The following is a 54,511-nucleotide window of genomic DNA, read 5'->3' on the forward strand; positions in this document are numbered from 1 at the left end:
TCAAGTCCCTCCTCCGCTACCATCATCTCCCTCACCTGCTAACCCAGTATGGCCTGGGACCGCTTTGCCGGAACGCCGCGCGGGGAGAGGCCGTTGCTGCTCGATAGCAACAGCCGGGAGAAAGCCATGCTGAAATTCACCCCTCTGGCGGTCGCCGCCCTCGCTTTGATCGCCTGCGCGCCTTCCGATCAGGCGGATTCCGGGGACTCGACCTTCGCGCCCAGCAACACGACCAGCGGCACCGTGCCTGACGGCATCCCCGGCGAAAGCGCCGGCAGCGCCAGAACAGACGGAGAGACGAGCACCCGCGGCGCCGTCACCGCAGCCGACAGCCCGACCTCCGCCCCCGGCTCCTCAGCCACCGGATCGGCGGCGCAGGGCGGATCGGGACGCTAACATGATCTAACCGACGATCATCTGCGCCACCCACCATCCCGGGACTGCCGCAAGCGCCAGAAAGGTGCCAAGCGGCACCCGCGTTCCACCGTCAATCGATCTCCCGGTCGCCAGAGCGCCCAGCACGGCCAACAACCCCAACGTCGTCGCCAGCAGCAGGATGAAGGGCAGCGCCTGCCAGCCGAACCATGCGCCCAGCGCGCCCAGCAGCTTGGCATCGCCCAGCCCCAGCCCTTCACGCCCGCGCAAGCCGCGATAGCCGAGCGCCACCGCCAGCAGGCCGACATAGCCCGCGACCGCCCCGACCACCCGATCGATCATCACGGCGTCGGTCGACCACAAGCCGATCGTCAGCCCCATGAAGGCGAGCGGCAGCGTCAGCGCATCGGGCAGCCAGAAATGCCGCTTGTCCAGCACCGCCAGCGTCAGCAGCAGCCAGCCGAGCAAGGCCCAGCCCACGCCGCCGAGATGGGGCGCGAAACCGACCGCCAGCGCACCGATGATCGCGCACGCCACCTCTACCCGACCATGCAGCGGATCGATCGCGCCGCCGCATGTCCGGCAGCGCCCCCGCTGCACCAACGCGCTCAGCAGCGGCACCAGATCAAGCACGCCCAATACCCGCCCGCACCCGTCGCAGGCCGACCGCCCTCGCGCCATGCCGCGTCCTTCGGGCCAGCGCAGGATCAGCGTGGCGAGGAAGCTTCCGGCAACTGCTCCGAGGACGCCGCCGAAAATCGCGGCCAGCGGTTCGATCACAGCGTCCCTTCGACCTTCAGCACGCGCACGCCGCCCGCGTCGGCAAAGCCGGCCTTCGCCAGCGCGGCGCCCAACGCCGCGTCTGCCGTCTCGACCCGCATCTCGGCCACATAGCGGCCGGAACGCCAGATGCGCAGATTGACCTTCTCCATCCCCGACTGGCTGACCAGCGGGAGCAACAGCGCGTCGCCATCGCATGCCGCCACGCCGGACAGACCCTGCGTCAGGTTCAGCCCCGGAAACTGCCCGGCCATCTGCGCCCTTATCCGTCCCTCGGCATGGCCGCAGCGCTGGCCGGAGAAATAGGCGCTCACATCCTCCATCACCAGACTGCCGACCGGCAGGGGCGCGAAGGTCCGTCCCAGCGGCACCGCGCCGCTCACATCATCCACGCCGATTCGCCCGAAGCCGACCGTCAGCGCGCCGCTCAGGTCATCGGCCGCGCCGCTACGCCGCCAGATGTCGAAGCGCGCCCGCCCGACCAGCAACGACATCGGCGACAGGCCGGCGCGCACTGATCCCAGCGATGTGGTGCCCAGCATCAGCTGGTCGATGGAGCCGCTCCAAACCGTCCCGCGCACTTCCCGCGCCGCGACGCCCAGCCGCTCCAGCCCCGCCATGCCCAGCGCAATCCGCATCGGCATGAAGATCAGGAACCCAAGCGCGAAGACCGTAATCAACGCGACCCGTACCCGGCGCGACAGATGCAGCCCGCTCACTGCCGCGCGCCCCGCACCAGCACCGCATGAACCGACACGCTGCCTGCCGTGGGCGAGGGTCGCGCGCTCATCGTCTCCACCCGGACGCCCTGCGCCTCCAGCGCCGCCAGCCAGGAAAAGAGCGCCACCGGCCGCACCGACGCCACCGCGATCTCCATCCGGTCGCTGCCCTGCGCCTGCGCCCGCTCCAGCGTCAGTCCCGCCTCACCAGCGCTCTGCCCGACGAACTGCTCGACCGACGCCGACGGGCCGACAGCTGCCGAGCGAGGGAGCGACTTCAGCAGCTTCACCTTCATGCGGATCGCCGCGTTGCGATCCGTCGCCTCACGCAAGGCGTCACGCGCCGACCGCTGCGCAGCCTCCAGCGGCCGGAATATGCCAAGCCACAGCACCACCACCGCGAGCAGCGCGAACATCACGCCCAGCATCCATTGCTCGCGCGGCGACCGCTCGCCCCACATCGTCCTCAGCCTGTCCATCATGACCGCACCGTGATGTCCGCCAGCGTCCGCCCGCCCGGGTCCTGTGAGGGCGTCGCCGTGATCGTGAAGCCCGCCGCCTGCAGCGCGAGCAGAACCATGTTGATGTCGTCCGCCTTCGCTGCCGCCAGGGTCGCGCGGATCATCCCGTCGGGATCGCGCGACAGGGTGGTCAGCGATACGCCCGGCGCATCCTGCATCGCGCTCAGCAACCCGGCGACCGGCGCGGTGAAGGCGTAGCTTCCCGCGCCCCGCGCCGCGAGTTGCCGATCCATCTCCGCCTCGGCCTGGCCAAGGTCGGACGCGCCTGGCACCACCTGCTGCGCACGCGCCAGGCTGTCGGCGTCCAGGCTGTTCGCCGTCGCATGTTGGCGCACCATGCCGACGAGCGCGATAAGCAGGCTGACGAGCAGGATCAGCGCGCTCCATAATATGATCCGCTCCAGCGTCCGCTTGTCGAGCGAGCGCCGCACTCGTTTGGCGAAGTCGCCCTGCCGCATGTCGAGTGGCGGACGCTCCAGCGCGGCGATCGCGCGTGCATTGACTTCCTCCGCCGCGACATCGCGAACCACGGCATCGCCGATCAGCTCCGGCAGGGCAAGATCGCCGGCCAGCGCCATGTCCGCGCCGCGCAGCACCGTCTCGGCGCCGACAACCCCCCGGCCAAACCCGTCGGATATTTCGGGCAGCAGCAGCGCCGCCGGCACGATGATGTCGGGATCGAGCCCATGATGCTGCGCCCACAGCAGCCAATGCTGCATGTCCGCGCGCGCCCCGACCGCGATCAGGTGCGGACGCGCAGGGTCATCATTCTCATCGCTCGCGGCGAACAGCTGGTCGCCCGGCACGATCGCACCGGCCAGCGCCAACAGCCGCGCCGCCGCCCGGCCCTGCCGCGCCGGCAATTCAGGATAGGACACCCAGTGCAGCGTCACCAGCGGCGCGGGCGGCACCAGCATCACCACGGCATCCTCGGGCAACGCCGCCAGCCCGCAGGCGGCGAGCCAATTGGCGCCCGCCCCGCTCTGCACCACCGCGCCATCCACCACGCGCATCCACAGCGGCTCGGCCTCGGCCGCTTCGGGCAGGGCGACGATCAGCGCCTCGCTACGGCTCACGCCCCGCTCCCCCAGTTGCGCCGCACCAGCACCGCCGGGCTTTGCCGCGCGTCGATCAGCGCCCGCTCCACAATCTGGGTTCCCCCGACATCCACCGACACTTCCACCCCGAAAAATCCCGTCGTCAATTTGACCTGCTGCCCGACTTCCTCCAGCGGACTGATCCCGCTGCTGGCGAGCGGAGCCCAGAATTGCACCGTGCTGCCGTAGCCCTCCGCCGGCCGCTGCGCCAGCAATTGCCGCGCCTGCGCGACGCTGATCTGCCCTTGCAACAGCATCGCGAACAAGGGCGCCTGATCGGGCAACAGCGTGTTGATGTTGATCGGCGAAAGATCTGCGGTCGGCAAAGCGCACGCCCACGGCCGCACCAGATCATAGATGGCCGGGCTGACGCCATGCACCGCCCGCAATTCGCTGGCATCGACCATGAAGCGGTTGGCCGTGCGATAGGGCCGCGCCGCCTGCGCATAGGTTTCGTCCTCCGCGCCGCCGGGCTGCGGCACGCTGTCCGTGTCGATCCAGTCCGCCAGCGACACCGCCGCGACCTGCGCCAGCCGGGCATCGACCCCCAGCGCCTGCAACAGCGCCTGGAACTGCGACACGCCCACGGGCCGCACCTTCAAATTGGCCTCATCATCGCCCGCGACCACGCTGTTCAGGTTGAAGCAGTTGCCGCCATCGGTCACCCGCGCGCTCGCCACGCCGCCCGGCACCGCGATCGGCTGGGGCGTGCCCATCCAGTTGCCCGCCAGCGTCGTCTTGCCGGGGTTCGCCGCCACCAGATCGTCGATCTTCAACCGCGCGACCTCAGCACCCGCATCGGCGAAGGCGCGCGCCTGATCGACCGCGCCGCCATTACCCGCCATCCGCGTCGCCAGCGCCAGCCGCTCCAGCGCGGTGGAGGCGACGACCGCCATCACCGCCACCAGCAGCAGCACCGTCAATAGCGCAGCGCCCTGCTCTCCGGCCTTGCGTGGATCAGCCACCCGCCGCCTCCCCTGACAGCTGCTCCGCAGGCCCCGGCCCGACAAGGAAGCGCAGCGTCACGGCCGGCTCGCCCGTGCGCGTGAGCGTCAACTCAACGGCGCGCGGCATCAGGTCCGGCTGCGTCGGCGCCCACTCTTCGCGCCACTCGCCCCTGCCGTCGCGAAAGCGCAAGGCGACATCCTCGACATTCTCCAGCAGCGCCGCCGGTTCATCGCCCGCCGCACCATCGACCTGCGCATAGGTGCGCCGCTCCAGCCTGCCCTGCCGCACCCAATATTCGACCTTCTGCAAGGACGGCCGCTGCAGATCGCCCAGATTATCCCAGCCGCCCCGCACGAACTGGAGCACGGGCACCGCTTCGCCCTCGCTATGCGACCAGAAAGCCGGCGCCAGCGTACCCGCCTCCGTCCGGCTGATGCGCGGCACCGCTTGCCCCAGGTCCGCCGCCAGCGCGCCGCTCGCCCGCTGCACCGCCGCCATGTCGTCCAGCCGTTCTTTGACCTGCGCCTGCGCCGACACGCTGTTCCCCAGCAGCAGCACGCCCGCCCCTGCCAGCATCGCAAAGATCATCAGCGCGACCAGCAGTTCGATCAGCGTGAAGCCGCTCTGCCCGGGCCCGCGCTTGCGCCCCTCCCCACCCCCGTTCCTTTTGAACGGCTGTCGAATAAGGACGCGCATCACTGCACCGCCCGCACAAAGCTCAGCACGACCGGCGATGATCCCGCCTGCCCGTCGACGGTCAGGTTGACCTGCAACAACCGCTTGTCGTCAGTCGCCTTGACCTCCCGGCTCCAGTGCCAGTGCCGCCCGCCATTCTCCACCTCGCCCTGCGCGGTCCCTGACGCGGGCGGTGAGGGATCGGTCTGCACCTCCACCATCATGTTGCGCGCGACAATCTGCGCCATCGCCTTGCTGTCGAGATCGGCGGCCGTATGCAGCGTCACCCCCTGCAACCGCACCAGCGCCAGCGCGGCGAGGCTGAACACCGCCAGCGCGACCAGCATTTCCAGCAGCGTAAAGCCCGCCTCGCGCCTAGCCACCGACGAGAACCTTTCCTGTCATATCGACGATGATAGAAACCCGCTCACCCTCGCGCGCCAGCGTCACCGTCATCGGATCGGTCGGCAGACCCGTGCCGTCGAAGCCGATCTGCTGCCGGCCGTCCTTACCCACCAGCGCCCGCGTGCCGCCCTTCCAGTTCGTGGTCACGAAGGGCTTGTCCTCCAACGGCGCCCACTTGCCGCCCTCACGGCGCTGAAAGCCATAGCCCGACGCCGACACCCAGAGCCCCATCGGCCGCGCGGTGACGACCGCTTCGTCGCGCGCGGCGGCAACGCGCGCGGCGAAGCGGTCGGCATCCTCGACCACCCGCCCTCGCGGATCGGGGATCGCCAGCACTACGGCAGCGGAAATGAAGCCGATGATCGTCAGCACGACCATCAGCTCTATGAGCGTAAACCCCTCCTCGGGAAGCACCGCCCTCCCCCCTTTCGGGCTGAACGGAAGGAGCTGCCGATCAAAGCTCGCTGGAATAAATATCCGCATTCTCGCTCTCGCCGCCCGGCTGGCCGTCCGCGCCCAGCGAACCGATGTCGAACGCGCCCTTCTTCCCCGGCACGGTATAGCTATAGGCGCGCCCCCACGGATCGTTGGGCAGCTTCTTGATATAGCCCCCGCGCCGATAGCGCTGCGGCTGCGCCAGCGTTGCCGGCGGGTTGATCAATGCCTGCAAACCGTCGGCCGCCGACGGATAGGTCAGGTTGTCGAGCCGATATTGTTCCAGCGCCTGCTCGATCGTGGCGATGTCCGCCTTCGCCTTCTCGACGCGCGCCGTGTCAGTCGCGGGAATGACGTTGATCGCCACGATCGTCGCCAACAGCCCGATGATGACGATGACGACCATCAGCTCGACGAGGGTGAACCCACTTTCTCCATCGTCATCCCCGCGCAGGCGGGGATCCATCTCCCGCCAGAAGCGCCAGGCGAAACGTTCAGGAGATGAATTCCCGCCTTCGCGAGAATGACGGCAGAGAAAATCGAACATACTCAACTCCTTCACGCCCCCGTCAGGCTCTGCAATTGCAGGATGGGCAGCAGGATGGACAAGATGATGACGGCGACGATGCCGCCCATGGCGATGATGATCACCGGCTCCAGCATGGCCAGCGCGGTGGAGGTGAAACTGTCGAACTCCCGCTCCAGATAATCCGCCGCCCGCTCCAGCATGGTGTCGAGCCGCCCCGCGCTCTCCCCACTCGCGGCCAGATAGACCAGCAGCGGCGGAAACACGCCCGCCCGCCGCAGCGCCGCCGACAGGCTGCCACCGCCGCGAATGGCCTCGACAATCTCTTCCGAAGCCTGCCGCAGCACCCGATTGTGCACGGTCTGGGTGGTGAGCGCCAAGCCCTCCATCAGCGGCAGCCGGCTCGCCACCATGGTCGAGAGCGTCCGCGCCATCCGGGCTGCATGCAGGTCGCGGATCAGCCGCCCCAGCAGCGGCAGCCGCAGCAGCATGCCATCGAAGCGATAGCGAAAGCTGTCCACCTTCATCGCGCGCCAGAAGCCGAATGCGCCAAGCCCGATCAGCACCAGCAACAGCCACCAATAGCCAGCCAGAAAAGCCGAAAGCCCCATCACCATCCGCGTCAGCAGCGGCAGTTGCTGCCCTACTGTGTCGAACTGCTCGACGACCTTCGGCACGACGAAGATCATCAGCGCCGCCACCACGCAAACGGCAAAGGCCGCCAGCACGCTGGGATAGGCGATAGCGGTCAGCACCTTCGACCGAATGACCGCCTGCCGCTCCATCAGTTCGGAAAGCCGCTCCATGATAGTCGGCAGGCTGCCCGAACTCTCGCCCGCCGACACCATCGCCCGATAGAGCGCCGGAAAGCTTTTCGGCTCCGCACCCAGCGCGTCGGCCAGCCGCCGCCCCTCCAGCACGCCGGAGTGCACCTTGCCCACGATCGCCCGCACATGATCCTGCTCGCTCTGCCGCCCGATCGTGCGCAGCGATTCCTCCAGCGGGCTCACCTGGATCAGCGTGGACAACTGCCGGGTGAACAGCGTCAATTCCTTGGCCGACAGGCGCGGCGACCGCAACGACAGCCCCGCCCGCTTGCGCGCCGTCTCGACCGCGCCCGGCTCGATCCGCACGATGAACAGCTTGCGCGCGTCCAGTCGGGCGCGCGCATCCTCCACCGTCTCGGCCTTGACCGATCCCTTGCGCTCGCGGCCGGCCGGATCGATGGCGATATAGTCATACTCAGCCATCGGCGATGCTTTCCACCTCCGCCGCCTCGCGCCGGGACACACGGATCGCTTCCTCCGCCGTCGTCTGCCCGTCGCGCACCAGCGCCCGCGCCGCCGACCCCAGATTGGGCGCGTTCAGGAAGGCATGCCGCGCGATCAGAGACTCATCGCCGCCATCGTTGATCAGGCGCCGGATCGTATCGTCCACCCGGATCGCCTCGAACACGCCGATGCGCCCCCTGTAGCCCGTCCCGTTGCACTCTTCGCACCCACGCGCCCGATAGATGATCGTGCCCGGATCGAAGCCCAGCAGCGCGCTCGCCGACTTGTCCGCCTGCACTGGCTCGCGGCAATGCTGGCACAACCGCCGCACCAGCCGCTGCGCGATCACCGCGCGCAGCGTGGAGGCGAGCAGGAACGGCTCCACCCGCATGTCCCGCATCCGGGTGATCGCGCCCACGGCGTCATTGGTGTGCACGGTCGAGAGCACCAGATGCCCTGTCAGCGACGCTTGCACAGCGATCTCCGCCGTCTCCCGGTCGCGAATTTCGCCGACCATCACCACATCGGGGTCCTGCCGCAAGATCGCCCGCAGCCCGGCGGCAAAGGTGAGGCCGACCTTCGCATTCACCTGCGTCTGCCCGACACCCTCGACCGCATATTCCACTGGGTCCTCGACCGTCAGGATATTGCGCGTCCCGTCATTCAACTGGCGCACGCCCGCATAGAGCGTCGTCGTCTTGCCCGAACCGGTCGGCCCGGTGACGAGAATGATACCGTTGGGCTCCTGCAGGCCCTCGCGGAAGATCCGGTCCGCCGCCCCCGCCATGCCCAGCAGGTCGAGGTTCATTCCCGCATTCTCCTTGTCGAGAATACGCAGCACCACCCGCTCGCCCGCCCGGCTCGGCAGCGTCGATACGCGCACGTCGAGCAGCTTGCCGCCCAGCGTCAGCCCGATGCGCCCATCCTGCGGCACGCGCCGCTCGGCAATGTCGAGCCGCGCCATCACCTTGATGCGGCTGACCACCACCGGCGCCACATGCGGCGGCATGCGCAGCGTCTCGCGCAGCACTCCATCGACGCGCATGCGCACGATCAGGCCCGTTTCATAAGGCTCGATATGAATGTCCGACACGCCCTGCCGCGCGGCCTCGGCAATGATGCCGTTGATCAGGCGGATGGCGGGCGCATCGTCCGCGCTGTCGAGCAGATCGTCGGCGGTCGGAATATCGGCGGCCAGGATGTCGAGTTCATCCGCCCCGACCTCCAGCGATCCCGCCATGGCGGCAGCGCTCCCCTCCATCGCATAATGGTCGGACAGATGCCGGTCGAACTGCGCCGGATCGACAAAGCGCACGTCGAAGCTGCGCGCCAGATGCCGCCGCACCTCCAGCAGCACGCGCGGATCGCTCCCCTCGCGCACGGCGATGGTGAGGCGCTCGCCGTCCAGCGGCAGCATGACGACGCCATGCTTGCGCGCGAAGACATAGGGAATGTCGACGGCGCGGGGAGGCACTTGCACGCTTATGCCAAGCGGATCGGATACGGCTTCACTCACACCAACCTCCGTTCGGGCTGCGCGAAGTCGAAGCCTCGTGCCGAGCCCAGCGAAGCTCACTCCGGGCGGGGCAGGCATATATCACGGCCGCTCTCCACCGACCGGCCGCACCACGCTGCTCGACCGCCGCGCCGTCGGCTCGATTATCTCCGCCGCCGGCTGCACCACCGCGTCCCCCGGTTGCGGCGCTGCCTCCGGAGGCGCCGCGCCCATATAGTCGCGCACCAGTTCATCGATACTCGGCTCGGCATCGGGATTGCGCTGCAACTGCATGCCCCGGACATAGCCGTAGCGCTGCTGCGTCAGCCGCTGCGCATCCTCCTTCGACCGCAGGATCGTCGGCCGGATGAAGACCATGAGGTTGGTCTTGGTCCGGCTCTTGCTGCGCGACTTGAACAGCTCGCCGAGGCCCGGAATGTCGGACAGCAACGGAATGCGCTCGATCGTCCGCCGTTCATTATCGTCCAGCAGGCCGCCCAGCGCCAATATCTCGCCATCGTCCACCGTGACCGTCGTCTCGATCTCGCGCTTGTTGATGATGAGGTCGCTGTTGTCGTTGCTGACCGGCCCGGCGACGCTCGACACTTCCTGCTTCAGGAACAGCTTGATCGCGCCGCCGGTATTGATCTGCGGCTTCACTTCCAGCTTGATGCCGACATCCTGCCGCTGCACCGTGCGGAACTGGTTGTCGAAATTCTGGCTGAGCGCTTCGCCTGTGGTGATCGGCACCTGCTGGCCGACCAGGATCGAGGCCTTTTGATTATCCAGCGTCATGATCGACGGCGTCGACAGGATATTGCTGTTGGTGTCGGATTTCACCGCGTTGATGATCGCGCCGAAGATGCCGTTCCTGCCGATCTGCGTGCCAAGGCCGCCGATGATCCCGGTCGCGCTTTGCAGGCTGTTGATCGCCGCTTGCTGCAGGGTGCTCGCCAGCTCGCCATTTTCCCGCGTTTCCGTCGTCGTGCGCGTGCCGTCAGGCGCCACCACCGTGGTCGTCGTCGTCCCCAGTTCACTGGCGGCGACCGCCCCGCCGAGCGTCAACAGGTTCGGCTGCGCATTGGAATAGTTGGTCGCGGCAAAGCCGGTGCTGGTGCTGCCGATCAGGAATTGCACGCCCAGCTTCTTGGCGGCGGCGTCGCTGATCTCGACGATGATCGCCTCCACCAGCACCTGCTCGCGCCGGGAGTCGAGCTGCCGCACCGTCTCGCCCAGCATGCGCTGCACATCGCTGTTCGCCGCAACGATGATCGCGTTCGCGCCTTCATAGCGCGTCACGATCGCCGGCCCGCGATTGGAGATCCCACTACCCGACCCGCCCGAACTGGCGACCGCTACGGATGCGGCCGGTGAGACAGCCGATGCCCCGCCACCCGCCGCAGGCGTCGAAGCGGTCACCGGCGAACTGGTGGCCTGCCCCACCAGCTGCTGCAACACCGGCAACAGCTTCTCCGCGTCGGCATGTTCCAGCCAATAGACCCGAATCTCCGTCCCGCTTGCCGCCTGCCGGTCGAGGTCGCGCGCCATCTGCGCCAGCCGCGCCACCGTCCCGGCATCCCCCCGGATCGCGACCGAATTGCTGCTGTCGACCGGCACGATGGTCGCCGCCCTGGCCGCGCCCTCCCCGCCCGATGTCACCAGCGCCTGAAGCGAGGTCGCGATCTCGCGCGCGCCCGCATTCTTCAGCAGCACCGTCGTGGTGGAGGCGGTGTCCCGGTCGATCCGCGCCAGCACCTGCCGGATGCGGCCGATATTGTCGGCATAGTCTGCCACGACCACGCTGTTGCCGGCCCGGTTGGCCGTCACGGAGCCATCCCGGCTCACCAGCGGACGCAGCGTTTCCAGCGCGCTCGCCGCGTCGATGGAGCGCAGGCGGAACACCTCCGTCACGAACTGGTTGCGATTGGCCGCACGCCCCACGAGGCTCGGCTGCCCCGCCGCGCCATCAGCGGGCTGTATGCGATAAGCGCCGCCCGGCGCGGGCACCGCCACCAACCCGTTGGCGCGCAGGGTCGACAGGAAAATCTCGAAATATTCCGATCGCGACAAAGGCCGGTCGGTCACGACCGACACCTTCCCCTGCACCCGATTGTCGATGATGAAGGTCCGCCCCGTCACCCGCGCCGCGTCCTGAATGAATGCGCGGATATCCGCATCGCGCACATTCAGCGTCTGCTGTGCCATGACGGGCGAGCCAAAGGGCGTCGCCAGCGCGAGCGCCATGGCGGCGGAAAGAAGCAATTGTCTGGTCATTGGCCTTGCAGTGTCAGGTTGATGGTCGCCGGGCTCGCGCCGCGCTCCACCGTCAGGGAGATGCGCGCGCCGGGGATGAGCTTCCCTTGCAGCGCCTGAAGATCGGATGCGGAGCCGATCGGCTGCCCATCCACCGCCGTCACGATGTCACCCGGCTGGAAACCGGCGACTTGGAAGCCGGGACCGCGGCCGCTCAGGATCAGGCCGGTGACGCGGCCATTCTGCATCCGTGGCGTGAAGCCGATGTCGCGCTTCAGGCTGTCGGCGGTGGGATTATCCTGCCCCACCAGCGCCGGCGCGCCAGGAGCAGCACCGCCCGGCGCGACAGCAGGCGCGGGCTGTGACTGGTCGAGGAAAACCTGCTCCTCCGCGCCGCCCCGGTCGATGGTGATATGATCGAAAGCAACGGCCTTCAACACGACGCCGGGCATGATCTCATCGCCGACGGCATAGCTATTCTGCACGCCGTCCGGCCCCGCGACGATCGCGGAGCCCTGTCCCGATCCCTCGTTCAGCCGAATGCCGTACACCGTCAGCGCCAGTGAGGTCACGACCCCGCCGCCAGCCGGCTGCGGCCCGCCGCGATAAAAGGGATCGAAGCTCGAAAACAGCGCCTGCCGCGCCGCCGGAGCGGGAAACTGTGCCTGCCTTCCTTCCCACGGGCCGAAGCTGCCGACCGGCGTCAGCACCGCCCAGACCAGCCGCGCGCATTGCAGGGCGAGCAGGCCGAGCAGCAGCTTCTCAGCCATCGACAGCCAGTCGATCGGCGCCAGCCGCCCGCCCATGGTCCTTAAATTGTCACGAAAAGGCACACGCATGAGCGCCGCTGATCCCCCTTGATGCCTGCGCCTGCTAGGAAATTGGTTTTACTGGCAGATGACATCTTTGTGACGCTTTGATGACAAGCGCAACGAAGGAAACGACGGTGCTTGCATTTCACGCGACCAGCGATAGCAACCCCGCCAGCATCCACCACGGCATGAAGGTGCGCAGCGGCGTCAAGCACATCATCACCAAATGGTATCGCGAACGCCCCTGGGGCTAGACGCTATGTCCAGAAGCGCTTGGCATCCACCAGCGCCTCATGCGCGTCGGCGGCCGCCGCGATCACCTTGCGCTTCGCCTTCGCGTCGGGCGTCAATTCGCCCTGATCGTCCAGCCCATAGTGGCGGAGCGTCTCCGCCCCCGTCGCGAAATCGCTGAGCGTTCCCAGTTCCGCCTGCATCTTCTCCAACGCGGCGACGAACTTCCCCTGTCTCCGCCGCTGCTTCTTGTCCTCGTAAAGCCCGACGAAAAATTCGGCGGCATAGCGCAGCTTCTTGGCGTTCTTGCGCACCTCATGCCGTTCGTCGTCGGACAGGTCCTCCATATCCTCGCCGCCTTTCGCGATGCGGCGGTAGAGCTTCTGCATCCGCTTGCCCGCAAAGCGCGCGGCCGGCATTTCCCGTTTCACCGCATCGCCCTGCCCTGCGCCGAGCGAGAGCCATTCCACCAGATCCATCATCAGCATCCGCACCCGCGCCGATCGCAGCCAATGTCCGATGCGCGTGTGCACCTCAGCCCGCACCACCTCCAGCCGCTCGCGCAGATCGTCATTCTCGGCTCGCTCCGCCAGCACGTCCAGATTGCGCGCCTCGCCCAATTCACCCGCCAGCCATTTGAGCTCGCCCTGAAAGCGCGCCAAATCCTCCAGCGCCAGCATCGGCTTGAACAGAAACAGCGCGGAACGCAGCCGCCGGATCGCCACCCGCGCCTGGTGCAGCGCCTTGGGATCATAATGATCCATCAGCAGCGCTTCGTTCAGCCGATAATGCCGCACGCAGGCGAGCACGACCTGCACGAACGCCCTTTGCGCCGTCATCGATCCATTGAGCGCCACCGCTTCGGCCTTCACCGCCGTCGGCAGCGCTTCCAGCAGCCGATAGCCGCGCTCCGACTTGCTCAGCACCGCCGGCCGCACCGGCACCTCCGCATCGATCCGCCGCGCCAGCGCGAACAATGCGCCCGGCTCGCCTGACTTGAGTTCCAGTTCGACCTCGCAGACCGGCTCCTCGCGGTCGCCCGCATGCACCCGCCCCTGGTCCAGCACCAGTTCGATCTCGGCGCCATTTTCCGCGACCAGCCAGGTGCGGCGCTCGACATCGACATGGAACATCGGTTCGATCGCCTGCACCGCATCGCCCAGCATCGCCGCGACCGGCGTGCGCGTGTCGAGCACCGGCACATTGCCCGGCACCGGCATCTCCCACTCAGCCCGCGCAAACAGTCCGGTCGCGCCATCGCGGTCCGCCTTCACCGTCTGCACCCGCCGCTTGCCCGATTTACGGATGCGCAGGCTCACGCCCTTGCCCGAAAGCTGCTTGTCGGGCGTATCGAAATAGACCGCCTCCAGTTTCGCTACTTCGCTTTGCTCGGGCAGCAGGGAAAGCCGGGAGAATGGCTCCGCCAACTCGCACGCCAGCTCCAGCTTGAGTTCGACTTCCTGTTTCAAGGCTGCCTCCGCCGCAATACCCCGGCCGACCGGAGCACGCCTTAGCATGAACGGCAGACGTGGGCGACCCGTTCCCGGACCGCGCGCGTCTTGGCTGCCCTGATCCGTGTTCAGACCATCATAACGCCACCGTCAGCGACGCCGCGATGGTCGTGCCGATCTTGTACCGGTTGTAGAAGACCTTGTTGCCGTCCAGTTCCTGGACCTCCTGAAACTTGCGGCCGGTGATGTTACGCGCCTCGAACTTGAACTCGCTGTTGATCCCGCCCGGCAGCTTCACCGCCTGCCGCGCCACGAAGTCCAGCGTCAGACCCGGCTTCTCCTTGATGTCGGGCTGGAGATTGGGTCCACGGCTGGTGACGCGCGGGCTGGCATAGGTCAGCAGCAGCGTCTGCTGCGACAGCTTGTCCGTATCTTCCAGGCCGATCTGCAGATTGACCAGATGGTCCGACTGCCCCGTGAGCGGCACGCCATCCTGGAAATAGTCCGAAGCGGCGGGCAGCGGGCCGGCGGTGTAGCTATAGGGAATGGTGGTGTCGCCGGCGCCGACCTTCAGCTTCGACTGGGTATAGGTATAGTTGGCGATCAGCGCGATCCGGCGGCTGATAAAGAAATCGCCCGAAACGCTGTTGAGCGGCAGATATTTCTGCGCCTCGAACTCAACACCGTAGAGCTGCGCTTCCGGAGCGTTGGCGAAGCTTGTCGTGACGTCATATTTGTCGTTGATCGTCGTGTAGGTTTCGATCGGGTTGTCGATCTTCTTGTAGAATGCCGCCGCGGTCAGCCGCTCGTCCCGTCCCATATACCATTCCGCGCGCACATCCGCGTTCCAGAGCTCGCTGTCCTGAAGGAAGGGGTTGCCGCGATAGAAGCGGTTGGATTCGGTATCGATATAGGGCTGCGCGATCAGCTCGCGGAACTGCGGCCGCGCGATGGTCTTGGACCCGCTCACCCGGAACTGCAGCCCCTTGCTCGCCTCGAAGGTGATCGTGGCGGCGGGCAGCCAATATTCCTTGTTGATGCTGTTCACCGGCGTGATGCCCGTGTTGTAAACGTCAACGCCAGTCACCGACTGCCGTCCCTTTTCATACCGAACGCCCGCATCGACGGTCAGGCCGGGAAACAGCTCCGCCCTCGCCTGCGCATAGCCGGCATGAACGCGCAGCGCCGCATCATAGACCGGATAATTGCCGGAGAAGTCGAGCAGACCCATATCGTACAGCTGGATCGACGCATCCGATAGCAGATAGTCGGGCCGCAGTTGCTGGACCGAGATCGGCAGGTTGGTCGCATCGAAATGCAACTCGTAGCGCGAAGATGTGCGCTTGGTGTTGCTATAGGCATAGCCCGCCGTCAGCGTCAGCGCGGGCGAGAATTTATAGCTCAGGTCCCAGCCGCCCGACCAGAGATTCTCATTAAGATCGCTGAAGGTGATCGAAGCGTCACCCCGCTGGCGATTGAGCGCGTTGATGAAGCGGTTGCCGACCGGATCGACGCTCAGGTCGCGGTTCGTCCGCACATATTCGAACTCGCGCTCATAGGGCGCCTCGCGTTGCGAATTGGCGTAGCCGCCGCGCACGTCCAGGCTGAGCGCATCCATCAGCTTGAACTCGCCGACGATCTGCGTGTCGATCAGCTGCCGCTCATACCAGGCGGTATTCTGCGTCATATAGTCGGCGCCCGCGATCTCGCCGTCATTCTGACCGAGCGAAAGCGCGCCACGCTTCAGCGTGTCGCGGATATAGACGTTGGTCCAGCGGATCTTCTGGTCGCCCCATTCCAGCCCCACGCCGACCAGCGCGTTGAACGTCACCTCATTGTCGGTCGAGATCTGCAGGCTGTTCTTGCCCGGTGCCTGCTCCAGATTGATCGAAGCCTGCTGCAAGGAGGCGCGGGTGCGCCATTTGTTGCTGTAGGAAGCCGTCAGCAGCAGCCCCAGGCGGCCGTCATCGCCCACGTCCGCCGCGGTCCCGGCATTGATCGAACCCGAAAAGTTGAACGGCAGGCTGTTGGTCCGCTGCAGCACCGACGTCTTGGCGTTGAGGAACTGCATCGAAATTGCCTGCAAGTCGCTGCGCGGCATGTTGGAGAAGGGCGTCCCGCTCTTGAACGCTTCAGCGAGCAGCGGCGGCACGTCACGCGATCCATCGTCGAAGCCGGTCCAGTCGGACTTGCTCCCATAATAGGTGTAGCCGTGCTGGCCCGACGTTTCGGTATTGGCCGAGCTGCCGATGCCCAGTTCCAGATAGCTTTCGACCGGAATCGCCTTGGTCGTCAGGTTGATGACGCCGCCGCCGAACTCGCCGGGGAAGTTGGCGGAATAGCTTTTCTGCACCAGCGTCGAGGCGATCACGCTGGTCGGGAAGATGTCGAGCGGCACCACGCGCTTCAGCGGCTCGGGGCTCGGCAGCGGCGAACCGTTCAGCAGTGCCAGCGAATAGCGGTCGCCAAGGCCGCGCACATAGACATAGCCGCCCGACACGACCGACAGGCCGGTCACGCGCTGGAGCGATCCCGCGATATCGCCCTCGCCCGTGCGCTTGATGTCGGCGGCGGACAGCACGTTCACCACCTGCGGCGCGGCCTGGCTCACATTGCTGGTGCGGCGGCCGGTGACGATGATGTCGGAGCCGGGGATCGAGACATCGACCCGCCCCGCCTGCGCGTCGGATTCTTCCGAAGCGCTCGGCACGCCCGAGCTGGGCGCGCTGTCGGTGGTGGTTTGCGCCATCGCCGCCGGAGCGGACAGCGCGGTGGAAATCAGGAGCAGGCGCGCCAGGCTGAGCGGCTTCGACATGGCTGGAAAGTCCCCCTTGGGAAATGCAGTGCAAAGAAGGCGGGGAAGCGCTGACCACGCTCCCCCGCCCCTGTTGAGGTCAGGTCCGGATCAGGCGGTCGGGATGGCGGTGCAGTTCTTGCTGCTGCTTCCGAAGCTCGCCGTCACCGAATTGCAGGTCCAGCCGGCATACCAGCTGTCGTTGCTGTCCTTCACCGCGCCGATATAGTTGGTGGTCGTGAAGTTGCTGTCGATCGTCTTGGGATCGATCGCGGTACGCGCCGTCTCCGCCGGACCGTTGATGAACAGGCTGGTCAGCGACGGCGTGTAGGCGAAGCTGCTGTTCGGATCGGTCGAGAAGATCGACTGGACGGTTGCATTGTCCACGCCGCCCGTGCCCTTGAAGGGGGTGGCGCTGCACTGCATGACCACCGACAGGTAGCGCGGCTTGCCCGCATCCTGCAGCGTGGTGTCGGCGTCGCGCACCGTCGCCGCACTGTTGATGCGCAGGCAGCTCTGGTCGGGGCTGACGATGATGCCGTTCACCATCGCCAGGTCCGCGCCGCCGCGCAGCATCATGGTCGCGCCGTCATCGCCGGTGTTCGACCGCTGGATATGCGTGAAGTTCGCGACCTTGAGGTACTGGCGCGGCAGCGCGTCCTCGCTGAAGCTGGTGCCGGTGGTCGACCCGTTCGAGTCCGTTTCGGTGAAGGTGTCGCCGATATTATTGTTGGCGCGCTGGACCGAAATGATGAACTGCGCCGTGCCGCGGAAGCCGACGTCGCTATCGAGATTGTCGTCCTCGTTACCGGTCAGCACCAGATGCTTGAGGTGCGCCGAACCGCCGAAAATCTCGATCCCGTCGTCCGAGCTGTTGTGGATCTGGATATGGTCGAGCACGGTGCCGGTGCCGACGCCGGAGGGGGTCAGGCCCTGCAATTCCTTGCCGTTCGCCAGCACGAAACCGGAATAGCGGATCTGGACATAGCTCATCCGGCCCGAGCTGTCCGCATCGTCCGCGCCGCCATAGATTGCGCCGGTGGTGCCTTCGGTGTCGCGCTGGCAGGCGGTGGTGCCCGGCGCGGCGTTCGGCGCCTGATCGCAGTCGGTGATCTTCGCGCGGCCGAGCAGCACGACCCCGCCCCACTGGCCGGACGACTGGTCTGTGGCCGAACCGGTGACATTCTCGCGGCTGGTGAAGACGATCGGCTGGGCGGCGGTGCCCACGGCGTTGATCTTGTTGCCGCGATTGACCGCCAGGAAGGCGCTGCCGGTGCCGGCGAAGACCACCACGCCCGGATCGATCGTCAGCGTGACATTGGTGCCGGTGCTCGCCGCACCCTGATCGGTGCCGACATCGACGCGGCCGGGCAGCGAGTAGATGACGCCCGCCGTCTTGGCGATCGCCGTCGAGCTGTTGAAGCGGGCCGGGAAGCCGCAATTGCGCCAGGTGTTGCTGCCGTCGCTGATGGTGCCCAGATCGGTCAGCTGGTCTGCGCCGGAAATGGTCGGACAGCTGGCGGCGGCAGTGACATTGCCCGGCGTCGGCGTGGGCGTGGGCGAAGGAGTCGGGCTCGGCGTGGGCGTCGGCAGGACGATCGTGCCTTCACCGGGCGAAGCGATGTCGTCGGCGCCGCAAGCGCTCAGGCCCGCGCAGGCGACGCCCGCCATCAGGATGGTTTGAAAACGGTTGATCTTGGCCATGTCGTCTCCGCTCCGGCCTAGTGCCGGCTTGTGATAGGATGCGGAGCGTCAAGGGGAACTCAATCGGACCACGCCCCCTGTCGCCCTCGAAGGCGGCAGCTAGGCGCGGCAGATGACAGGATGATTTTGCTTCCGTGACTGCTGAATGACTTAGAAATGACAGTTCAAAGACTCGTGTTTCGCTTTTGTGACTGGATGAAGTTCTCGCAACATCCGTTCGCCGTGACCTTGTCGAAGGGGACCCGCCTGAGCAACGCGAAAGCTCGGAAGCCATGATCATGTCTCAGCCAATCGTCACCCCGGGCTTGACCCGTGGTCCCGCTGCCTTGGCAACGTCGCGGAAAAAAGCGGCACCCCGGGTCAAGCCCGGGGGCGACGCAAAGGAGGCCTTAACCCGACTGCCATTTGGCGTAGCACTTCGACTTCTCACCCCGAACCGACATGGATGATACGCATATCGCCCCCAACAAAAGCAGGGGCGCCGCCCGTGGCCGGACGACGCCCCCTCTCCCTTCACCCGGGCTTCGCGCTTGTTCAGCGCATGGCGTACTGCGCCTGCAGCCGGCCGAGCGCCCGCTTCGCGATCTCGCGGGAGGACGCTTCATCGCCGTCGGCGGTGACCAGCTGCGAGTCCGGCGCAAACCGTGCAGCCTTGTAGGCTTCGCGAGCCGCCTCCATGCGGCCCATGCCGGCGTAAGCATTGCCAAGATTGATGAGACGGGCCGGATCATTCGCGCCATCCGGGCGCGGCGCCGCCAGCCTATGCGCGGCCTTGGCGTAATCGCCCGCCACCAGCGCGCCCGCGGCAAGGCGTCCGTCCGGCACGCCCACGACCACAACCTCATCGGACGCCGCGAGGGCCATGGCCGGCACGCCAGCAGCCAGCACAAGACCGACCATCGCAGCCACCTTCATCATCCATCTTCTCCTGACAAAACCTTCTACAATAACGGCAAGTATTTCACTTTGATGACGGCAGAACAAGATCGCCCGAACGCATCAAAAATGATTTTTAATAAAGTAAAAACAGCCGCTTATCGTTTTTTCTCAATACTGTCATAAAAGTGTAATCGAAATAACGGCTTAGCCGCGAATCGATTCGCGCGGTCAAGGCAAGCAGCGCCAAACGCAAAAACGTTCAACTCGATGAAGATGAGAGCGATTTTTAAGAGAAGGTCCGGAGGATTCTGTTGCCCGGCTCCTCCGGAAGCCGCTGAATTCCCTTCTGTTGCCCGGTGGGTTCAACCGCGTTCTTTTTGAGTAATGTCCGGCCGTGAGGCCATCAATTACGCAGCAAGAGCAAGAGCCTCGTTATCGTTGGCACTTGTGAGTTTTGCACAGTTTAACGGCTTACACGGGCCGGGTGAAAATATCGCTTTTCAACACACGTCGATCCTAGTTCGGCCCCGTCATATTCCCCGGTGATCCGAGGAAGGTGGTGGAGCCGCCGGGTACTGCCCCCGGGTCCGCTGCGCCTATTGCACGACACGATTTATCACCATAGCCGGGCGAACCCGGCACCGGCCTATATGGAGCGGGCCGCACGGTTTATCAAGGACCGTAGGGAGCAGGAAGGAAATCGCATGTGCATCATGGCAATGGCGTGGAACGCGCATCCCCGCTGGCGGCTCGTCCTCATCGGCAATCGCGACGAGCACCATGCCCGTCCCGCCGCGCCGCTCGCCCGGTGGGAGGAGCCTTCCCATCTGATCGCTGGCCGTGACCTGCAATCGGGCGGCACCTGGCTCGGCGTTTCCGATCAGGGGCGCGCCGCCATCGTGACCAACCTGCGCGGCCATGGCGATCCGCAGCCTCACAAGGCCTCGCGCGGCGCGCTGGTGACGGACCTTCTCGCCGGCAGCGGCCCCTATGCGGACCCGCAATCCGCAGCGCTTGAGGATTTCAACCCCTTCAACTTCATCCTCGTCACCACGGAGCAGGCGCAGTTCCTGACGAACCGCCCTCATCCCGTCCGCACCGATCTGACCCACGGCCTCTACGGCCTCTCCAATGGCGAACTCGACGCGCCCTGGCCCAAGACGCTGGCGCTGAAGGCCGCCCTGCTCGACTGGCTCGTGGCCGGAGGCGAAGACCCGGCCGCGCTGTTTCCGGCCCTGCGCAGCGAAGCTCTGCCGCAAGCCGGTATCGCTCCGGGAACGCCGTCCGACGTTCCCGCCGAAGCCGCCGTCTCCCCGATCTTCATCCGCAACCCGATATACGGCACCCGCTGCAGCACGATCATCGCCGTCGATGCGCAGGGCCAGGGCGCCATCACCGAACGCCGCTTCGACGCGGATGGCGCGGAGAGCGGAGAAACCAGCTTCACCTTCACATGGCCCTCAGCCTGAACCTCCCCTGCGCAAAGCCTGGGGAGGGCGACCCATATCACCGCACCCTTCCCCCCGCTCCGTTCCCGCGCTAAAGCGTGCCCATGATCCTCGTCATCGACAATTACGACAGCTTCACCTGGAACCTTGTCCATTATCTGATGGAACTGGGCGCTGAGGTAGAGGTGGTGCGCAACGACGCCATTTCAGCGGGGCAGGCCCTCTCCACCGGCGCGCAGGGCTTCCTGCTCTCGCCCGGCCCCTGTACCCCCAATGAAGCGGGCGTCAGTCTCGATCTTGTCGCCGCCTGCGCCGATGCACGCGCGCCGCTCCTGGGCGTGTGCCTCGGACACCAGTCGATCGGCCAGTATTTCGGCGGCCAGGTCGTGCGCGGCGGCCTGATGCACGGCAAGACATCCCCCGTTACCCATGACGGCACCGGCTTGTTCGAGGGGCTTCCCTCCCCCTTCATCGCGACCCGCTACCACTCGCTGATCGTGGAGGATATTCCCGACACCTTACTCGTCAACGCCACCAGCGAGGACGGCTCCGTCATGGGCTTCCGCCACCGCGACCTGCCGATCCACTCGGTCCAGTTCCATCCCGAGAGCATCGCGACCGAGCACGGCCACGACATGCTGGCGAACTTCATGCGCCTCGCCGGCATCCCGGTGCGCGAGCGCGAAACAGCCTGAAAGCTCGATTCTCGCAAGCCGATCTCGACTCCGGCTCGCTCCCGTGATTAAGGCTGGCGGCGATGACCCGCCTGCCTGATCCCGCCGCGCCGCTCTCGCCAGACGCCGCCACGCACGCCTTCGACCTGCTGTTCGACGCCGATCTGCCGGAAGCGGAGATCGCGGCCTTCCTCGTCACAATGTGCCGGCGCGGCGAAACGGCGACCGAAATCGCCGCCGCCGCCCGCGCCATGCGCGCCCGCATGATCCCGGTGAAGGCACCTGAAGGTGCGATCGACGTCTGCGGCACCGGGGGCGACGGGCACCATACGCTCAACGTCTCGACCGCCGTGTCGCTGGTCGTCGCCGCAGCCGGCGTGCCGGTCGCCAAGCATGGCAACCGCGCCGCCTCTTCGAAGGCCGGCGCCGCCGACACGCTCGAAGCCCTCGGTCTGAACCTCGACAGCGCCGCCGCCACAGCCGAAGCGACGCTCGCCGACCTCGGCATCTGCTTCCTCTTCGCGCAAAACTATCACCCGGCGCTGAAACGCCTCGGCCCGATCCGCAAGTCGATCGGCGAGCGTACCATCTTCAACCTGATGGGCCCCCTCGCCAATCCCGCGCAGGTGCGCCGCCAACTGGTCGGCATCGCGCGCCCCGCCTATGTGCCGATCTACGCGGAAGCAATTGCCGAACTCGGCGTCGACCGCGCCATGATCGTGTCGGGCGACGAGGGGCTGGACGAACTCTCCCTCGCCGGCGGCAACGACCTCGCCGAGGTAAAGGGCCATGATCTTGTCGCCATGCGCCGCCTCGCCGCCGCCGACCTCGGCCTTGCCACCCATCCGGTCGAAGCCATCCGCGGCGGCGACCCCGCGCACAACGCCGCCGCGCTCCGTGCGCTGCTGCAGGGCGAAACCGGCCCCTATCGCGACGCCGTGCTGCTGAACGCCGCTGCCGCGCTCGTCGTCGCCGACGCCGTCTCTGACCTGCGCGAGGGCGTGGAGGAAGCCGCCGAAACCATCGACCGGGGGCTTGCCAACGCCCTGCTCAATTGCTGGATTGCCTACTCATGACCAACAAGCTGATCGAAATCTGCGACACCAAGCGGGAGGAAGTGGCCCACCGCAAGGCCGCGATCACCGTCTCCACCCTGCATGCCCGCGCCGCCGAGCAGACGCCGCCGCGCGGCTTTCGCGCCGCGCTGGACGGCGCCGCCCGCTCGGGCTTCGGCCTCATCGCGGAGATCAAGAAGGCGAGCCCGTCCAAGGGCCTCATCCGTGCCGATTTCGACCCGCCCGCCCATGCGCAGGCCTATGCCGCCGCCGGCGCCGCCTGCCTGTCGGTCCTGACCGACGAACCCTATTTCCAGGGCCACGATGATTATCTCATGGCCGCCCGCTCCGCCTGCGCCCTGCCGGTGCTGCGCAAGGATTTCATCGTCGACCCCTGGCAGATCCTCGAAAGCCGCTCGCTCGGCGCCGACGCCATCCTCATCATCGTCGCCGCGTTGGAGGACAGCCAGATGGCCGAGATAGAGGATGCCGCCCTCGGCCTCGGCATGGACGCCCTCATCGAAGTGCACGACGCCCATGAACTGGAGCGCGCGATGAAGCTCCGCTCGCGCCTCATCGGCGTCAACAATCGCGACCTGCGCGACTTCAGCGTCGACTTCGCCCGCACCTACGAACTGGTGGGTCAGGCACCCGCAGGCTGCACCTTCGTCGCCGAAAGCGGCCTCGGCAGCCATGCCGATCTGGTCGCCATGGCGGACCATGGCGTCCGCTGCTTCCTCGTCGGGGAAAGCCTGATGCGCCAGCCCGATGTCGAGCGCGCGACCCACAGCCTCCTCACCGGCGAAGCATGAGCAAGCTCACCCATCTCGATGAGGACGGCTCGGCGCATATGGTCGATGTCTCGGCCAAGGCGGTAACGTCCCGACAGGCGGTCGCCGGCGGCCGCATATCGATGAGCGAGGAAGCCGCCGCCGCCATCGCGCAGGGTCTCGTCAAGAAGGGCGACGTCCTCGCCGTCGCTCGAGTGGCGGGCATCATGGCCGCCAAGCGCACCGCCGACCTCATCCCGCTCTGCCACCCGATCGCGCTGAGTTCCGTCAGCATCGACTTCGACCTCGATGCCACCGGCGTCACCGTCAGCGCGACCGCCAGGACAGCCGGCCAAACCGGCGTCGAGATGGAGGCGCTGACCGCCGCCTCCGTCGCGCTGCTCACCGTCTATGACATGGCGAAGGCGCTCGACAAGGGCATGGTCATCGCCGGCGTCCGCCTGCTCTCCAAGACCGGCGGCAAGTCCGGCGACTGGAAAGCGGCATGAGCCTGCTGCCGGTTGCGCAAGCGCAGGAGCGCCTGCTGGCACTGGCGGCACCCCTTGGCGCGGAAGACGCCGCGATCGCCACCTGCGCAGGCCGCTGGCTCGCGCGCGACATTCACTCCCTGCGCGATCAGCCCTGGGCCAATCTTTCCGCGATGGACGGCTACGCCCTGCGCGCCTCCGAATGGCCCGGTCCCTGGCGCGTCGTCGCGCAAAGTAGCGCTGGCGGGGCGATGCCACAGCCGCTCGGGGCGGGTGAAGCCTGCCGCATCTTCACCGGCGCACCCCTTCCAGAAGGCGCCGATACGGTGCTGATCCAGGAGGAAGCGGTTGTGCAGGACGACGAACTGCGCGCGTCGGCCGATCCCTATTCCCCCGGCCGCCACGTCCGTCCGCTCGGCTCGGACTTCCACGCAACAAGCCTCCTACTGTCAGGTGGCAGCCGCCTCGGCCCCGCGCAGATCGCGCTGGCCGTGCTCGGCGGCCATGGCGCGCTGCCGGTTGGCCGGCGGCCCCGCATAGCACTGCTCTCCACCGGCAATGAACTGGTGCCGCCCGGCGCGCCGACGCTGCCCGGCCAGCTGCCCTCCTCCAACGCCGCGATGCTGGCCGCCATGTTCAGCCCACTCCCCTGCGACCTCATCGACCTCGGCATCGTGCCGGACGATCTGGACGCCATGACCGAGGCCTTCCGCCGCGCGGCGGACGCGGACGTCATCGTCTCGACCGGCGGCGCGTCGGTCGGCGATCATGACCTCGTCAGGCCAGGTTTCGCGGCGGCAGGCGGCAGCCTCGATTTCTGGAAAATCCGCATGCGGCCGGGCAAGCCCCTGATGGCGGGAACGCTTGGGCACTCGATCTTTCTCGGCCTCCCCGGCAATCCCGTATCGGCCTTCGTGACCGCGACCCTCTTCCTCCTGCCTTTGGTGCGCCACATGGCCGGCGCACGTTCGCCCCTGCCGCCAACTACCACCGCCGTCCTGGCGGCGCCCGTTCCCCCCACCGGCGACCGCGACGATTATCTGCGCGCCTATCGCAGCCCGGCCGGCATCGTCTCCGTCACCTCGCAGGACAGCGCCGCCACCGCCGCCCTAGCCTGCGCCGACTGCCTCATCCTGCGCCCGGCCCATTCGCCAGCGGCGCAGGCGGGTGAAACGGTCACGGTCATCCCATTGACGGTGTAGAGCGTGCCCATCTTGTGCAGAAACATCCGCGTCCAGGCTCTCTTTTCGTCACCCCGGGCATGCCACGGAGTGACGATCACTCAAACATGACCGTGCTTTGGAGTCCCCACCCCCCGCTTGCCCCACGCCCCAGCCCCCGCTATCGGCCCGCTCATGACAGCGCATAAATCCGGCGACCCCACCACGCTCAACCGCCTCTACGGCCGCCAGTCGGGCCACAAGCTGCGCGCTGGCCAGCAGGAACTGGTCGACACGCTGCTCCCCGCCATCTCCGTCCCGGAAGAGGGCGAGATCACCGCCGCTAACCTGTTCGGCTATGACCGCCCGCTGCATTTCGAGATCGGCTTCGGCGGCGGCGAGCATCTTGCCTATCGCGCCGACCTGCTGCCCGACCACGGCTTTATCGGTGCGGAGCCGTTCCTGAACGGCGTCGTCACCGCCCTCGGCCATGTGCGCGATTCTGCGCTCGGCAACGTCCGCCTCCACATGGGCGACGCGCTTCAGGTCTTGAGCCGGATCCCCGACGGGGCGCTCAGCTTCGTCTATCTGCTCCACCCCGATCCCTGGCCCAAGGCGCGCCACGCCAAGCGCCGCATGATGAACCCCGGCCCGGTCGCGATGATCGCGCGCAAGCTCAAGCCCGGCGGCGAGTTCCGCTTCGGCACCGATCACCCTGTCTATCTGCGCTGGGCGCTGATGGTCATGAACGGCCATCCCGATTTCGACTGGCTGGCAAGCGAGGCCAAGGATTTCCAGACCCGCCCCGGCGGCTGGCCCGAAACCCGCTACGAAGCCAAGGCCCGCCGCCTCGGCCACGAAGTCTGGTATTTCAGGTACCGGCGGCGGTAGCGCGCCTCATTTCCCGCATCCGTTCGGTTGAGCTCGACGTGCGCTGACCCCCGTTTAGTCGAGCGGGACCATCTTTGAGTGACCGTCACCCCGGACTCGATCCGAGGTCCCGCTTCTTAGCTGACGTTGCGGGGAAAGCGGAACCTCGGGTCGGAGGTTCATAACACCCAAGCTTCGGCGTCAGATGATCACGCTCTAAGCCGCTCCAAATCCAGGAGCGCCAGCGCTCAACTCGCAACTTGCGCCCGCGCCGCCGCGATGCACGCTTCCAGATGCTTGTGCCGGAACGGCTTGGACACGCGCGGAATATCCGGCGCGATCAGGTCGATCCCCTCATAGCCTGACATGATGAGCAGCGCGATGTGGGGATGGTCCACCCGCACCCGCAGGGCAAGTTCCACCCCTGTCATGCCCGGCATGATGTGGTCGGTGATCAGCAGGTCGAACCGCTCCCCCCCCTCGATCATCCCCAATGCCAGTTCAGCGCGTTCGGTATCGACCACTTGATAGCCCATCTCGGCCAGCATCTCGCGCGTGCTGTTGCGGACCAGTTCATTGTCCTCGACCAGCAGCACCTTGCCCGGATGCCGCTCTGCGAACGGCGCGGCAGCCGGTGTGCCGCCCTTGGCAGCCGCCACGCGCTCGACCGGCAGCCACAGGCGGACACTCGTCCCCTTGCCGACGCTGCTGTCGATTTCCACCGTGCCGCCCAATTGCCCCGCCAGGCCGTGCACCATCGACAGGCCAAGCCCGGTGCCGTGCCCGGACGGCTTGGTCGTGAAGAAGGGCTCCATCGCAGACGCCAGCACGCTCGGGCTCATGCCTACGCCATCATCCTTGATGGTCAGGCACATATAGCGCCCGGGCGCCAACCCGGCGGGCAGCCTGCTCCGGCGCACCTCGCCCGCGATGCTGAGCTTTCCGCCGCCCGGCATCGCATCACGGCTGTTGACCGCCAGATTGAGGATCGCCACCTCCAGCAGATGCGCGTCGGCATGGACCGCCGGCAAGGTTGCGGGCAGATCGATCGCCACCTCGATGCGCGGCCCCAGCGTGCTGCTGAGCAAGCCCCGCATCCCGTCCAGCAAGGCCGGCAATTCGACCGCCGCCGCAGACAGCGGCTGACGGCGCGCGAAGGTCAACAGCCGCTGCACCAGCGTCTGTGCACTCTCCGCCGCCTGCATCGCGATGCTCGCGTGCCGCTCGATCGCATCGGGCCGCTTGCCCGACAGGATCAGGTCCAACCCGCCGACGATAGGCATCAGCAGATTGTTGAAGTCATGCGCCACATGGCCCGTCAGTTGCCCCAGCATGTCCAGCTTCTGCGCCTGCCGCAGGCTTTCCTGCGCCCGCTCCAGCTCGGCGGTACGCTCCCGCATGCGCTGGTCCAGCTCCCCGTTCAGCGCTTCGAGCGCCTCGAACAGCCGGCCATTTTCGATCGCAGTCGATGCCGCGCGCGCCAGCGCCTCCAGCAGCGCGATCTCGTTATCGGTGGGCTGGCCGAATTCCGACCAATAGGCGCCGATCGCGGCAAAGGGTTCGATCCGGCCGATCGGCACCATCAGCATCGACCGGACGAAGGTCGTGCGATAGGCTTCCACCGGCACGCGCGGATCGTCGAAAATGTCCGCGATCACCGCCGTCTGCCCATGCTCCATCGCCCATCCGGACACGCAGCTGGCGGCGGGGAAGCGCTGCCCCGCCCAGAGCGGCTCCATCGAGTCCTCCGCGATATAGTGGCATCGGTCATCGTCGCGCAGGACGATGGCGATCCCGTCCGCACCCACGGCGCGTCGGGCAAAGGCGCGCAGCACATTGGTCACGGCATCCAGGGATCGGGCCCCAGCCAGCGCCTCCATCGCCTCGGCGGCGATGCTCCAGCGCGCGGCCAGCGCCTTCTGCTCCGACCCGCGTTCGCTCGCCAACTCTCTATCCATCGACAGCCTTCCGCTTTCGAACTGCCCCACCCCTATCATCGGACAAAGTCCTTCACAAATCCTATATCCTCAACGGCTTACCCGTTCGCAGCGCTGCGCCGCCCGCCGCAGAAATCCGGTAACCTGATTTAACCACGCGCTCGCAGGCCTGAACCAGAGCCGATACCGCTCGTTGGAGTGGGCGAAGGAGAACGCCCCCATGTCCACCAATCAGTCCCCCAACCAGTCCGACAATCATGAAGAGATGATCCACGAGGACGCGCTACCCGGTCACGAAAGCAAGCTCGACCCCAAGCCCGAATGGGAACCGCGCTACCCCGGCTCAGGCCGCCTCGCCGGCAAGGTCGCGCTCATCACTGGCGCGGACAGCGGCATCGGCCGCGCCGTCGCCGCCCTCTACGCCCGCGAAGGCGCCGACGTCGCCATCCTCTATCTCTGCGAACATGACGATGCGAAGAAGACCGCGCAGATCGTCGAGGCGGAGGGGCAAAAGGCGCTCACCATCGCCGGTGACATCGGCGACAAGGCTTTCTGCGACAGCGCCGTCGCGCAAGTGATCGAGACGTTCGGCCGGCTCGACATCCTCGTCAACAATGCCGGCGAACAGCACCCCGACCAGGACATCACCGACATCACCGAGGAGCAGCTTCGCCGCACCTTCCAGACCAATATTTTCGGCATGTTCTTCCTGACGCAGGCCGCGCGCCCGCACCTCAAGCAGGGCGCCGCCATCGTCAACTGCACCAGCGTCACCATGTATCAGGGCTCGTCCGAACTGCTCGACTATTCGAGCACCAAGGGCGCGATCACCGCCTTCACCCGCAGCCTGTCGGAAAATCTGGTGAAGGACGGCATCCGCGTCAACGCGGTTGCGCCCGGCCCGATCTGGACCCCGCTCAACCCCTTTGGCGGCGCGAGCGAGGAGAAGCTCGAACATTTCGGCGAGTCAACGCCGATGGGCCGCCCCGGCCAACCCAACGAGGTCGCCCCCGCCTTCCTGTTCCTCGCCTGCGAGGATTCGAGCTACATGTCCGGCCAGGTGCTGCATCCCAATGGCGGGACCATAGTGAACGGGTAACACCTTGCTTCACCCTCCTTCTCCCTTGGTGGGAGAAGGATACAAAGCCTTGCTGACCCGGCCTTGAGCCGGGGGAAGCTAGGCGGAGTTGGACGAGGGTGGCGGGCGCTCAGTTCCGATCAAGGGATCGCCCCCTCACGCCCCAAAAGAAAAAGGCGCAGCGCTCGCCAGAGCCGCCGCGCCTCCTCGTTCATGGCCACCTCCCCCGAAGCAGCCCTGACCCGATCAATTCGCCTTCGACAGGTCCACCTTCTCCACCCACTCGGGATAGAAGGTCGGCTCCCGGTTCGACCAGCCCACCGCGGTTGCCGCCGCTTCGCTGATCGACTGGAGCAGCGCCCGCCGCTTTTCCGGATGGAGGTGCGGCAGGCTCGCCGCCGCGCAGAAAGCGCCCGGCAGCCAGGGCCGCGCCCCCGCCCCCAGCAGCCGCTCATAAAGAAAGCGGTATGCCGAAAAGCTGCTCAGCCGATCCTGCCCCAGGTCGAAGGCGGAAATCGTCACCAGCGGCGCCATGAATGGCTCCATCTGGTCGAGCCCACTGTCATCCGGCACGCGCGCCTTGATCTCGTCCAGCCGGCCATAGATCCGCGCCTGCGCCCGGATGCTGGCCTCCTCCACCATGTCGCGCGACCACAGTTTCATCGCGTCGCGGCGATGAAGCCCGATGTCCAGCGATCGGCGGATATAACGCTGTGTGGCGGCCGGGAAACTGGCGAATTCACGCAATTCGGCCAGTGTGATGGCTCCGTCCGCAGGTCTTGCACTCGTGCCCATGCTCATGCCCTCCGACTTCAAGTCGATCGTCAGAACATGCGCCAGTCATGGTTACTGGATGCTTAAGCGCCGGTTCCGCCGACAACCGCAGGTGACCATTTTTCTTTTTGCGGTGCAACATGAAAAATCCATGAAGATGAAATAAGTTGCATCGCTCCACTAGCCGTACATTCCCTTTACGGAATTGCTCATCACGCTCCTGTCATGTCACCCGGACTGAACCGGCGTGACGGTCACTCGACCCCACGGCTGCCAACCGATCACTGCGCCGGCAGAGGCTCATCGCGCAACGCACGCGAAAACGCCGGCCAGTGCCCCGCACCCCCCGCCTGCACCGCCGCCTGCATCGCGCGATATTGCGCCAACAACCGCTCGCCGAACTCGGTCAACCGCGCCCCTTCGCTCGACGTCGCCACCACGGGCGATGCCCAGCACCGGTTCATCACATCGACCAGCAGCCAGCACCGGCGATAGCTCATGCGCAGCTTGCGCCCTGCCGCAGAGATCGACCCCTCCCTCGCAATCGCGTCGAGCAGGTCCGCTTTCCCCGGCCCCATGGCGATCTCGTCGCCGCAATAAATCTGGATTTTGATCTTCAGTGCGGCCTTGCTCATGACCCGTCTATGCCATGTCGGCGCAGGCGGCCCAAATCGGCCGCTGCGAAGACTGCAAAGTCAGCCCGCCGGACGCTCCAGCACGGCCCCGATCATCTTGCGCCATACCGTCACGTCGCCCGCCTGCGCCATTTGCGCATCGGGTTCGCGCAGCGTGTGCAGGATCGCATAGGCATCATCGACATGCTCCTGCCATGTCGCGTCCACCCTTCCGGCTGCGTGCGGGTCGTTGCCTTCGCCATTCAGGCTCAGTTGGCGGCCAGCCAGCACACGGGCGATACGCTCAATCGCGGGAGTAGCGGAAGTCGGCATAGATACGGGTTCCTCTCACCTGCGGAGGGCGACATCGCCGGTTTCCCCCGGACGATCCGCCATCCGTCACGAACATATCAGGATTTCCGCGCTCGTCTATCGATCCTGCTCGTCATCCTCCTCCTCGTGGAATCCCGATGAGGGCACCGGATCGCCATGGTCGCCGGGCGCCGTCGCAGAGGGCGGGTCCGACGCATCCATCGAATCCATCAGCCCCTCGTCCAGCTTCTCCTCGGTGGTGACCGCATGATCCTGCGCGTCGGTCGGCCGCTGGTCCTTGTCGCCCGCTTCTTCCCGGCTGTTGGGACGAATGTCGGTCTTGTCGCTCATCTTGGCTCTCCTCGGCGCGGGCGTTATGCCCGCCTCGCCGTAATCAACGGACAGGTTTGACCGCCGGTTCCGCAACGATCGCGGAACCGGGGTCGATCAGCGCGCAGAGAGGCAGAGAGAGCGCGCGATCAACGCGGCGCGGCGGGCGCCTTGTCCTTGTCCACTTCGGCAAAGCGGCTGGCTTCGCGCGCCTGCGCGCTGGCGATGGCGGCTGCGAGCGGTGCCCGGACATTGTCGAGCGCGGACAGCTGGCAGGCCCGCGAAGCGCTCACCGTGGGGGCGGGGCAAACCTTGACCGCCGCGCGGCGCACGCGCAGCGTCAATTCCCGCTGGTCCGCCTTCTTCGACAGGTCGAGCCCCTGATAGCTGACTTCCACGGTGCGGCCGTTGGACTCGAAGGGAATGCTGTTCGCCAGCGCCGTCGAGCTCATCAGGGCGCAAGCGCCCGCCGCAACCAGTTTCGTCACGATAGTCATGATTTGGGTCCCCCTCATTCACATGCTGCGGCCGCCGCTCTGGGCGATCTGACCGCGATTGAAATGGGCAGGCTGGGACCCGTCAGTCCTCCCATCGACAAGGCGCGCCAGTATAGAAATGAAGTTCAGCTGTCGAGCGAAAAGCCTTGTTTTCGTAGCGTAAAACAGCGTTCCTCGACCCGACGAAAACACCCCCGGGCAAGGGAATGTCCGGGGGTGCATCCAGGAAGCTGTCGGGCTCTCCGGGATCTCAATAGGTCGATGCTGGCAAGACGGCGCGGCAGGGGCTGTCCCGTCCCGGCCTCAGCGTCCCGCCGCCAGCTGCGCCCGCAAATTGACCAGCGTCGCTCTGTCGACGACCGGCCGTTCGGGCGCCTGCTTGCCCTTGCGCAGCTTCTCGCGGTCCTGTTCCGGCGGCTCCACCACCTTGACCCGCACCGGCGCGTGGCCGTGGGCCCTGATCCCCAGCTGCTCGGCCGCGCCGCGCGACAGGTCGATGATCCGCCCGCCTCCCGCGAACGGCCCGCGATCGTTGATCCGCACCAGGATCGTCCGCCCCGTCTCCAGCGACGTCACCTCGACATAGGTCGGCAGCGGCAGCGTGGTATGCGCCGCCGTCACCGCCTTGGGGCGAAAGCGCTCTCCATTGGCGGTCTGGTTCCCGCTCTCGCTGCCATACCAGCTGGCATAGCCCAGATAATCATAGCTCGGATCGGCGGCCGGCACATAGGTCTGCCCCCGCACCGCATAGGGTTTCCCGATCCGCACCGGCACATCGCTCACCGGCCGATAGCGCACGCCCCCGCCGCACGCCGCCAGCAAAGCCAGCACGCCCAGTCCCGCCAGTCGGGCCCGACCCTTCATCCCGCTCATCCCTCGCCTCTAGCGCAGCCGCCCCGACCAGAAAAGCCGCCGCCTTTTCCTTTGGCCGCATGCATCCTATCTATCCGCCCACACGGCCTTGCCCGCCGGGAACAAATCTGGAACAACACGCCCTCATGAGTCTCACCACCATTTCCGTACGCGGCGCGCGCGAGCACAACCTCAAGGGCGTGGATGTCGACCTCCCCCGCGACAGCCTGATCGTGATCACCGGCCTCTCCGGCTCGGGCAAGTCCTCCCTCGCCTTCGACACCATTTATGCCGAGGGTCAGCGCCGCTATGTGGAGTCGCTCTCCGCCTATGCCCGCCAGTTCCTGGAGATGATGCAGAAGCCCGATGTCGAGCATATCGACGGCCTCTCTCCCGCCATCTCGATCGAGCAGAAGACGACCAGCCGCAACCCGCGCTCCACCGTCGCCACCGTGACGGAGATCTACGACTATATGCGCCTGCTCTGGGCGCGGGTTGGCATCCCCTACTCCCCCGCGACCGGAGAGCCGATCAGCGCCCAGACCGTCAGCCAGATGGTCGACCGCGTGATGCAGTTGCCCGAAGGCACCCGCTTCTACCTCCTCGCCCCCGTCGTGCGCGGCCGCAAGGGCGAGTACAGGAAGGAGCTGCTGGAGTGGCAGAAGGCCGGCTACACCCGCGTCCGCATCGACGGCGAAATCCATGCCATCGAGGAAGCACCCGCCCTCGACAAGAAATATAAGCATGACATCGAAGTCGTCGTGGACCGCCTCGCCGTGGACGCCGACATGGGCACCCGCCTCGCCGACAGCTTCGAGCAGGCGCTGAAACTCGCCGACGGCCTCGCCTATGTCGACCTCGCCGATGGCACAGTAGCATCCGTCATCCCAGCGAAAGCTGGGATCTCAGGAGAGGAAGCGCTGCCTACGCCCGAGACCCCAGCCTCCGCTGGGGTGACGGAAAAAGGCAAGATGAAGGGCGCCGAAATCCCCGCCAACCGCATCGTCTTCAGCGAAAAATTCGCCTGCCCAGTCTCCGGCTTCACCATCCCGGAGATCGAGCCCCGCCTCTTTTCCTTCAACGCCCCGCAAGGCGCCTGCCCCGCCTGCGATGGCCTGGGCGAACGGCAGGAGTTCGACCCCGAACTCGTCGTCCCCAACGAGCATCTCTCCCTCAAGAAGGGCGCCATCGTCCCCTGGGCCAAGTCCAACCCGCCCAGCCCCTACTACATGCAGGTCCTCGGCTCCCTCGCCCGCGAGTTCGGCTTCTCCCTCGAAACCCCGTGGGACGAGCTTCCCGGCGAAGTCAAGATCATCATCCTCCACGGCACCGCCGGCAGGCCCATCACGCTCAAGTTCGTCGACGGCAAGAAGTCCTACGAGGTCAAGAAACCCTTCGAAGGCGTCATCGGCAACTTGAACCGCCGCCTGCTCCAGACCGAGTCCGCCTGGATGCGCGAGGAACTCTCCAAATACCAGACCGCCATGCCGTGCGAGACGTGCCACGGCGCCCGCCTCAAGCCCGAAGCCCGCGCCGTCAAGATCGCGGGCGAGGACATCTCCATGTCCACCCGCCGCTCGGTGGTGGACGCGCTCGGCTTCTTCTCCACCCTCCCCGCCCAGCTCACCGACCAGCAGAACCAGATCGCCAAGGCCATCCTCAAGGAAATTGTCGAGCGCCTCGGCTTCCTCAACAATGTCGGCCTCGACTATCTGAACCTCGACCGCACCAGCGGCACCCTGTCGGGCGGCGAGTCCCAGCGCATCCGCCTCGCGTCCCAGATCGGCAGCGGCCTGTCGGGCGTCCTCTACGTCCTCGACGAACCCTCCATCGGCCTGCACCAGCGCGACAATGACCGCCTGCTCATCACCTTGAAGCGCCTGCGCGACCTCGGCAACACCGTCATCGTCGTGGAGCATGACGAGGACGCGATCCGCATGGCCGACTATATCGTCGACATGGGCCCGGGCGCAGGCGTCCACGGCGGCACGATCGTCGCGCAGGGCACCCTCAACGAACTGCTCGCCCACCGCGACAGCCTGACCGCGGATTACCTCAACGGCACCCGCCGCATCGAAGTCCCCACAAAGCGCCGCAAGGGCAATGGCAAGAAGCTCACCGTCCACAACGCCCGCGCCAACAATCTGCAGAACGTCACCGCCAGCATCCCGCTCGGCACCTTCACCTGCATCACCGGCGTATCGGGATCGGGCAAGTCCAGCTTCACCATCGACACCCTCTACGCCGCGTCGGCACGCGCCCTCAACGGCGCGCGCATCGTCGCAGGCCCGCATGACAAGGTCACCGGCCTTGAACATTGCGACAAGGTGATCGACATCGACCAGTCGCCCATCGGCCGCACCCCGCGCTCCAACCCCGCGACCTATACCGGCGCCTTCACCAACATCCGCGACTGGTTCGCGGGCCTCCCCGAAGCGCAGGCGCGCGGCTACAAGCCCGGCCGCTTCAGCTTCAACGTCAAGGGCGGCCGCTGCGAAGCCTGCCAGGGCGACGGCGTGCTCAAGATAGAGATGCACTTCCTCCCCGACGTCTATGTCACCTGCGACGTCTGCCACGGCGCGCGCTACAATCGCGAAACGCTGGAGGTAAAGTTCAAGGGCCACAGCATCGCCGACGTGCTCGACATGACGGTCGAGGACGCGGTGGAATTCTTCAAGGCCGTCCCCCCCATCCGCGACAAGATGGCGATGCTCGCCGAAGTGGGCCTCGGCTATATCAAGGTCGGCCAGCAGGCCACCACCCTCTCCGGCGGCGAAGCCCAGCGCGTCAAGCTCGCCAAGGAACTCTCCCGCCGCGCCACCGGCCAGACCCTCTACATATTGGACGAGCCCACCACCGGCCTCCACTTCGAAGACGTCCGCAAACTGCTCGAAGTCCTCCACGCCCTGGTCGAACAGGGCAACAGCGTGGTCGTGATCGAGCATAATCTCGACGTCATCAAGACCGCCGACTGGATCATCGACATGGGACCGGAAGGCGGCGTCAAGGGCGGCGAAGTCGTCGCCGAAGGCACGCCGGAAAAGGTCGCGAAGAACGCCCGGAGCTTCACGGGGCGCTATCTCGCGCCGTTGTTGGGGATGGAGGCTGTGGCGGCGGAGTGAGGCCCTAAATCAAACTGGCTACCATTCCAGAAAATTCTTCACTTGCGGAAGCTCTTCTTTGAAGGTCAGCCTGTAGAGCGGCCTTCAGAACTGGATTTGGAGCAGACGCAACTCGTTCTTTAAGATTGTTGATGTCACTTATTTTTTCTATTTTCCGGAGGACTAACTCTAACCGTTCGCTGCTATCTAACTCCAGTCTACGAACTGTCGTCTCGGCTGCTTGGTCTCCTTCGACCCAGCCGACGACTGGGCCGTAATGCCTAACTCGTTGCTCAACTCCCGGCTGGTAAGGGTCCAGAAACGGAACTACTGAGGGATCTAGCGCGAGCTTACGGCGATTACATTCTGTGCATGCGATCGTCAGATTGGTCCATTCAAAGTGCAAATGTTGATGCACTGAACTTGGCCATTTATGCTCAACATCGCCTGGAGTATTATGGCCGATTTTACTCTCGCAGTATATGCACTTACCAGAAGTTTCCTTCTTCAGTGTTTCCTTGATGTCAGAATGCCTATAGCGATATTTAGCTGTTCCGTTGTTTGGGTTAGCAGCGTAGGCTGCATCCCAAGTTAACTTACTGGCGGAAAGTATCTGCGGGCAAGCGAGTTTAGTGAGAGTGCGCATTAGGGGTTATACTCTCCTAGTGCATCGGCCAATCCCAATCGAGATAGTTCGCTCATAATCCGACGACCACGTTCGGCTTGGTCGTGGATTAGCGATGGATCGTCAAAAATAGCTTTGATCTTTTCCTCTACCCAAACAGGGACGTTAGAATCGACCTCTAATATGTCTCGCAAAACTTGGTTGGGAGTACCGGCCAGTTCGGTACCGCTTAAATACTGAGAAAAAACCTTCCCACTGTCGTTATAGGCGAGGCCATAAACCGCTGCTTCAGGAAAGCTTGTTATGATAAATGGGCTATGAGTTGCCACGATGATTTTGCTGTCCGGAAAAGCTTGCGATAAATTGGGCAACAAGGTTCTCTGCATACTCGGATGAAGATGATTTTCTGGCTCGTCTATGATTATCGTCATGGGATCTGGCAAACTAGCAAACATCGTTAACTGCCAAGCCAGACCAAAAAGAGAGTTAACGCCCCCGGACATCGAATCTATGCTGAAGTCACCTGTCCCGGTAACTAGAACTACATCACCAGACCGAATTTCTATTCTTTGAAATTTTAGATTTTTTGGCAGCATTATTCTCAGGGCATTTTCCAGACGCGAAAATGTCATCTGATATTCAATATTTGGTGCTACTGAATTATTACCTTCACCAAAGACAGCCAGCGATATGATGGATTGCTTTTGGATTGTACCGGGGTTGCGGATGTTCCCAGATCCAAAGGTTTGCATCAATAGAGACTGATACTGCTCGTACTGTTGTTGGGTAGTTATTGGATTGGTTGGGATATTTTGTACCGGAGAGTGCACAGCTTGCGGGCGATGAGAAGGTACGAATAGCCCACGAACGGGCTCCAGCCCAGCATATTGAAGTGAATAGTTAGCAGAAACGATACGGCTCGTGATCAATTTGCAAATTCTGCTAGATTCGTAATGAACTTCTCCGACTTGCACCTGCTCATTATGGTTTATGTCATCATCGGATATTAGTTTATCCTCGTAAATGTCTGACCATATACTGGATGTGCGCCTACCCATAATTCTTGGGGTAGAGACGAAAGCCAAATTCCATCCAAAATGTTGCGTCAGCGTCGTGAGAAGCGTCGTTTTTCCTGCTCCGTTAGCGCCGGTTAATACCGTGATCCGCTTACTTAGGTCGAGGTCTATCTCCTCAAACTGCCGCCAACGTGAAATTTTGAGACGAGCAAACGCCGACATAAGATCCCCCTAATGTCGTCGAGTCATGCAGATTCTGGGTGCAGTCTCAAGCTATTTTGACCGTAACCCCTCATAAACCGCAGGTTTTTCTTTATGAACTGACACTCAGATAAGGGCTTCACCGTAGCCACCGATGTTCCCATTTTGTTCTGTCCTACTCCCCCTCACCCCTGATACCGTCCCGGCAAACCCTCCCCTAAAGCGGAGCTTTTGCCATGTCCTACCACTTCCCCTCGCTCCCCACCCCCGCCGGGCAAATCCGCGCCGACGGCTGGAGCCCCGCGCGGCAGCGGCAGTTCCTGGAAACCCTCGCCGCCACCGGCGTCATCACCACGGCCTGCGACGCCGTCCACATCTCCCCCCGCGCCGCCTATGCCCTGCGCATCCGCCGCGACGGCGCGGCCTTTCGCCTCGGCTGGGACGCGGCCATCCTCATCGCCCGCGCGCGCCTCGCCGACGAACTGCTTGCCCGCGCCCTCACCGGCCATGAGGAAGTGATCCACAAAGACGAAGACACCATCACCCGCCGCCGCCACGACAACCGCCTCGCCATGTCGATGCTCTCCCGCCTCGACCGCATGGCCGACAGCCCGCCCGAAGGCAGTGATGCCGCCCTCGCCCGCGTCGTCGCGCAGGATTTCGCCGCCTATCTCGACCTCATCTGCCCGGAAGAAAAAGCGCCGGAGGAAGCAGAGGCCGACCGCCCCGCCGCCCAAGCCCTCGCCCCATCCACGGACGACGCCAGCGACGAAGCCGCCCCCGTCGACCCCACCCCTCCGGCCGCACTCGAAGCCACCGCCGCCGCCCTCTCGCCGGGCGCATCCGCCGCCTTGTTCATCGCCGCACGCATGGCGCTCCACCAGCCCAAAAAGCCCGAGCTCCACCTCCTCCAGGAACGGTGTGAACTTCGCCCCGAGCCGGTCGATCTCACCACCCTGCCGCCCGACGAAGCCGCCGCCCGCCTTCGCGGCACATGGTGGGACGAGGACCGCGAAGCCTGGCGCACCGACTATCCCGCGCCGCCCGGCTTCACCGGCGAGGCGAGCGACGACATGTACGACATCGACCTCTATGAGCGCGACCTGACCCCGCTGGAACAGGAGGCGCTCGCCGCGCTCGATGCCGCCCAGCGACGCCCCTATGAAGATGCCGCCGCCCGCGCCCGCGACGCCTTTTTCGGCTTCGCGGCGCTGGAGAGTGCGGGGTGATGCCTCCCCAGCCTTGCAATCCCCACCCCCGCACCCCACATCCCCCCTGCTACAGACGCAAATCGACGGTCTTTCGGCGCTTTGCGGCCCCAAAACTCCCTCTTTCCCTGCCCCTCTAGCGCAAGGCCCGTCCACACGGGACGCGCCGCACGAAAGAAGGAACTACCCAATGGCCATCACCGGCACCGTCAAATTCTTCAACGCCGATAAGGGCTATGGCTTCATCGCTCCCGATGATGGCAGCCCGGACGCGTTCGTCCACATCACCGCCGTCGAGCGCGCGGGCATCGCCACGCTGCGCGAGAAGGACCGCGTCTCCTACGATCTGGAGCAGGACCGCCGCGGCAAGATGGCGGCCGTGAACATCGCCCACGCCGAATAAGGCGGCCTTGGCCGCCCCGGCCGGGCGCCGCTCCCATGTCGCCCGGCCACCCTCTCGACCCAAGGAGCGTCCCATGAACCATCCCGACTATCGCGCCCTCGCCGCCAAGGCCCGGAACGAAGCGGAGGACGCCACGCTCGCCAATGTCCGCGACCGCTGCCTCCGGTCCGAAGCGGCCTTCATCGTCATGGCGGAGCGGCAGGACCTCGCCGACCGCAACCGCGCGCGCCGCGAAGCCGCAGCAGAGGCAGACGCAGAGGCAGAGGCAGAGGCAGAGGCAGAGGCAGCCGCGAACGCAGCCTGAATTCGGGCGCCGCCCTCGCACAGAAAACTGCAATCGGGTAGGCAATTTTTGCAACCTGAATTAAGAACAGGCAGGTTGCGGGCTCATCCTCACGCCCCTATCTGCCTCCCATCCGTTAAACAGCCGCCCGGATGAGCCGGGGCTTTCGACCTTGCACCATCGTTTTTCTTCCGGCGAACTGGCGCGGCTTCTCGGCCTTGCTTCCAGCATTGCCGACAAGCATCGCTGCTCGACCGAAGAGGCCATCATGCTGCTGGAAAAGGCGGTGATGGAGGACAGGCCGCCGGTCCGTCCGCTCTCGCTCGGCTGTTTTGCCGCCCGCTGGCGTCGTCTGCGCGCCCGCCGCAATCAGATGCTGGGCGCGGACCTGATGCGCGACCCCGCCTGGGACATGCTGCTCGACCTCGTGTCGGCACGTGAAGAAGGCCAGGAACTCAGCATCACCACCCTCTGTCAGGGCAGCGCCGTTCCCATGACCACAGCCCTCCGCCAGATCGACCGGCTGGAGCAGCTCAGCCTCATTACCCGCCGCCCTCACCCCAGCGACAAGCGCCAGATGCTCGTCAGCCTCAACGCCGCCACCGCTCCGCGCATCGAACGCCTCGTCGCCATGTTCCGCGACATGCTCGCTCCCGCGTGACCCATACCGCCCATTTTGTCCGGAACCCAACGCCTGCCCGCCGGTTATCTCGTCAAACCCAACGGAAACGGAACGAGGAGCCCCCACCATGATCCGCACCCTTATTTTCGGTGCCATTGCCGGCTATGTCGGCAAGAAGCTGTACGACGAAGGCAAGCTGACTGAGTTCAAGGACGATCTGGTCGGCCGCTATAACCAAGCGAAGAACGACCTTTCCGACAAGCGCGCCGCCAGTTCCAGCCAGCCCGCCATGGTGACCCCCGCGCATAGCAGCACCACCAGCGGCGCTTCGGCATCGTCGCACCTGTCCTGACCTGATCGGCTGACAATTTCCCGGCGGTTGGCTCCCTCTCGCCGCCGGTTTACCGCCCGCCCGGCCCGCGACCCCTTCGCGGCGCTGTTGGCGGGCGGACTAGTTTATCCTCTCGCCCATCTGAACGGAGCGGCTCAAAAAAAAGGGCGCCGCCTCCCGGCCGCGCCCTCTTTTTCGACCGATCGGACCGATCAGAGCTTTTCGACCAGCTCCGGCACCACCTTGAACAGGTCGCCCACCAGGCCGATATCCGCGACCTGGAAGATTGGCGCATCCTCGTCCTTGTTGATGGCGATGATGGTCTTGCTGTCCTTCATGCCCGCCAGATGCTGGATCGCACCGGAGATACCGATGGCGATATAGACTTCCGGCGCGACGATCTTGCCGGTCTGGCCGACCTGATAGTCGTTCGGGACATAGCCCGCATCGACAGCCGCACGGCTCGCACCAACCGCCGCGCCCAGCTTGTCGGCCAGCGGGAAGATGGTCGCCTCGAACGTCTCGCCGTCCTTGAGGGCACGGCCTCCCGACACGATCACCTTGGCCGAGGTCAGTTCCGGGCGCTCCAGCTTGGCGATCTCGGCGCCCACGAAGGAGGAAATGCCCTTGTCCCCGGTCGAGCCAACGGCCTCCACCGTGCCCGAACCGCCCTCACGCGCCGCCTTCTCGAAAGCGGTGCCACGAACGGTGATGACCTTCTTGGCGTCCTTCGACTTGACCGTCGCAATCGCGTTGCCAGCGTAGATCGGGCGCGTGAACGTGCCCTCGCTCTCAACCGACAGGATGTCGCTGATCTGCATGACGTCCAGCAGAGCAGCCACGCGCGGCGCGATATTCTTGCCGTTGCTGGTGGCCGGCACGACGAAAGCGTCATGGCTGGCCATCAGCTCGACGATCAGTGGCGCCACATTTTCCGGCAGCGCGTGGCCGAAGGCGGCGTCATCAGCGACATGGACCTTGCCCACGCCGGCGATCTTCGCAGCTTCCTCGGCTACGCCGCCGACGCCTTGGCCGGCGACCAGCAGATGGACCTCACCCAGCTTCGCAGCTGCGGTGACGGCGGCAAGAGTTGCGTCCTTGACGGCGCCGCCCTCATGTTCAACCCAGACAAGCGACTTCGTCATGCTGCAACTCCCAGAGCCTTGAGCTTCGCGACTAGTTCATCGACATCGGCGACCTTGACACCGGCCGAACGCTTGGCGGGTTCCGTGACCTTCAGCGTTTCGAGGCGAGCCGAGATGTCCACGCCATAATCTGCCGGCGCCTTGGTCGCGAGCGGCTTGGCCTTGGCCTTCATGATGTTCGGCAGCGACGCATAGCGCGGCTCATTGAGCCGAAGGTCGGTGGTGATGATCGCCGGAATGTTGAGCTTCACCGTCTCCAGACCGCCATCGACCTCGCGGGTCACGTTGACCTTGTCGCCTTCGACCTCAATCTTGCTGGCGAAGGTGCCTTGCGGCAGGTTCAGGAGAGCGGCGAGCATCTGGCCAGTTTGGTTGCTGTCATCGTCAATCGCCTGCTTGCCGAGGATGATCAGGCCAGCGCCTTCCTCTTCCTGCACCTTAGAGAGGAGCTTGGCGACGCCCAGCGGTTCGACCTCATCATCGGTCTGGATCAGGACCGCGCGGTCCGCGCCCATCGCCAGCGCCGTGCGCAGCGTTTCCTGCGCCTTCGCCACGCCGATCGACACGGCAATCACCTCAGTTGCCACGCCCTTCTCCTTCAAGCGAATGGCTTCCTCGACGGCGATCTCGTCGAAGGGGTTCATGCTCATCTTGACGTTCGCGAGGTCCACGCCCGTCCCATCCGCCTTCACACGCGGCTTCACATTATAGTCAATAACCCGCTTGACGGGCACAAGGATCTTCATCTGCACATCCTCCGTTAATCACTCCAAGTTCGCCAATGCGAACGCGGGCGCGGGCAGTCCGTTTCCGGACCACCCGCACCCTTTGGTGTCTCGTTCAGGCGAAAGTTCGCGTCAGGCGACTTTTCTCACTTCCGCCACGATCTTCTTGGCCGCGTCGCCCAGATCGTCCGCCGGGACGATCGCAAGGCCGGACTGGGCCAGAATGTCCTTACCCTGCTGGACGTTCGTGCCTTCCAGGCGCACGACCAGCGGAACCGACAGGTTCACTTCCTTGGCGGCAGCGACGATGCCATCGGCAATGATGTCGCACTTCATGATGCCGCCGAAGATGTTGACCAGAATGCCCTTCACCGCCGGGTCCTTCAGGATGATCTTGAAGGCCGCGGTCACCTTCTCCTTGGAAGCGCCGCCACCGACGTCCAGGAAGTTGGCGGGGAATTCGCCGTTCAGCTTGATGATGTCCATGGTCGCCATGGCCAGGCCCGCACCGTTCACCATGCAGCCGATGTTGCCGTCCAGCTTGATGTAGGCGAGGTCATATTCGCTCGCTTCGACTTCCGCCGGATCTTCTTCGGTCAGGTCGCGCAGCTCGGCGATGTCCTTGTGACGGAACATGGCGTTGCCGTCGAAACCGACCTTGGCGTCCAGCACCAGCAGGTTGCCCTGCTCGGTCAGCGCCAGCGGGTTGACTTCGATCTGCTCGGCGTCGGTGTCGAGGAAGGCGGCGTAGAGCGAGGCAGCGACCTTCGCGGCCTGCTTCGCCTGATCACCGGTCAGGCCCAGCGCCGCGGCGACCGAACGGCCGTGGTGCGGCTGGAAGCCAGCAGCAGGATCAACCGAGAAGCTGTGGATCTTTTCAGGGGTCGAATGAGCGACTTCTTCAATGTCCATGCCGCCTTCGGTCGACACAACGAAAGCGATGCGGCTGCTGGCGCGGTCGACCAGAAGTGCGAGGTAGAACTCCTTCGCAATGTCGGCGCCGTCGGTGACGTAGAGACGGTTGACCTGCTTGCCCGCTTCGCCGGTCTGGATGGTGACGAGCGTGTTGCCGAGCATGTCACTGGCGTGCGCCTTCACCTCATCCAGGTTGAAGGCCAGGCGAACCCCGCCCTTCGCGTCGGGGCCGAGTTCCTTGAACTTGCCCTTGCCGCGGCCACCAGCGTGAATCTGCGACTTTACGACATAAAGCGGCCCAGGCAGCTTCTTTGCGGCCTCTACCGCTTCCTCAACAGTGAAGGCAGCGTAACCTGCGGCGATCGGCGCGCCATATTTCGCCAGCAGTTCCTTGGCTTGATATTCGTGAATGTTCATGGGCTCGGCCCGTCCTTTGCACTGAAACTCGATGTCCAGCGGCTAAGCACAGGCTCGGCCATGAAGCCAGTTAATTTCGCAAAATCACTTTGCAAAATTGCAAACAGCGTTCATCCGCCCATCGGTCATCTTGCCGTTAAAGGTCCAGTGTACAGGCAAGCGCGGCCTTGCTGCTCACCATGAATATCTCCGGATCCTCAAGTGCGCGGACCTTGAACAGGAAGCGATCGATGGTCATGTCGCCGATGTCAGAATTGCGGAGCCACGCAAGCGATTGTAGCCGCCGCAGTTGGACTATGCTGAGCCGATCGACCATCCGCTCGGCCATGCAGCCGGCCATTCGAGGGGAAAGTCCCGCATCCATCAACCCGACACGCAAGCGCGATTCGGGTGACACGGTAGCGCAGGATGAAAGCAGCAGGGACGTGCCGAGCCCAAGGATCAGTTTGTTGAAAGAGATGGTCGTCATGCCAGCGTCATGGCAAGCATCGGCTGAACGCAAGGTAAATGGGCCCGCCAAACAGCGGTCGTACGGAGGTTTGCATCGACTGGGTTTTCGGCGCCGTTTCTCATCGGGTGGCGGACTGGGCCGACCAGCCCGCCGCCTTCACGCTTGCAGCCCTTGTGATTCTAGGATGGGTCGTCACAGGCCCTCTGTTCCACTTTTCGGACACATGGCAGCTCATCATCAACACCGGAACCACCATCGTTACGTTCCTTATGGTGTTCCTGATCCAGAACGCCCAGAACCGCGACGGTTCCGCAATTCAGGCCAAGCTGGATGAGCTGATCCGCGCCCTGGAACCCGCGACGACTTCATCGGTATTGAGCACCTAACCGAAGCTCAACTGGAACAGGTGAAGACGGTATTGGAACGTAAGCGTGGGCTGAAGGCCGCAGATCAGGCGGCTTCGGCGATCGGTTGCTGATCGGGTCGCCAGTTCCACGGCATGAGTTCATCCCAGCGGGCGGCAGGCCAGTTGGCGGCGATCTTGGCGATAACGTCGGCGATATAGGCCTGCGGTTCGAGGCCGTTGAGCTTAGCGGTCTCGATGACGGAGTAGACGGCAGCGGCGCGATCGCCGCCCGCCTTGGAGCCAGCGAACAGCCAGTTTTTACGGCCCAGGGCCACGCAGCGCATGGCGCGCTCTGCAATGTTGTTGTCGATCTCCAGGTGCCCATCGTCGAGGAAACGTGTCAGCGCGACCCAGCGTTTGCGCCCATAGGCGATCGCCTTCGCCATCTCGGACTTGGGCGAGAGACGGCGCAGGGCATCGTCGAGGGCCTGGCGCAACTCGTCGATCAATGGCTGGGTGCGGTCCTGCCGGCTTCGTCGTCGGATCTCGGGTTGCTGGCCTCGAACCTCTGCCTCGATCTCGTAGAGCTGGCCGATGCGTTCCAGCAGGTCGGTGGTGAGCGGCGTCGGCTTGGTGGCGTGGATGTCGAATATCTTGCGCCGGAAATGGGCCCAGCAAGCAACCTCAATGACGCGGTTCGTGACGTAGAGCTTGTCATAACCGGCATAGCCATCTGCCTGGAGATAGCCGGTGAAGTTGGCCAGCTGCCGCTGGGGATGCGCGCCCGTGCGATCGGTGGTGAACTCATCCAGACGAGCGACGGGGTTGTGGCGCCGGAGCCGCGATCATCGACGGCGTAAGCCCAGAGCCTGCCGGTCGCCGTCTTGCTGCGTCCCGGATTAAGCATGGGAACCGGCGTATCGTCGGTATGGATCTTCGAGGCGGTCAGGCCGACCTCGCGGATGCGACTGACGATCGGGTCGAGCAGCACGGATGCTTGCCCGGCCCAGCCTGCGAGGGTTGAGCGGTCGATCTCGATGCCCTGAGCCGCCATGATCTCGGCGTGGCGGTAAAGCGGCAGATGATGGTCGAACTAGGAGACGACAACGGGGGCCAGCGTGCCGAAGGTCGCCTTGCCCCGGGCAATGGCTTTTGCCGGCGCGGGCGCCTGCACGATCTTCTCGCAGGACCGGCAGCTATACTTGGGCCGTATGGTCCGCACGACACGCCACTGCGCCGGCAGGGCATCGAACATCTCGTCGCTATCCTGTCCCAGCGGCCGCAGTATCCCGCCGCAGTCGGGACAGGTGCAGGTGCCTTGCCCAGGCTCGATCCGCTGTTCCTCCCGCGGCAGATGGGCGGGCAGAGCACGAACAGGCGCTAACCGAGCGTCATCTGCCGGACCGGCCCGACGGGCGGCAACGACGATGGCCTCGCCTTCGAGTTCCTCGAGCGCCAGTTCAAGCTGCGCGATCTGGGTATCGAGCTTCTCGGACGACTTGCCGAACTGCATCCGCTTGAGGCGCGCGATCTGCACGCGCAGCGTGTCGATCAGGATGTCGCGGGCAGAAATATCGGCGTGGGCGGTCGCCAACGCCGCTTCGAGCTCGGCGATCCGAGCGTCTTTATCAGTGGTGGAAAGGCCTGCGTCCGACACCGCGATCCTATAGCGAAACAGCCGCCACAATGCCAGAAAAAGCGCCAGAAAATGGGCGTTTATCCCGCGAGTGACGGGGTAAAAGTACGCTCCGGCCGTCGCCAGTCGATGCCTTCCAGCAGCATGGAAAGCTGGGCCGCCGTCATCACCACCGACCCGGTCTTGGTCAATGGCCACACAAACCGGCCCCGGTCCATCCGCTTGGAAAACAGGCACATGCCCTGACCGTCATACCAGAGCAGCTTCACCAGATCGCCGCGCTTGCCGCGAAAGGCGAACAGCGCACCGGAATGCGGGCTTTGCTCCAGCACCTGCTGGGTCATCACGGCAAGCCCGTCAAAACCCTTGCGCATGTCTGTCGCGCCGCAGGCCAGGAATATCCGCGTCAATGGTGGCAGCGGGATCATCGCGTCAGGATGCCGATCACCCGCGACAGGGCAGCGGCATCGACCGTGGCGTCCACGCTTACCCTGATGCCCGATGGCAGCTCGATGCCGATCACGCCCCCGCTGCGCGCTGCGACCGTTGGGGCGGGTAAGGCTGGCTGCTCGCTGATCTGCACCTCCGCAAAAACGGGCTCGATCGGCTTGCGCACCCCGGCCAGTTCACCGGACATCGCCTGTCGCCGCCAGGTGTAGATCGAGCCGCTGCCGACATCATGGCGTTCACAGGCCGCGCGCACGCAGCCCTCCGGGCCGAATGCATCCCGTAGCACGGCCAGCTTCTGCTCTACCGTCCACCGCCGCCGGCCTGACACCCGGCTAACGATCTCTATCCGACTACTCATATGACCGCTCGTATGAGTAGTCGCTGCGCTGCTCCCTGAATCCTCAATCTCGTCCGACACCGGCCACCCCGCTCAAAGAGCGGCAATCATCCCGGCGAACGGGCGCGGCGCAAGGCGGCCGTCAGACCCCGCTTACGAATCGCCTCGGCCAGAAGCTTCTTCAGCTTGGCGTTCTCGTCCTCGGGCGCCCGAAGCCGCCGAGCCTCTGAAACGTCCGTAAGCGCCGACGGAAGGCGGCCTTGTTGCCGGCACCGGAATAGGAAAGCTCGCGGCCTTTGAGGAGGCGTGAGCATGGACATCGAGCAGTCAAACGAGCCTCGTATGAGCGGTCGCGGTGATGGCGGAGCGCTTGTACGGGTGGGGCGGCGTCGGAACTGGAGCGACGAGGAGAAACTGGCGATCCTGAAGGAGACGACGGCGCCCGGCGCTATCGTCTCGGCCGTGGCTCGGCGACACAACATTGGAACAGGCCAGCTTTATACCTGGCGCAAGCAACTGCTCCGCGGAGCGATAGCGGGCTTCGTGCCTGTTGAACTTGCCTCGTCTTCGCCGTCGGCCAAGGCCCGGGAAGCTGGGCGGATCGAGGTTCGCGGGCGGTGCGGCCTGACGGTGTCGGTGGATGGCGAGGTTGATCGGGCCGCCCTGAAACAGGTGCTCGATGTCCTGCGGGAGTTGGATCATTGAGCCTGGCGTTCCCGCCTTCGACGAAGATATACCTGTCGTTGGCGCCGTGCGACATGCGCAAGGGGTTTGACGGGCTGTCGGCGCAAGTGCGCAATATTCTTCAGCTTGATCCATTCTCGGGGGCGGTCTTCCTGTTCCGCGGAAAGAGGGGCGACAGGTTGAAAGCCTTGGTCTGGGACGGGTCCGGGCTATGTATGTATGCAAAGCGTCTCGAGCGTGGAAAGTTCGTGTGGCCCCGTGCTCATGAGGGCGCGCTTCGCCTGTCGGCGGCCCAGCTTGCGATGCTCGTCGAAGGGCTGAACTGGAAGCCGGCGATAGTCCATGACGAGGTGGTCACGCCGAGGCTCGCATAGCCAAAAAGATCAGGAAAACCGCCATTTCATGGTGGTTTTACCGTGGGCTTCGGCTATTATCGGCGGCATGCGGTTCGCCCTTGATCGCCTTCCCACAGACCCGGTTCTCCTGCAGAAAATGCTGCTGGAGATGGCCGATGCCATGGAACAGGAACGGGCTGAACGGAGGGCCGCGGAAGCCACGGTCAAAGCCCAGACCTTGCAGATCGAAAAGCTCGAGCATCGTGTCGCGCGGCTGCTGCGCGTCCAGTTCGGCCGCAGTTCCGAGAAAATGGATATCGCCCAGCTGCGGCTGATGTTCGAGGAAGTGGAGGCGCCGGAACCAGCCAACGATGAGGCACCGGCAGCCCCCGTGACAAAATCGGCTCGCAAACCCGGCAGCCGCGTTCCGCTTCCCGCGCACTTCCCGCGTCAGACAGTCGATCATCAGCCCAGCCCGTGCAGTGCCGGTTGTAATGGACAGTCAGTGCAGATCGACGAGGCCGTCACTGAGGTCCTCGACTATGTCCCGGCGCGCTTCCGCGTCATCCGCCATGTCCGGCCCAGGCTGGTGTGCCGGTCCTGCGAGCAGATCCGCCAGGCGCCCGCCGTCGATCTGCCGCTTCCCAAGGTCATGGCGAGCAGCGCCTGGCCAATCTCGTCGTCAGCCGCTTTGTCGATCATCAGCCCTGGCATCGGCAGTCGGTGATCTTCCGCCGGGTGGGGCTGCATATCGATCGGGATGTGATGAGCCGGTGGGCCCGGAAACTGGCATGGCTGCTGGCGCCACTGGGCGAGCGGCTGTTCGCCTATATCCGGGAAGCCGCCAAGATCCATGGTGACGACACGCCGGTCACCTTGCTGGGCAATGGCGAGGGCAGCCGGATCGGACACTTCTGGGTGTATCTGCGTGATGATCGCTCAAGCGGCGACATGAGCCCGCCCGCCGTGGCCTTCCGCTTCAGCGCCGATCGTGGTGGGGCGCATCCGGCGGAACATCTGGCTGATTATCAGGGCTATCTACAGGCAGACGGCTTTGCCGGATACAATGCGCTTTACCGTAACCCCAAGACCAAAGCGCCCAGGGACATCGTCAAAGTAGGATGCTGGAGTCACAGTCGCAGGAAATTTACCGACATACTGGAAAAGAGCCCGTCGCCGATCGCGGCGGAGGCGGTCGTGCGGATCGCCGAACTCTTCGCCATTGAGCGCGACATCAAGGGTGCGCCACCCGATGAGCGGAGACGCATCCGCCAGAGCAAGGCGGTGCCGAAGCTGGAGGCTTTGCGCGTCTGGCTCGAAACACAGAACCGTGGCCTGTCTTCCGACAGCAATCTGGCGCGTGCGTGTCGCTATCCGCTCAACCGCTGGCAGGCCATGATCCGCTACTGCGACGACGGTCGGCTCGAGATCAGCAACAATCTTGTGGAAAACGCCCTGCGCGGTGTAGCGCTCGGGCGTCGGAACTGGATGTTCGTCGGCTCCATGAAGGGGGGAGAGGCGGCCGCGCTCTTTTACTCCCTGGCCGGTACATGCCGCCTCAACGGCGTCGAGCCTGAAGCGTGGTTCACCGACGTCATCGAGCGCATCGGCAACTACCTGATCAATCGGATCGATGACTTTTTACCCTGGAGATGGCAGGCATCAAAGCTGAGCAACGATCTGGAGAAGGCTGCGTGAGCAACGGCACCGTGGTGCGGATGAAGATTACGCTGGACGATGTCACACCGGCCGTGAGCCGAACGCTGGAGGTGCCGCTCAATATCCGCCTCGACCGTCTGCATACCGTCATCCAGACCGCCTTCTCGTGGACGGACTCTCATCTGTGGGAAATGAGCTTCGGGCAGACCGGCTTCGGCATCCCTGATCCTGAATATGGCTTCGACGGGCCGCTCGACGCCCGTAAGGCCACTCTCGCCCAGGTCCTAACGGATACGAGGCGCAAGACCTTCCGATATCTCTACGACTTTGGCGACGCCTGGGAGCATAGCGTCAAGATCGAGCGCGTCAGCGCGGCCAGCCCGCACCTGACATATCCGCTCATCCTCGATGCAGTAGGCATGCGGCCGCCGGAGGACAGTGGCGGGCCATGGGGCTACGCCGAAAAGCTCGAAGCGCTCGGCGACCCCCAGCATGAATATCATGAAGAGGCGCTCGATACCCTCGGCGACGACCATGATCCCAACGCCCAGCCCGATATCCCCCTGATCGAGGCAAGGCTGGAAGCGCTCGCGAAAAATGGGCGCCGCGGACACGCCGGAAAGCCTGACAGGCCGCGTCAACGCCACCTCCCGTCGGCGCTTACGGAATAACGAAGGCCATCGGCGGTCGATCGAGCGTCTGATAGCGAAGCGCTGACCAGTTGGTCAGTGAGCGAGGTTGACCAGTCTCTCATTTTCGCGCCTATATGCGTCGATTTGATCGGAATAGCCCCGGGCCAAACCCTCATAGGCTTCGCGCCCTTTTAGCGAGCGGCTGTGTTGAGCTCGAATTAGGGACACCTGCTGCCGGTGCAGCAGATAATTAACGTCCATCTCCCAGTTCATGTCGGCCCTCCTACCAATCGCTTCAAGAGATGTGGTGGACTCTCGCTTTTGCCCGCGAGTCGCTCTTTTTAGTCGTTGCACAATATCACCGGACTAACAGTGCCGCGATTCGATCCGACGCGCCTACGGTGCAGTCCATCGGCCGGCCGCACGATCCATCGCTGATTAAGACAACGCTAGGAGCTTAATGGCTACATCATACCGTCCGCCACTTTGCCGATCTTTCAGAACGATGCACTTGATGGCGGTTCTGTGCACAACAGGATTGCAGAACAGGCTTGAATTTCAAAGTAATCGTGTCATTCCAGTTGAAACTTTGAGGGGGTCAGAGTGGGGGAAGCGATCATCGCCATTTTGGCGAGCATTCATCATGAAATCTTGCTCTTCGCCGTGGTTGGCTTGGCCATCGGAGGGATCGACGACTTTCTCGTCGACGTTCTTTTCCTATTTCGCCAGGCTTGGCGTCAAATCGCGGTTTATTCGCGGTACGAGCGGATGACGACGGCCACTCTACCCAACTCTCCGCGTTCTGGCCGCATTGCGGTGTTCATTCCTGCCTGGCGAGAAGCAGAGGTAATCGCTCCCATGCTCCGTCACGCGCTCGCAAGTTGGGGACGAGATAGATATCTGATCTTTGTCGGCGTCTATCCAAATGACCCGGAGACGCTTGACGCGGTCACCTCCTTAGCGGCGAACGAAGACCATGTAGTTCTCTGCATCAACGAGCGTCCGGGCCCTACGACCAAGGCGGATTGCCTGAATGTCCTGTGGCGGGCCATGCTGTGCGAGGAAGAACGGTCCGGCGAGCCCTTCAAGGCAGTCGCCTTACACGACGCAGAAGACGTCGTGCATCCAGACGAAATCCGGCTGTACGACCTGATGATCGATCGGTTTCAGTTGGTGCAACTGCCGGTGCTGCCACTGCCCGGCCATGGTGGCTGGTGGGCACGCGCCATCGCTAATCATTATTGTGACGAGTTCGCGGAAGCTCGCAGGGTGTTAGCGTAATTCTTCGCGAGACTTAGGAATGCCTATTCAGGCGGGTCGCCAGCGACAATCTCATGCTTGAAAATCACCCGCTCCCCCTCCCTCTTCACTAAGTACCAGCGGGTGAAAGCGACTTCGATGCCCCCGTCACCAGCCGGCAGATCATCGCAGATTACAAATCGCCGCCGATCAGCAAACACGCGCTCCCTTGCAATCGCGATCAGTTCGAGCCGTTTGTCTTTCCTTACCAAGCTGCCTGTCGGAGCAGCATGCCCCTCGACGCCGATCAAGCTTTGCAGATCGACCTCGACCTCCAGATCTTCAAAAGCCAGCCCCTTCCAATTCTCATTGTTGAACGCGGGCATGGTTTCAAAGCGATGCTCATTACCGATGAAGCAGGCGATTGCCCCCTCACCTTCCCCCAGGATAAGGAATGGCTGGTCGTACCGATCGACCGGCAGCACGACTGCCGGAGCCACAATGTTTTGAAGTCGAACAGGCCGAAAGATGTTCACTGGCGTCACGAGTCGTTCTCCCACTGTTTCGCCAGAGTAACAGGCTGCTCCATTGCGCGCGAGAGAGGCGGCTTTTTCAGGGAGTTATGGCACCAGCCGATCGACTGGAATATCTCGGCAGTTCGTGATGATGAGTTCCCTCGCTGCCACCGGCGACCCATTGCCGACGGTATATTGCAGATCGACGGTCGCCATGGCGAAGCCAGCAAACGCCTCGCGGATCTCGGGCACGTCATTGATGCTCATCAGGAACTGCCCGTCGATCGCGCGCAACTGCTCCGCCATCTCAGCGAACTGGCCCCGATCGAACATTCCCGCTCCGTAGTCGCCCTCGCTGCCATAGTAAGGCGGGTCGAGGTAGAAGAGCATGTCGGGCCGGTCATAGCGGCGCACGAAATCTGACCAGGGCAGCCGCTCGATCGTCACGCCGGCAAGCCGCTCGTGCAGCTGCTCCAGCATGGGCTGCAGCTTTGTCACGTCGAACCCGCCGGAGCTTCCCGAATCAACGCCGAAGTTTCGGCCCGCCACCTTGCCGCCGAACGCCAGGCGCTGGAGGTAAAGGAACCGCGCGGCGCGTTCCAGATCGGTTTGGGTCGAAGGATCGACCCGCATCAGCCGCTCGAAATTGCTCCTGGTCGTCAGCTGGTACCGGAGCATGTCCAGGAACGCGACATAGTGGCGCTGCAGGATCCGGAAGAAGGTCGCCACATCTTCCGACCAGTCATTGATGAACTCGGCGCGCGGGCGACGACCCCGCCGCAGGAAGACACCGCCCATGCCCATGAACACCTCGCCATAGGACTGGTGCGGCACCAGGTCGATCGCGCGCGTGACGCGTTTCCATAGCCGTCGCTTGCCCCCGATGTAGGCCGCCACAGGCGATACAGGCGCGACAAAATCGTCAAAAAGCGGACTCGACTCCATTTCGTTTGTTCCATATCTGTTCACCCCTCCCGAGCGCCGGGAGGCGGGATGAATCCGGCAGGCCAGCCGGTGACATGGCGGGTCGTTTCCGCCGGCTTGAGGCGTTGGCGCGCCTCAACCCCCGCCGAGGCGGGGAACTCACTGGCTCACCGACAGGAGAACCAAATGGACGATGAACTGAAGGCCCGCTTTCGGCAGTTTGCCGAACGCTGGCGGGACGATGAAACGGTGGACGATGGCGGCCTCACCGGCCGCGACCTGAAGGTCATCGCGGCCCGGTTGGAGAGGCTCGTGGCGATCCGCTACGCCAGCCTTGATGAACTGGCCGCCATGACGAAATGACGTGGCGCGGTATCGAGACGGATTGAAGGTCGCCACCTGTCTGTTCGAGGCGGCAGCCTGGCACCGCACGGTGAAGGTTCTCTGCCGGTGCGGTCACTTCGGCCTGTTCCACCCGCATGGCATCTGGTGGCATTTCCACCGCCATGGCTGGGACGATAATTTCGGAGCCGCGCGCCAAAAGTTCTGGTGCCGGGAATGCGCCCGCCGACTTGGCAAGCGCATTCGGCCGAAGGCGATCGACCTGGTCGATGCGCCCCCGAAAATCACGCTAACGCTCCCCGACGAGCGGGAATGGAAGCGGATCGTCAATCGGTTTCGAGGCTGACCGGCATCGATCAGCCGCCTGCGTCAGGGAGGGTCGATGATGTCGGCACGCGCGGGCGATGGAGGAGCGTGCCCGTCATTATGCCGCAGGATTTCGGCCCGACTCTCCACATAGGCATTGACCACGCCCGCATGATGCAGGCGGCACTCTTCATAGAGGCGGGCGTCCACCTGACTCACCCGCACCAGCGTCGCCACGAGCGGATCCCAGATCTGTGACAGCGGCGGGCAAGGCGCACTCAATTCCGCCGTCAGTTCGGCGGGAACAGGCGCTGCCGGCGCGGGCGGCATTGAGCTCGCGGAGCACGCCGTCAGACAGGCGAGCATCAGGACGGGCGAGAAGCGGATCATGCGCGATCTCCTTTTCAAGGGCAGGCTGGATGATGATGCGGTGATAGGTCCGCACGGCCGAGATCTTGTCGGCCAAGGTTCGGTCATTTGAGGTGACGACGGCCGCCAGGCGGCCCTCGCTCCGGCGCAGCAGGATGTTGAACGTCGCGGCCGCCTCGGCACGGGCGAGGCGCTCATCCGCCTGCGCCCGCTCATAGCCGCGATGGTCGAGATACCAGATGATGCCCGCGATCGCCGCGACAGCGAGCAGATGCGGCCATATCCGCGAGAAGATCGCCCCCATCATTCACCCCCATAATTCTTGTCGGGAATCAGCGCGGCGAGCGTGCCGACGGCGAGACTGAGCCAACTCCAAGGGGCCGGGAGCACCGAAGCCGCGCCGATCGCGGTCCCGATGCCGACGAAGGTCGATCGCTCCTGCAGGCGCGATCGCAGCCAGCGCAGCGCGCTCACGCCTCATTCCTTGAAACGGGCACGCCGGCAGCCGTCAGCTTCACGGGGCCGCCGATGACCGGCACCAGCGTCGGCCAACGCCGCGCGACGCAGCGGCTCTTCTCCAGCCGCATGACGCTCACGCGGTCGCCCTGGTTGCCGCCCAGCACATGATAGTGCGTTGGATCCTCGCCGACGTAGAAAGCGACATGCCCGCCGCCCGCCCGATCGAAGACGAGGATCGCCCCAGGCGCGAGCCGATCGGCCGCGATCGCGCTGCCCCAAGTCGCCCATGCCTTCGCCCGCACGCCCACCTTCATGGCCGTCAGGTTGACGCCGGCGACGCGTAGGCAGTGCGCGACGAACAGCCCGCACCAGGGCGTGCTGTCGGCATTATAGAGGATGCCCAGCACCTTGATGCCGAGCAGCTTGGCCCAGCCGAGGATGGTGCCATTGTTGGCAGCGCCAGCAGCTTCACGCGTGCCGAGCAGTTGCCGCGCGGCGAGCAGCCACGCGGGGTCGGTCGAATTCATCTCATTCCCCCATGAAAAAGGGCGCCCGAAGCGCCCGTGAAAGATCGAATTTTGTGGCGGCCTCAGACCCGCTCGGGC

64 protein-coding genes, 1 other RNA gene and 4 pseudogenes (1 of these 69 cut by a window edge) are annotated in these 54,511 nt (G+C 64.7%); 25 read left to right on the top strand and 44 right to left on the bottom strand.

Translation table 11 applies throughout. The features are described 5' to 3' along the window. Nucleotides 1–48 precede the first annotated feature (48 nt). Entirely contained in the window at nt 49–396 is a 348-nt protein-coding gene (locus L858_RS0100005; RefSeq protein WP_022681089.1) for a hypothetical protein, read from the top strand. A 6-nt stretch (nt 397–402) separates the two neighbouring features. Here the strand turns inward: L858_RS0100005 and L858_RS0100010 are convergent, their stop codons facing one another. The 13 genes from L858_RS0100010 to L858_RS0100070 form a co-directional block, all read right to left on the bottom strand. Beyond that, nucleotides 403–1,155: a prepilin peptidase gene (locus tag L858_RS0100010; protein ID WP_022681090.1), complete on the bottom strand. Its 753-nt coding sequence runs from the start codon at nt 1,153–1,155 to the stop codon at nt 403–405. Next, nucleotides 1,152–1,874, bottom strand: coding sequence for a type II secretion system protein N (gene gspN, locus L858_RS0100015; RefSeq protein ID WP_022681091.1), 723 nt, complete (start codon nt 1,872–1,874; stop codon nt 1,152–1,154). The genes L858_RS0100010 and gspN overlap by 4 nt, the downstream gene beginning before the upstream one ends. Next, nucleotides 1,871–2,356: a type II secretion system protein GspM gene (gspM, locus tag L858_RS0100020; RefSeq protein WP_028055631.1), complete on the bottom strand. Its 486-nt coding sequence runs from the start codon at nt 2,354–2,356 to the stop codon at nt 1,871–1,873. Before gspM ends, gspN begins: the two co-directional genes overlap by 4 nt. After that, complete coding sequence (gene gspL, locus L858_RS0100025; protein ID WP_022681093.1) at nt 2,353–3,471, bottom strand: type II secretion system protein GspL; 1,119 nt, start codon at nt 3,469–3,471, stop codon at nt 2,353–2,355. Before gspL ends, gspM begins: the two co-directional genes overlap by 4 nt. Further along, nucleotides 3,468–4,457: a type II secretion system minor pseudopilin GspK gene (gspK, locus tag L858_RS0100030; RefSeq protein WP_022681094.1), complete on the bottom strand. Its 990-nt coding sequence runs from the start codon at nt 4,455–4,457 to the stop codon at nt 3,468–3,470. The genes gspL and gspK overlap by 4 nt, the downstream gene beginning before the upstream one ends. After that, nucleotides 4,450–5,136, bottom strand: coding sequence for a type II secretion system minor pseudopilin GspJ (gene gspJ, locus L858_RS19235; RefSeq protein ID WP_081643254.1), 687 nt, complete (start codon nt 5,134–5,136; stop codon nt 4,450–4,452). The genes gspK and gspJ overlap by 8 nt, the downstream gene beginning before the upstream one ends. After that, complete coding sequence (gene gspI / locus L858_RS0100040) at nt 5,136–5,498, bottom strand: type II secretion system minor pseudopilin GspI (RefSeq protein ID WP_022681096.1); 363 nt, start codon at nt 5,496–5,498, stop codon at nt 5,136–5,138. Before gspI ends, gspJ begins: the two co-directional genes overlap by 1 nt. Further along, complete coding sequence (locus L858_RS0100045; protein ID WP_022681097.1) at nt 5,491–5,934, bottom strand: GspH/FimT family pseudopilin; 444 nt, start codon at nt 5,932–5,934, stop codon at nt 5,491–5,493. Before L858_RS0100045 ends, gspI begins: the two co-directional genes overlap by 8 nt. A 40-nt stretch (nt 5,935–5,974) precedes the next feature. Then, on the bottom strand, nt 5,975–6,421 hold the full coding sequence (gspG, locus tag L858_RS0100050; protein WP_028055634.1) for a type II secretion system major pseudopilin GspG: 447 nt from the start codon (nt 6,419–6,421) through the stop codon (nt 5,975–5,977). A 92-nt stretch (nt 6,422–6,513) separates the two neighbouring features. Further along, nucleotides 6,514–7,731 carry a type II secretion system inner membrane protein GspF gene (gene gspF, locus L858_RS0100055; RefSeq protein ID WP_022681099.1) on the bottom strand — a complete coding sequence of 406 codons (1,218 nt, stop codon included), beginning with the start codon at nt 7,729–7,731 and terminating at the stop codon, nt 6,514–6,516. Next, entirely contained in the window at nt 7,724–9,268 is a 1,545-nt protein-coding gene (gene gspE, locus L858_RS0100060; protein WP_051132566.1) for a type II secretion system ATPase GspE, read from the bottom strand. Before gspE ends, gspF begins: the two co-directional genes overlap by 8 nt. 81 nt (nt 9,269–9,349) lie before the next feature. Continuing rightward, nucleotides 9,350–11,521 (bottom strand): type II secretion system secretin GspD, encoded by a 2,172-nt coding sequence (gene gspD / locus L858_RS0100065; protein ID WP_022681101.1) that lies wholly within the window; start codon nt 11,519–11,521, stop codon nt 9,350–9,352. Further along, on the bottom strand, nt 11,518–12,339 hold the full coding sequence (locus L858_RS0100070) for a type II secretion system protein N (RefSeq protein WP_028055636.1): 822 nt from the start codon (nt 12,337–12,339) through the stop codon (nt 11,518–11,520). Before L858_RS0100070 ends, gspD begins: the two co-directional genes overlap by 4 nt. Before the next feature lie 137 nt (nt 12,340–12,476). Here L858_RS0100070 and L858_RS21535 point away from each other — a divergent pair. Beyond that, a pseudogene (locus L858_RS21535) lies at nt 12,477–12,566 on the top strand (oxygenase); the annotation flags it as partial. Nucleotides 12,567–12,569: 3 nt separating this feature from the next. Here the strand turns inward: L858_RS21535 and L858_RS0100080 are convergent. From L858_RS0100080 to ssrA, 5 genes are all read right to left on the bottom strand, one after another. After that, nucleotides 12,570–14,012 carry a CYTH and CHAD domain-containing protein gene (locus tag L858_RS0100080; RefSeq protein WP_022681104.1) on the bottom strand — a complete coding sequence of 481 codons (1,443 nt, stop codon included), beginning with the start codon at nt 14,010–14,012 and terminating at the stop codon, nt 12,570–12,572. A gap of 118 nt (nt 14,013–14,130) precedes the next feature. Then, nucleotides 14,131–16,809, bottom strand: a complete 2,679-nt coding sequence (locus L858_RS0100085; protein WP_022681105.1) for a TonB-dependent receptor domain-containing protein — start codon at nt 16,807–16,809, stop codon at nt 14,131–14,133. A gap of 90 nt (nt 16,810–16,899) precedes the next feature. Further along, nucleotides 16,900–18,492, bottom strand: a complete 1,593-nt coding sequence (locus L858_RS0100090) for a C2 domain-containing protein (protein ID WP_022681106.1) — start codon at nt 18,490–18,492, stop codon at nt 16,900–16,902. 534 nt (nt 18,493–19,026) lie between these two features. Beyond that, the gene (locus tag L858_RS0100095; protein ID WP_022681107.1) at nt 19,027–19,410 is read right to left on the bottom strand and encodes a hypothetical protein; all 384 of its coding nucleotides are present in this window, start codon (nt 19,408–19,410) and stop codon (nt 19,027–19,029) included. 296 nt (nt 19,411–19,706) lie between these two features. Further along, nucleotides 19,707–20,051: a transfer-messenger RNA gene (ssrA, locus tag L858_RS21115) on the bottom strand. Between the two features lie 24 nt (nt 20,052–20,075). Between ssrA and L858_RS0100100 the strand changes: the two genes are divergently transcribed. The 7 genes from L858_RS0100100 to trmB all read left to right on the top strand — a co-directional run bounded on the left by L858_RS0100100 (nt 20,076) and on the right by trmB (nt 25,857). Beyond that, on the top strand, nt 20,076–20,840 hold the full coding sequence (locus L858_RS0100100) for an NRDE family protein (RefSeq protein ID WP_028055637.1): 765 nt from the start codon (nt 20,076–20,078) through the stop codon (nt 20,838–20,840). Between the two features lie 83 nt (nt 20,841–20,923). Beyond that, complete coding sequence (locus tag L858_RS0100105; protein WP_022681108.1) at nt 20,924–21,514, top strand: anthranilate synthase component II; 591 nt, start codon at nt 20,924–20,926, stop codon at nt 21,512–21,514. Between the two features lie 62 nt (nt 21,515–21,576). Further along, the gene (gene trpD / locus L858_RS0100110) at nt 21,577–22,569 is read left to right on the top strand and encodes an anthranilate phosphoribosyltransferase (RefSeq protein WP_022681109.1); all 993 of its coding nucleotides are present in this window, start codon (nt 21,577–21,579) and stop codon (nt 22,567–22,569) included. Then, entirely contained in the window at nt 22,566–23,360 is a 795-nt protein-coding gene (gene trpC / locus L858_RS0100115) for an indole-3-glycerol phosphate synthase TrpC (protein WP_022681110.1), read from the top strand. Before trpD ends, trpC begins: the two co-directional genes overlap by 4 nt. Continuing rightward, nucleotides 23,357–23,827, top strand: coding sequence for a cyclic pyranopterin monophosphate synthase MoaC (moaC, locus tag L858_RS0100120; protein WP_022681111.1), 471 nt, complete (start codon nt 23,357–23,359; stop codon nt 23,825–23,827). The genes trpC and moaC overlap by 4 nt, the downstream gene beginning before the upstream one ends. Next, nucleotides 23,824–25,008 carry a molybdopterin molybdotransferase MoeA gene (locus L858_RS0100125; RefSeq protein ID WP_022681112.1) on the top strand — a complete coding sequence of 395 codons (1,185 nt, stop codon included), beginning with the start codon at nt 23,824–23,826 and terminating at the stop codon, nt 25,006–25,008. Before moaC ends, L858_RS0100125 begins: the two co-directional genes overlap by 4 nt. 153 nt (nt 25,009–25,161) lie before the next feature. Next, a complete protein-coding gene (gene trmB / locus L858_RS0100130; protein WP_022681113.1) occupies nt 25,162–25,857 on the top strand; it encodes a tRNA (guanine(46)-N(7))-methyltransferase TrmB in 696 nt (231 codons plus the stop codon). A 227-nt stretch (nt 25,858–26,084) separates the two neighbouring features. Here the strand turns inward: trmB and L858_RS0100135 are convergent, their stop codons facing one another. Next, complete coding sequence (locus tag L858_RS0100135; protein ID WP_028055638.1) at nt 26,085–27,794, bottom strand: ATP-binding protein; 1,710 nt, start codon at nt 27,792–27,794, stop codon at nt 26,085–26,087. A 199-nt stretch (nt 27,795–27,993) separates the two neighbouring features. On the opposite strand from L858_RS0100135, the gene L858_RS0100140 reads away from it, so the two are divergent. Beyond that, the gene (locus L858_RS0100140) at nt 27,994–28,872 is read left to right on the top strand and encodes a glucose 1-dehydrogenase (protein WP_022681115.1); all 879 of its coding nucleotides are present in this window, start codon (nt 27,994–27,996) and stop codon (nt 28,870–28,872) included. Nucleotides 28,873–29,097: 225 nt separating this feature from the next. Here the strand turns inward: L858_RS0100140 and L858_RS0100145 are convergent, their stop codons facing one another. From L858_RS0100145 to L858_RS0100175, 6 genes are all read right to left on the bottom strand, one after another. Then, on the bottom strand, nt 29,098–29,646 hold the full coding sequence (locus L858_RS0100145) for a hypothetical protein (protein WP_022681116.1): 549 nt from the start codon (nt 29,644–29,646) through the stop codon (nt 29,098–29,100). A gap of 260 nt (nt 29,647–29,906) precedes the next feature. Further along, entirely contained in the window at nt 29,907–30,260 is a 354-nt protein-coding gene (locus tag L858_RS0100155) for a winged helix-turn-helix domain-containing protein (RefSeq protein ID WP_022681118.1), read from the bottom strand. Nucleotides 30,261–30,320: 60 nt separating this feature from the next. Then, on the bottom strand, nt 30,321–30,572 hold the full coding sequence (locus L858_RS0100160; RefSeq protein ID WP_022681119.1) for a hypothetical protein: 252 nt from the start codon (nt 30,570–30,572) through the stop codon (nt 30,321–30,323). Nucleotides 30,573–30,668: 96 nt separating this feature from the next. Continuing rightward, on the bottom strand, nt 30,669–30,902 hold the full coding sequence (locus L858_RS19240; RefSeq protein ID WP_022681120.1) for a hypothetical protein: 234 nt from the start codon (nt 30,900–30,902) through the stop codon (nt 30,669–30,671). A 128-nt stretch (nt 30,903–31,030) separates the two neighbouring features. Continuing rightward, entirely contained in the window at nt 31,031–31,378 is a 348-nt protein-coding gene (locus tag L858_RS0100170; protein WP_022681121.1) for a UrcA family protein, read from the bottom strand. A 303-nt stretch (nt 31,379–31,681) separates the two neighbouring features. Then, nucleotides 31,682–32,242 (bottom strand): septal ring lytic transglycosylase RlpA family protein, encoded by a 561-nt coding sequence (locus L858_RS0100175; RefSeq protein ID WP_022681122.1) that lies wholly within the window; start codon nt 32,240–32,242, stop codon nt 31,682–31,684. A 134-nt stretch (nt 32,243–32,376) separates the two neighbouring features. On the opposite strand from L858_RS0100175, the gene uvrA reads away from it, so the two are divergent. After that, nucleotides 32,377–35,352 carry an excinuclease ABC subunit UvrA gene (uvrA, locus tag L858_RS0100180; protein WP_022681123.1) on the top strand — a complete coding sequence of 992 codons (2,976 nt, stop codon included), beginning with the start codon at nt 32,377–32,379 and terminating at the stop codon, nt 35,350–35,352. Between the two features lie 4 nt (nt 35,353–35,356). On the opposite strand, the gene L858_RS21540 is transcribed toward uvrA, so the two are convergent. Together L858_RS21540 and L858_RS21120 are read right to left on the bottom strand one after the other, a co-directional pair. Further along, nucleotides 35,357–35,977 carry an HNH endonuclease gene (locus L858_RS21540; RefSeq protein WP_152639740.1) on the bottom strand — a complete coding sequence of 207 codons (621 nt, stop codon included), beginning with the start codon at nt 35,975–35,977 and terminating at the stop codon, nt 35,357–35,359. After that, nucleotides 35,977–37,194, bottom strand: a complete 1,218-nt coding sequence (locus L858_RS21120; protein WP_081643257.1) for an AAA family ATPase — start codon at nt 37,192–37,194, stop codon at nt 35,977–35,979. The genes L858_RS21540 and L858_RS21120 overlap by 1 nt, the downstream gene beginning before the upstream one ends. A 215-nt stretch (nt 37,195–37,409) precedes the next feature. Here L858_RS21120 and L858_RS0100185 point away from each other — a divergent pair, with 215 nt between their 5' ends. The 5 genes from L858_RS0100185 to L858_RS0100205 all read left to right on the top strand — a co-directional run bounded on the left by L858_RS0100185 (nt 37,410) and on the right by L858_RS0100205 (nt 40,041). Then, nucleotides 37,410–38,402, top strand: a complete 993-nt coding sequence (locus L858_RS0100185; RefSeq protein ID WP_022681124.1) for a hypothetical protein — start codon at nt 37,410–37,412, stop codon at nt 38,400–38,402. 169 nt (nt 38,403–38,571) lie between these two features. Beyond that, nucleotides 38,572–38,784 (top strand): cold-shock protein, encoded by a 213-nt coding sequence (locus tag L858_RS0100190; protein WP_022681125.1) that lies wholly within the window; start codon nt 38,572–38,574, stop codon nt 38,782–38,784. A 73-nt stretch (nt 38,785–38,857) separates the two neighbouring features. Continuing rightward, entirely contained in the window at nt 38,858–39,088 is a 231-nt protein-coding gene (locus L858_RS0100195) for a hypothetical protein (RefSeq protein ID WP_022681126.1), read from the top strand. 151 nt (nt 39,089–39,239) lie between these two features. Beyond that, nucleotides 39,240–39,728, top strand: a complete 489-nt coding sequence (locus L858_RS19245) for a MarR family transcriptional regulator (protein ID WP_022681127.1) — start codon at nt 39,240–39,242, stop codon at nt 39,726–39,728. Between the two features lie 88 nt (nt 39,729–39,816). Continuing rightward, a complete protein-coding gene (locus L858_RS0100205) occupies nt 39,817–40,041 on the top strand; it encodes a hypothetical protein (protein ID WP_022681128.1) in 225 nt (74 codons plus the stop codon). Nucleotides 40,042–40,232: 191 nt separating this feature from the next. Here L858_RS0100205 and L858_RS0100210 read toward each other — a convergent pair whose 3' ends face one another. From L858_RS0100210 to L858_RS0100225, 4 genes are all read right to left on the bottom strand, one after another. After that, complete coding sequence (locus L858_RS0100210) at nt 40,233–41,165, bottom strand: electron transfer flavoprotein subunit alpha/FixB family protein (RefSeq protein WP_022681129.1); 933 nt, start codon at nt 41,163–41,165, stop codon at nt 40,233–40,235. Beyond that, complete coding sequence (locus tag L858_RS0100215; RefSeq protein WP_022681130.1) at nt 41,162–41,911, bottom strand: electron transfer flavoprotein subunit beta/FixA family protein; 750 nt, start codon at nt 41,909–41,911, stop codon at nt 41,162–41,164. The genes L858_RS0100210 and L858_RS0100215 overlap by 4 nt, the downstream gene beginning before the upstream one ends. A gap of 111 nt (nt 41,912–42,022) precedes the next feature. Further along, nucleotides 42,023–43,222, bottom strand: coding sequence for an ADP-forming succinate--CoA ligase subunit beta (gene sucC, locus L858_RS0100220; RefSeq protein WP_022681131.1), 1,200 nt, complete (start codon nt 43,220–43,222; stop codon nt 42,023–42,025). A gap of 136 nt (nt 43,223–43,358) precedes the next feature. Further along, on the bottom strand, nt 43,359–43,691 hold the full coding sequence (locus L858_RS0100225) for a hypothetical protein (protein ID WP_022681132.1): 333 nt from the start codon (nt 43,689–43,691) through the stop codon (nt 43,359–43,361). A gap of 74 nt (nt 43,692–43,765) precedes the next feature. On the opposite strand from L858_RS0100225, the pseudogene L858_RS19250 reads away from it, so the two are divergent. Next, a pseudogene (locus L858_RS19250) lies at nt 43,766–44,151 on the top strand (low affinity iron permease family protein). On the opposite strand, the gene tnpC (L858_RS22500) reads toward L858_RS19250, so the two are convergent. From tnpC (L858_RS22500) to tnpA (L858_RS0100245), 5 genes and pseudogenes are all read right to left on the bottom strand, one after another. After that, nucleotides 44,124–44,831: an IS66 family transposase gene (gene tnpC, locus L858_RS22500; protein WP_420801820.1), complete on the bottom strand. Its 708-nt coding sequence runs from the start codon at nt 44,829–44,831 to the stop codon at nt 44,124–44,126. The pseudogene L858_RS19250 and the gene tnpC (L858_RS22500) overlap by 28 nt on opposite strands. A 71-nt stretch (nt 44,832–44,902) precedes the next feature. Beyond that, nucleotides 44,903–45,073 (bottom strand): annotated as a pseudogene (locus L858_RS22505) (IS66 family transposase); the annotation flags it as partial. A gap of 39 nt (nt 45,074–45,112) precedes the next feature. Further along, nucleotides 45,113–45,676: an IS66 family transposase zinc-finger binding domain-containing protein gene (locus L858_RS22510; protein ID WP_420801819.1), complete on the bottom strand. Its 564-nt coding sequence runs from the start codon at nt 45,674–45,676 to the stop codon at nt 45,113–45,115. Between the two features lie 59 nt (nt 45,677–45,735). Continuing rightward, a complete protein-coding gene (gene tnpB / locus L858_RS0100240) occupies nt 45,736–46,083 on the bottom strand; it encodes an IS66 family insertion sequence element accessory protein TnpB (RefSeq protein WP_022681133.1) in 348 nt (115 codons plus the stop codon). Next, entirely contained in the window at nt 46,080–46,463 is a 384-nt protein-coding gene (gene tnpA, locus L858_RS0100245; RefSeq protein ID WP_022681134.1) for an IS66-like element accessory protein TnpA, read from the bottom strand. Before tnpA (L858_RS0100245) ends, tnpB (L858_RS0100240) begins: the two co-directional genes overlap by 4 nt. A 291-nt stretch (nt 46,464–46,754) precedes the next feature. Between tnpA (L858_RS0100245) and tnpA (L858_RS0100250) the strand changes: the two genes are divergently transcribed. The 5 genes from tnpA (L858_RS0100250) to L858_RS0100270 are packed head-to-tail and all read left to right on the top strand — an operon-like array spanning nt 46,755 to nt 49,791. Further along, entirely contained in the window at nt 46,755–47,147 is a 393-nt protein-coding gene (tnpA, locus tag L858_RS0100250) for an IS66-like element accessory protein TnpA (protein ID WP_022681135.1), read from the top strand. Beyond that, nucleotides 47,144–47,500: an IS66 family insertion sequence element accessory protein TnpB gene (gene tnpB / locus L858_RS0100255; RefSeq protein ID WP_022681136.1), complete on the top strand. Its 357-nt coding sequence runs from the start codon at nt 47,144–47,146 to the stop codon at nt 47,498–47,500. The genes tnpA (L858_RS0100250) and tnpB (L858_RS0100255) overlap by 4 nt, the downstream gene beginning before the upstream one ends. A gap of 28 nt (nt 47,501–47,528) precedes the next feature. Beyond that, nucleotides 47,529–48,188, top strand: a complete 660-nt coding sequence (locus L858_RS0100260) for an IS66 family transposase (protein ID WP_028055641.1) — start codon at nt 47,529–47,531, stop codon at nt 48,186–48,188. Then, complete coding sequence (tnpC, locus tag L858_RS19260; protein WP_238564895.1) at nt 48,128–49,159, top strand: IS66 family transposase; 1,032 nt, start codon at nt 48,128–48,130, stop codon at nt 49,157–49,159. The genes L858_RS0100260 and tnpC (L858_RS19260) overlap by 61 nt, the downstream gene beginning before the upstream one ends. Then, nucleotides 49,156–49,791 (top strand): plasmid pRiA4b ORF-3 family protein, encoded by a 636-nt coding sequence (locus L858_RS0100270; RefSeq protein WP_028055642.1) that lies wholly within the window; start codon nt 49,156–49,158, stop codon nt 49,789–49,791. The genes tnpC (L858_RS19260) and L858_RS0100270 overlap by 4 nt, the downstream gene beginning before the upstream one ends. A 54-nt stretch (nt 49,792–49,845) precedes the next feature. Here L858_RS0100270 and L858_RS21125 read toward each other — a convergent pair whose 3' ends face one another. Then, nucleotides 49,846–50,025: a hypothetical protein gene (locus tag L858_RS21125; RefSeq protein ID WP_081643259.1), complete on the bottom strand. Its 180-nt coding sequence runs from the start codon at nt 50,023–50,025 to the stop codon at nt 49,846–49,848. Between the two features lie 330 nt (nt 50,026–50,355). Between L858_RS21125 and L858_RS19265 the strand changes: the two are divergent. Next, nucleotides 50,356–51,015 (top strand): annotated as a pseudogene (locus tag L858_RS19265) (glycosyltransferase); the annotation flags it as partial. 41 nt (nt 51,016–51,056) lie between these two features. Here the strand turns inward: L858_RS19265 and L858_RS0100280 are convergent. Next, entirely contained in the window at nt 51,057–51,536 is a 480-nt protein-coding gene (locus L858_RS0100280) for a hypothetical protein (RefSeq protein ID WP_152639743.1), read from the bottom strand. A 75-nt stretch (nt 51,537–51,611) separates the two neighbouring features. Next, nucleotides 51,612–52,451, bottom strand: a complete 840-nt coding sequence (locus tag L858_RS0100285) for a DNA adenine methylase (protein WP_022681139.1) — start codon at nt 52,449–52,451, stop codon at nt 51,612–51,614. A 165-nt stretch (nt 52,452–52,616) separates the two neighbouring features. On the opposite strand from L858_RS0100285, the gene L858_RS21845 reads away from it, so the two are divergent. Next, the gene (locus L858_RS21845) at nt 52,617–52,793 is read left to right on the top strand and encodes a hypothetical protein (protein WP_022681140.1); all 177 of its coding nucleotides are present in this window, start codon (nt 52,617–52,619) and stop codon (nt 52,791–52,793) included. A 1-nt stretch (nt 52,794) separates the two neighbouring features. Then, nucleotides 52,795–53,118, top strand: a complete 324-nt coding sequence (locus L858_RS0100295) for a hypothetical protein (protein ID WP_028055643.1) — start codon at nt 52,795–52,797, stop codon at nt 53,116–53,118. A gap of 23 nt (nt 53,119–53,141) precedes the next feature. Here L858_RS0100295 and L858_RS21850 read toward each other — a convergent pair whose 3' ends face one another. The 5 genes from L858_RS21850 to L858_RS0100315 form a co-directional block, all read right to left on the bottom strand. Beyond that, nucleotides 53,142–53,315 (bottom strand): hypothetical protein, encoded by a 174-nt coding sequence (locus tag L858_RS21850; protein WP_193742828.1) that lies wholly within the window; start codon nt 53,313–53,315, stop codon nt 53,142–53,144. After that, nucleotides 53,269–53,754: a hypothetical protein gene (locus L858_RS0100300; protein WP_022681142.1), complete on the bottom strand. Its 486-nt coding sequence runs from the start codon at nt 53,752–53,754 to the stop codon at nt 53,269–53,271. Before L858_RS0100300 ends, L858_RS21850 begins: the two co-directional genes overlap by 47 nt. Further along, nucleotides 53,751–53,921 carry a hypothetical protein gene (locus L858_RS21855; RefSeq protein WP_022681143.1) on the bottom strand — a complete coding sequence of 57 codons (171 nt, stop codon included), beginning with the start codon at nt 53,919–53,921 and terminating at the stop codon, nt 53,751–53,753. The genes L858_RS0100300 and L858_RS21855 overlap by 4 nt, the downstream gene beginning before the upstream one ends. Beyond that, nucleotides 53,918–54,433 carry a TIGR02594 family protein gene (locus L858_RS0100310; protein ID WP_022681144.1) on the bottom strand — a complete coding sequence of 172 codons (516 nt, stop codon included), beginning with the start codon at nt 54,431–54,433 and terminating at the stop codon, nt 53,918–53,920. The genes L858_RS21855 and L858_RS0100310 overlap by 4 nt, the downstream gene beginning before the upstream one ends. Before the next feature lie 62 nt (nt 54,434–54,495). Next, a protein-coding gene (locus L858_RS0100315; RefSeq protein ID WP_028055644.1) for a hypothetical protein crosses the window boundary here: on the bottom strand, nt 54,496–54,511 show its 3' portion. 425 nt of this gene lie beyond the right edge of the window; only the last 16 of its 441 coding nucleotides appear in the window; the start codon falls outside the window, past its right edge — the gene reads right to left on this strand; the stop codon is at nt 54,496–54,498.

Origin of the sequence: Sphingobium bisphenolivorans, assembly GCF_000412635.1 — a bacterium.
GTDB classification, from domain to species: Bacteria; Pseudomonadota; Alphaproteobacteria; order Sphingomonadales; family Sphingomonadaceae; genus Sphingobium; species Sphingobium bisphenolivorans.

Excerpts from the sequence above, each read along its gene's own strand:
- L858_RS0100285 (WP_022681139.1), bottom strand. The coding sequence starts at position 52,451 with ATGGAGTCGAGTCCGCTTTTTGACGATTTTGTCGCGCCTGTATCGCCT.
- trmB (WP_022681113.1), top strand. The coding sequence starts at position 25,162 with ATGACAGCGCATAAATCCGGCGACCCCACCACGCTCAACCGCCTCTAC.
- L858_RS0100185 (WP_022681124.1), top strand. The coding sequence starts at position 37,410 with ATGTCCTACCACTTCCCCTCGCTCCCCACCCCCGCCGGGCAAATCCGC.
- sucC (WP_022681131.1), bottom strand. The coding sequence starts at position 43,222 with ATGAACATTCACGAATATCAAGCCAAGGAACTGCTGGCGAAATATGGC.
- L858_RS0100135 (WP_028055638.1), bottom strand. The coding sequence starts at position 27,794 with ATGGATAGAGAGTTGGCGAGCGAACGCGGGTCGGAGCAGAAGGCGCTG.
- tnpB (WP_022681133.1), bottom strand. The coding sequence starts at position 46,083 with ATGATCCCGCTGCCACCATTGACGCGGATATTCCTGGCCTGCGGCGCG.
- L858_RS0100090 (WP_022681106.1), bottom strand. The coding sequence starts at position 18,492 with ATGGCCAAGATCAACCGTTTTCAAACCATCCTGATGGCGGGCGTCGCC.
- L858_RS0100210 (WP_022681129.1), bottom strand. The coding sequence starts at position 41,165 with ATGACGAAGTCGCTTGTCTGGGTTGAACATGAGGGCGGCGCCGTCAAG.
- L858_RS0100100 (WP_028055637.1), top strand. The coding sequence starts at position 20,076 with ATGTGCATCATGGCAATGGCGTGGAACGCGCATCCCCGCTGGCGGCTC.
- L858_RS0100170 (WP_022681121.1), bottom strand. The coding sequence starts at position 31,378 with ATGACTATCGTGACGAAACTGGTTGCGGCGGGCGCTTGCGCCCTGATG.
- L858_RS0100260 (WP_028055641.1), top strand. The coding sequence starts at position 47,529 with ATGGTGGTTTTACCGTGGGCTTCGGCTATTATCGGCGGCATGCGGTTC.
- L858_RS0100195 (WP_022681126.1), top strand. The coding sequence starts at position 38,858 with ATGAACCATCCCGACTATCGCGCCCTCGCCGCCAAGGCCCGGAACGAA.
- tnpA (WP_022681135.1), top strand. The coding sequence starts at position 46,755 with ATGGACATCGAGCAGTCAAACGAGCCTCGTATGAGCGGTCGCGGTGAT.
- L858_RS0100155 (WP_022681118.1), bottom strand. The coding sequence starts at position 30,260 with ATGAGCAAGGCCGCACTGAAGATCAAAATCCAGATTTATTGCGGCGAC.
- L858_RS0100085 (WP_022681105.1), bottom strand. The coding sequence starts at position 16,809 with ATGTCGAAGCCGCTCAGCCTGGCGCGCCTGCTCCTGATTTCCACCGCG.
- L858_RS0100175 (WP_022681122.1), bottom strand. The coding sequence starts at position 32,242 with ATGAAGGGTCGGGCCCGACTGGCGGGACTGGGCGTGCTGGCTTTGCTG.
- L858_RS0100190 (WP_022681125.1), top strand. The coding sequence starts at position 38,572 with ATGGCCATCACCGGCACCGTCAAATTCTTCAACGCCGATAAGGGCTAT.
- L858_RS0100225 (WP_022681132.1), bottom strand. The coding sequence starts at position 43,691 with ATGACGACCATCTCTTTCAACAAACTGATCCTTGGGCTCGGCACGTCC.
- L858_RS0100300 (WP_022681142.1), bottom strand. The coding sequence starts at position 53,754 with ATGATGGGGGCGATCTTCTCGCGGATATGGCCGCATCTGCTCGCTGTC.
- uvrA (WP_022681123.1), top strand. The coding sequence starts at position 32,377 with ATGAGTCTCACCACCATTTCCGTACGCGGCGCGCGCGAGCACAACCTC.
- L858_RS0100070 (WP_028055636.1), bottom strand. The coding sequence starts at position 12,339 with ATGCGTGTGCCTTTTCGTGACAATTTAAGGACCATGGGCGGGCGGCTG.
- gspF (WP_022681099.1), bottom strand. The coding sequence starts at position 7,731 with ATGGCTGAGTATGACTATATCGCCATCGATCCGGCCGGCCGCGAGCGC.
- L858_RS21845 (WP_022681140.1), top strand. The coding sequence starts at position 52,617 with ATGGACGATGAACTGAAGGCCCGCTTTCGGCAGTTTGCCGAACGCTGG.
- gspD (WP_022681101.1), bottom strand. The coding sequence starts at position 11,521 with ATGACCAGACAATTGCTTCTTTCCGCCGCCATGGCGCTCGCGCTGGCG.
- L858_RS19240 (WP_022681120.1), bottom strand. The coding sequence starts at position 30,902 with ATGAGCGACAAGACCGACATTCGTCCCAACAGCCGGGAAGAAGCGGGC.
- gspG (WP_028055634.1), bottom strand. The coding sequence starts at position 6,421 with ATGGATCCCCGCCTGCGCGGGGATGACGATGGAGAAAGTGGGTTCACC.
- L858_RS0100215 (WP_022681130.1), bottom strand. The coding sequence starts at position 41,911 with ATGAAGATCCTTGTGCCCGTCAAGCGGGTTATTGACTATAATGTGAAG.
- L858_RS0100005 (WP_022681089.1), top strand. The coding sequence starts at position 49 with ATGGCCTGGGACCGCTTTGCCGGAACGCCGCGCGGGGAGAGGCCGTTG.
- gspM (WP_028055631.1), bottom strand. The coding sequence starts at position 2,356 with ATGATGGACAGGCTGAGGACGATGTGGGGCGAGCGGTCGCCGCGCGAG.
- L858_RS0100160 (WP_022681119.1), bottom strand. The coding sequence starts at position 30,572 with ATGCCGACTTCCGCTACTCCCGCGATTGAGCGTATCGCCCGTGTGCTG.
- trpC (WP_022681110.1), top strand. The coding sequence starts at position 22,566 with ATGACCAACAAGCTGATCGAAATCTGCGACACCAAGCGGGAGGAAGTG.
- L858_RS0100105 (WP_022681108.1), top strand. The coding sequence starts at position 20,924 with ATGATCCTCGTCATCGACAATTACGACAGCTTCACCTGGAACCTTGTC.
- L858_RS21125 (WP_081643259.1), bottom strand. The coding sequence starts at position 50,025 with ATGAACTGGGAGATGGACGTTAATTATCTGCTGCACCGGCAGCAGGTG.
- L858_RS0100310 (WP_022681144.1), bottom strand. The coding sequence starts at position 54,433 with ATGAATTCGACCGACCCCGCGTGGCTGCTCGCCGCGCGGCAACTGCTC.
- gspJ (WP_081643254.1), bottom strand. The coding sequence starts at position 5,136 with ATGCGCGTCCTTATTCGACAGCCGTTCAAAAGGAACGGGGGTGGGGAG.
- tnpA (WP_022681134.1), bottom strand. The coding sequence starts at position 46,463 with ATGAGTAGTCGGATAGAGATCGTTAGCCGGGTGTCAGGCCGGCGGCGG.
- L858_RS0100140 (WP_022681115.1), top strand. The coding sequence starts at position 27,994 with ATGTCCACCAATCAGTCCCCCAACCAGTCCGACAATCATGAAGAGATG.
- L858_RS0100205 (WP_022681128.1), top strand. The coding sequence starts at position 39,817 with ATGATCCGCACCCTTATTTTCGGTGCCATTGCCGGCTATGTCGGCAAG.
- moaC (WP_022681111.1), top strand. The coding sequence starts at position 23,357 with ATGAGCAAGCTCACCCATCTCGATGAGGACGGCTCGGCGCATATGGTC.
- trpD (WP_022681109.1), top strand. The coding sequence starts at position 21,577 with ATGACCCGCCTGCCTGATCCCGCCGCGCCGCTCTCGCCAGACGCCGCC.
- L858_RS0100125 (WP_022681112.1), top strand. The coding sequence starts at position 23,824 with ATGAGCCTGCTGCCGGTTGCGCAAGCGCAGGAGCGCCTGCTGGCACTG.
- L858_RS0100145 (WP_022681116.1), bottom strand. The coding sequence starts at position 29,646 with ATGGGCACGAGTGCAAGACCTGCGGACGGAGCCATCACACTGGCCGAA.
- L858_RS21120 (WP_081643257.1), bottom strand. The coding sequence starts at position 37,194 with ATGTCGGCGTTTGCTCGTCTCAAAATTTCACGTTGGCGGCAGTTTGAG.
- L858_RS21540 (WP_152639740.1), bottom strand. The coding sequence starts at position 35,977 with ATGCGCACTCTCACTAAACTCGCTTGCCCGCAGATACTTTCCGCCAGT.
- L858_RS0100095 (WP_022681107.1), bottom strand. The coding sequence starts at position 19,410 with ATGATGAAGGTGGCTGCGATGGTCGGTCTTGTGCTGGCTGCTGGCGTG.